Raw genomic sequence first — 54,250 nt, forward strand, 5'->3', positions numbered from 1 at the left:
GCAATGGCGCTCATCAAAACACCAAAACCAGCCGCGGCATGAGCCAGCCCATCCTTCTGCGCCTCCCGCCAAGACCTCCCGGCGGAAAAACAAATCCACAAAAACAAAACCCGCCGAAAATATCGACGGGTTTGTCAGCAGTCTGAGCCGGCGGAAACGCCGGCTTTTTTCGTTGCGGAGAATGACAGGAAGATCCGCCAGTTCCCGGCAGGCGGGCATTTCGGACGTCAATCGCGATAGCTCGGATCGATCCTGTCCAGCTTTCGCAGCATCGCCGGCCATTCCTTCAGCCCCGGCTTTGCCGGCGACATCTCGTACATGTGCGCTGTCAGTTCGGCGATCTTCTCTTCCGGGATCGAAAGGCCCTGCGGCTGGGCGGCCATGGCGGCGAGCTGGGCGCGGGCGGCCTTTTCCAGCCAAAAAGTCCAGACGAATGCCTCGCCGACACTTTCGCCCGAGGTCAACGTGCCGTGGTTCTTGAGGATCATGTTCTTGTGGACCCCAAGATCGTGGATGAGCCGCTCCTGCTCTTCCATGTTGAGGGCCAGGCCCTCGTAGCCGTGGTAGCCGATGCGGTTGTAGAAGAACATCGAATGCTGGGAGAGCGGCAGCAGGCCGCAATCGAGCATGGAAAGCGCCATGCCTGCCTCAGTATGCAGATGCATGACGCAGTTGAGCTCGTGGCGGGCCTTGTGCACGGCGTGGTGGATGACGAAACCGGCGCCGTTCACCGGATAGTCAGACTTGCCGATGATCTTCGCCTCGTGGTCGATCTTGACGAGGTTGCTCGCCTTGATCTCGTCGAAGGCCATCCCGAACGGATTGATCAGGAAGTGGTTTTCCGTGCCCGGCACACGGGCGGAGATATGCGTGTAGATGAGGTCGTCCCAGCCGTAGAGTGCCGCGAGACGATAGGCGGCGGCGAGATCGACGCGCACTGCCCATTCCTCGTCGGTGACCGAGGCCCGGTCGAATTCGGTGATGACCTCGCCGGATTGGTCCTGTCCTGCCAGCCCGATGACGTGACGTTGAAATGCCATGTGACGTCCTCCCCAGAGTTCAAAAGCTAGAGTTCAAAAGCCCAGATTGCGATCGGAACCACCGGCGTCGGCAACGGCGTTCCCTTGAAAAACGCTTGGACATTCTCGACCAGCAAAAGGGCCATGGCGAGGCGGGTTTCCGCGGTGGCGCTGCCCTGATGTGGCGTCATGATCACATTCGGCATCCACAGCAGCTTTTCCGAAACCCTCGGCTCGTTGGCGAACACGTCCAGCGCCGCAAAGCCGAGCTTGCCGGTTCTGAGCGCCTCCACCAGCGCCGCCTCGTCGACGATCGAACCGCGCGAGACGTTGACCAGCGTACCCTCGGGTCCGAGCGCCTCCAGCACTTCGCGGTTGACGATCTTCCTGGTGTCCTCGCCGCCGCGGCTGGCGACGACGAGAAAATCGCTCTCCTTCGCCATCGCCACGAGGTCCGGCATATAGGTATAGGGGACAGGTTTCTGCCGCGGACCATGATACGAAACCCGCATGCGGAAAGCGGCGGCCCGTTCTGCAATCGCCGCGCCGATATTGCCGAGCCCAACGATGCCGATCGCCTTGTTCTTGAGCGACCGGCCGAGCGGGACCTTTGCCGCGATCGTCGTCCATCGGCCGTCGCGAATATATTGGGTCTGGGGCACGATATCGCGGGCAGAAGCCAGCATCAGCGCCATCGCGAGATCGGCGACATCCTCCGTCAGCAACCCCGGCGTATTGGAAATACCGATGCCGCGCGACTTGATGGTCGGCATATGGATCGAGTCGATGCCGATACCGTAACAGGCGACCAGCTTCAGGTCGGGGAATTTTGCCAGTACTTCCGCATTGGCGCCAACGCCGGGATCGGTGACCAGCACCTGCACGCCCGGCATCTCATCCCCGGCTGCGACCTCCGCGAACGACATTTGCCGCCCGCCCATGCCTTCGAGCGTCGAGACCACCGAAGCCGGCAGGACCGCCGTCAGCACAACGATACGGATGGTTTTCTGGTCTGATGTCACGGAAACGATGCCCTCCCCGGATCGAAATCTTGGAACCGACTTTATACGGCTCCCTGCCATGACGATAGGTCTTTTCGTCCATGTCGAACGGAATTTGTCATCGACGGATTACCCGTGAATGAACTTCCAGGGACTTACCTCGCTTTCGAGCGACAGCGGCACTTCGATCAGCCACGGCCCGCCACGCGTGATCGCGGTCTCGATTGCGGTGCGGAGATCCTCCGGCGCACTCACGCGGACGAAATCCACATGGAAGGCGGCGGCGAGCTTGTCGAAATCCGGGTTTTTGAGCTCCGAGCCGATCAGCCGCCCGCCAAAAGCTTCGCTCTGGTCGCGCTTCACGTTGCCGAAGGCGGAATTGTTGAAAACGACGGTGATGACGTCGATGCCATATTGGGCGGCGGTCGCCAGCTCCTGGGCGGCGAACATGAAGCCGCCATCGCCCGCGATCGAGACGACCGGCACGTCCGGCCGGGCGACCTTGACGCCAAGTGCTGTCGGAAAGCCGAAGCCGAGTGTGCCCTGGAAGCCGGTCGAGATGAAGGTGCGTGGTTCGTAGACCGGATAGCAGTACCAGGAGGCGAAACCGGACTGGCAGACCTCTTCGACAAGGATGCCGTCATCCGGAAGGGCCGCGCGGATCGCCTGTAGATATCCGTAATGCGGCGAGATTTTCTGGATGGCCTGCGCCGTTTCCACGCGCGCCTTTCGGATCGCTTCCTGCCAGTCGTTGGAAGGCGTCCGCGGCTTGAGTTCGTCAAGCAGCGCTGTGAGGGAAGTCTTCGCCCTGCCAAGTACGCCGAGGGCCTCCGGTGTGCGGGTCAACTCCTCCGCGTCGATTTCCAGCCGCACCACCGGCACTTCGGCTCTCGGCTTCCAACGCCAGCTCGGCACCTCGAGCCGGGTGCCGATGCCGATGACGCAATCGACCACCGGCCACAGCTTTCGCGCCTCGGCGATGGTGAGGCCGAGTTCGTGGCGGTTGGAAACCACGCCGCGCCCGGAGCGAAAGCCGACCACCGGCGCATGCAGCATTTCCGCAAGCCGCAGCACTTCCTCACGGGCCTCGAATGCGCCGGGGCCAACGAAGATCATCGGCCGCTCCGCCCTGCCGATCACAGCCGCCGCCTCACCGATCGCCACGTCGGCTATCGGATCCGGATGGTTTTCGAGCGGCCAGGCGATCTCGAATTCGCCCTCCGCCACGAACTGTTCCCAGGGCATTTCGACCGTCGCCGGGCCCGGTTTCAGCGAGCGCATCTCGCGAAACGCATGGGCGATGGCGGCAGAAACATCCCCCGCCTTGTCGGCGCGTTCGGCGGACTTGGCGATGCCGGCGAGAACGGCGCGCTGGTCGCGCATCTCGTGCAGATGTCCGCGACCCTTGCCGAGAAACGCGGTCGGAACCTGCCCGGTCAGGCACAGAACCGGCTCGTTGCAGCCCCAGGCGGTCAGCAGCGCCGCACCAGTGTTGAGCACCCCCGGCCCCGGTACGACGGAATAGACGCCGGGATTGCCCGAGGCGCGTGCGTAACCGAAGGCCATGTAGGCGCAGGTCTGCTCGTGCCGCGGCGTGATCACCCGCATGCCGTCACGCTGAAAGGCGTCGAACAGGCCATAGAGCTGGGCGCCCGGTATGCCGAAGACGGTGTCCACATGGTGAGCGCGCAGCGATGCGACGATGGAATCGCCTCCGGTGATGGTCATGTGAGAGATTCCCTGTGAATGGATGTTTGGACCTTGTGGTGCGTGTGGCGCATGGAGCGGTTACGACGGTGCTTCTTGCCGATCTCCCCCCTTGAGGGGGAGATGCCCGGCAGGGCAGAGGGGGGTGCAGCGGCATACTCTTCGTAGTGAATTTGCGGCGCCACCCCCCTCTGTCACTTTCGTGACATCTCCCCCTCAAGGGGGGAGATCAGAGGGAACATGCCGCGCCGCTCAACATCACCGCAAGCGATCGCCCAATCTTCCCGTCCCTACAAACTCTTCCTTACCGTCGGGTCCAGGTTGAACAACTTCGCCGCATTCAGCCCCAGGATATTCCGTTTCGCCTGTTCGCTCAGGAACGGCAGGTCGTAGATCTCCTGCGGCAGGTCGAAATCGAAATGCGGCCAGTCGGATGCAAACAGGAGTTGGCTCTCGGCGTTGATCATCTCCAGCGTCAATTGCAGCGCCTTCATGTTCACCGTTTCCATCGGCTGGGTCGTGTACCAGCAGTTTTCACGCATGTATTCGCTCGGCAGCTTTTTCAGCTGCGGCGCCTCGGAAGGGCGCATCAGGTACTGGTCGTCGAGCCGCTGCATCAGGAAGGGGATCCAGGCGAGCCCGCTTTCCACCCAGATGCTTTTCAGCTTCGGGAAACGTTCCGGAATACCGTTCAAGATCCAGTTGGTCATGTGGACCATGTTGCACCAGACGAAGCTGAGCGCGTGCATGCCGAGGAAGCGGTTGATGGTCGCAAGCGACTGGTCCTGCCAGTGATAGGCGGCATGGAAGGCGATCGGCAGGTTGCGCTCCTCGAGCATCGCATAGATGCGCATGTAGTCGTTGTGGTGCACCGCCTTGTGGCGAACGGACGGAACGCAGAAGCCGATGACACCCGGCTGGCCGGAAAATTCCTCGATGGTGCGTTCCGCTTCCTTGGGCACGTTGAAGGGCAGGTAGGCGAGCGTCTTCAGCCGGTCGTCCTTGGAGAGCACCTTGTCGATCAGCCAGCGATTATAGGCGCGGCCGAGATAGACCTCCATTTCCGGTTGCGGATGCAGGCCGAGCGTCAGCATCGGCGTCGGGAACAGCACCATGTAATCGACGCCTAGCGCGCTCATCGCCCGGCGCGAGAGGGTAATGTCGCGATGAACCCCGTCATCGACCTTTTCGCGGATGCCCGCCTGGTGCGGAATGCGGCCGCCGACGTCCTGGTATTTGAGGCCCATGTCGCCGTTCAAGCCGTAGGAGGCGGTGCCCATCTTCTCGTCGTGGAAGAGCATAGCCTGATGGCGGATGACCGGGTCCTCGATATATTGCACCAGTTCATGCCAGGAGATCGTCTCGGTGTGGTGGGCATCCACATCACAGATCAGCCAGTCCTCGAAACCACGCTTCTTAGCGGCCCGGTTGGCATGCGCGAGGATGTCGCGCGTATCGGTGAAGACGTCGATCTGCTGCACCGGCAATTCGCGGGCGCGATCCTTGTTGGAAATATCCATGTTCGCTCTCCTCAGGCGAAAGAGTGGATTTATGCCTCAGAGTTCATCCGGCCGGCGCCGGTACCAGAGCGCCAGTTCCATCGGCCCGAGATGCAGGGCGCGCAGGATTTCGGAGACGGCTGACAGCGCTTCGGTGGCGGTCACCGTTTCGTCGCGGGAGCCGGTCAGCGGCCGAAAGGTGCGTTCCTCGCCGTCGCTCTTGGCGACGTAAAGCCGGATCGCCGCCGTCATCATCCGGGCCACCGCTTCGTCCGAGACGCGCGATGCTTCGCCGTTTTCCAGCAGTTCGGCCGTCGCCTTCTCGATCTCGGCGGTGGCGTCCTCGATCCAGCCATAGGGGTCGTTGCGTAATGTGGGTTCAGAGGACGACATAGACCTGCCCCTCCCGGATCGCCAGTTCGGCACGGTGCAGGCGGTACTTGGCCGGCCCGGCATTGCGGCCGGTTTCCAAGTTGAATTCCCAGCCGTGCCACGGACAGGCGACGTGCATGTTCTCTTCGTTGTATTGGAGCGTCCGCACCTCCTGCCTTTCATCGACGGGCTCGATGACTTGAGGATAGATGCGGCCTTGACAGATCGGCCCCTGCCGGTGCGGGCACATGTTGTGCCAGGCGTGCAGCGCGCCCTTCACCCGAAAAATGCCGATCTCCCGCTCCCCGCAGGCGACGACCTTGCGGCCGCCATCGGCGATCTCATCCTCCGAACAAACCAGATATTCCGCCAAGGTCTCCTCCTTATCCTTCGCGTGATTTCAATATTCTTGAAATCATTCAGTTATATTGTATAAAGATGAATGAGGACGTCAAGCGGAGAGGTCATGGACGCGTCGGTAAACCAGAAAGCGGCAGGCAAGGACCCGGAGATCAGGGGCGCCGGCATCCAGTCGCTTGAAAAGGGGCTGAAGGTGCTGACGGCGATCCAGCATGCCGGCCGTGCCATGCGGCTGAACGATATCGCGGCTGCTGCCGGCATGACGCCGAGCATGGCGCATGGTTATCTGGTCAGCCTGGTGCGCACCGGCTTCGTCGCGCAGGACCGGCTGTCCGGCCTTTATGATCTCGGCGATGCCGCACTGCAGCTCGGGCTTGCTTCGCTTTCCCGCACCGATTTCCTCAGCCTTGCGCGCGCGGCGATCTCGCAGCTTGCCGCCGAGCTCGGCGAGACGGTGACCCTGGCGGTGTGGAATGGCGATGCGCCTGTCGTGGTCGACAAGATCGAGGGCCGCTCCGACAGCGTCTACGAGATCAAGGTCGGATCGCTGGTCCGCCTGTGGCCGACGGCGACCGGCCGGGTCTTCATGGCCAACCTGCCGAATGCCGAATGGGAACATCACCTGCGCGCCATGATGCGCCAGGGCGGCGAAGCGGAGGGCTCGATCGCCCGTTTCATAACCGATCTCGCAACGGTGCGCAGCCAAGGGTATGCCGCGACGCTGCCGTCCACGGTTCCGGATTTTTCGGCGGTCGCCGCCCCCGTCTTCGATCACCGCTCGCATCTGAAAGCGGTTGTCACCGTGCTCGGTCGACAGGATGGCTTCGATATCGCGCCCTCCGCCCTGCCGCTGACCGCCACGTTGCGTGCCGCCAGATCCCTGTCGCTGCGGCTCGGCGCTTCAGTAAGTTGAGGGTTTTGTGCAACGCGACTTGTGCCGTTGCACTTTCTCCGCTACCCCGCTCATATAACCGTTTAAAGAAGGTCACCGCATCGTGATGGCTGAAGACGTCAGGCCCGAAGAAGCAAGCACCGGCGATTGGGTGATGCAGCAGCCCCGGGCGATCTACTTCCTGAACCAGGCAAATCATGCCGTGCGCAGCCGGCTGGAAGTGGCGCTGTCGGCGCTGCAGATGACCGGCATTCAATATACGGTGCTGAGCGTCATCGGCAGCCGCGAAGGGCTGTCCTCAGCCGAACTTTCGCGTCGCTTCTTCGTGACGCCGCAGACGATGAACGAGCTGATCGGCGGCCTGCAGCGCCGCAATCTCATCACCCGCAAGGAAGACCCGGCCAACCGTCGCATCCTGCGCATGAGCCTGACGACCGAGGGCAAGCGGATGATAAAGGCCTGCGACGCGGCAGCCGACGCCGTCGAGCGGGACGTCTTTTCCTTCCTGCCCCAGGAAAGCTACCAGCAGCTCCGCGAGCTTTGTCGGCTGGTCGCCCGCAATCTTCGCGAGCGCGACGACATCCCCAAGGGAGACTGACAAAATGCACGGCCGGCGATAGATTTTTCGCAGGCCGTGTCGAACGGGCTTATTCTCGAACGACATTGGTGTAGCAGGCCGATGACGGGCTGCGGCACACACGGAGAAAAGCCATGAAATACATGCTGATGATCTATCGCGACGAAGCATTGTTCGCTGCCGACGCCAAGAGCGGCGCCCATTCCGCCCCCTATATCGCTTATGCCGAAGCGCTGAAGAAATCCGGCGCGCTTGTCGGCGGCGACAGGCTGCAGGTTTCCGAGACCGCAAGCACGGTGCGGGTCACGGGCAACAAGACCGAGGTGCTGGATGGGCCCTATGCCGATACCAAGGAACAGCTGGGCGGCTTTTACATCATCGACGTGCCGGATCTCGACGCCGCGCTCGAATGGGCAGCGAAATGCCCGGGAGCGATCAACGGCGCGATCGAAGTGCGCCCGATGTGGGTGATGTGACGCCGATGGTCGGCGGCGGCGAGGTTTTGGACGAGGTTTCCGGCGAGGCCGAGCGCGTCGCCCGCCAGTCCTACGGCCGGCTCGTCGCCTTCCTTGCCGCCCGCACCCGCGATGTGGCGGGTGCGGAGGATGCGCTGTCGGAAGCCTTCGCTTCGGCGCTTTCCGATTGGCCTCATGCAGGCATTCCGAAAAATCCCGAGGCCTGGCTGCTGACGGTCGCCCGCCGAAGGCAGCTCGATGCGATGAGGCGCGGGGGCACGCGCGCCGCGGCCGCGGAGCATCTGAAACTGCTGTCCGACGAGCTTTCCGATCAGCAGCAGGCGGAAATCCCGGATGAGCGGCTGCGGCTGATGTTCGCCTGCGCCCATCCGGCGATCGACGCCCGGATGCGTGGGCCGCTGATCCTGCAGACCATTCTCGGCTTCGACGCGGCGACGATCGCCAGCACCTTCCTGGTCCCGCCGGCCACCATGGGGCAGCGGCTGGTCCGCGCCAAAACCAAGATCCGCGACGCCGGCATCGCCTTTCGCCTGCCCGAACGCGCCGACATGAGCGAACGGCTGGATGCGGTTTTGGAGGCGATCTATGCGGCCTTCACCGACGGCTGGATCGACCCGGCCGCCGCCCCGTCCCGTCGCCGCGGATTGGCGGAGGAGGCGATCTGGCTCGGTCGGCTGGTGGCCGTGATGCTGCCCGACGAGCCGGAAGCGCTCGGCCTGCTGGCACTGATGCTGCATCTTGAAGCCCGGCGCGGCGCGCGGCGGACCGAGGCCGGCGATTATGTAGCGCTCGCCGAACAGGACCCGACCGCCTGGGACAGGACGCTGATCGACGAGGCCGAAGACATCCTGCTCACCGCCAGTCACCGCGGAAGGATTGGCCGCTATCAATTGGAAGCCGCCGTGCAATCGGCCCATGCAATCCGCCGTTTCGGCCGTCAGCCCGATTGGGCGATCCTCGAAACGCTTTACGACCATCTGGGGGCGTTGACCGGCTCGCCGGTCGTTGCCGTCAACCGCGCCGTGGTGATCGCCAGCGGCCGGAGCGTGGAGGAAGGGCTCGCGGTGCTCGATGCGGTCAACGGCGACCAGCGCCTTGCCGACTACCAGCCCTATTGGGCCGCCCGCGCCGACCTGCTTTCCCGCTGCGGCCGAAGACAGGAAGCCGATGCCGCCTATGAGCGCGCCATCGGTCTCGAAACGGACCCGGCGATCCGCCGATTCCTGGCAGGTCGCCGTGTGGGACTCGCAGTTACGTCCTGAGCCGGAGCTGGAGAGGAACTTCGCCGCCTTGCCTTGAGATTAAAGTGCCCGACCGACCGCCCGGTCGTTTTCGAGGCGGGCGATGCAGCCGGCGAGCTTGGCCAGCAGAAGGTCGAAATCGATCGGCTTGGTCAGATAGTCCGCCGCCCCTGCCCGCAGTCCGGTCAAGACATTGTCCTTGTCGGTCAAGGCCGAAAGCAAGATGAAGGGGATGTTGAAAAGCTCGGCGTGGTTCATCTGGATTTCTGCCAGGAGCTGGTGACCGTCCATGACGGGCATCGAAATGTCGCAGATGACGATGTCCGGCCAATAGGACAGGATGGCCTCCAGCCCCTCCTGCCCATTGGCGGCCTCCAGAGTTGCAAACCCGGCGTCCGTCAGTTCTTCAACGATGAGCTGGCGGATATCCGCTTCGTCGTCGATGCATAGTACGGTAATCATCCTGCTCTTCCCTAAGCTGCACGTTTGATGAGATTTGCGAGCGGTCCCTTGTTCGGGAGCGCCACCGTGAATGTTGTTCCCCGGCCGAGCACGCTCTCGACCGAGATTGAACCGCCATGCAGGTCGACGATCTGCTTGACGAGGTTGAGTCCGATGCCGGTGCCGGCAATCCCGGTCGCGCTGCGGGCCCGGTAATAGGGCTGGAAAAGCTTCGGCAGATCCTCGGCATCCATGCCGATGCCGGCATCCTGGATCGACACATAGGACATGCCGTTCTTCGTCGAGGTGCGGATATGGATGTCCGGCGCCTGGGGGGCATATTTGACGGCATTCGAAAGCAGGTTGGTGAAGACCTGTTCGATCGTTGTGCGATCGGCAAGGATCGTCTGCGGCAGATGCGAGAGGTCCCGGTGAATCCTGTGGGATTTGCGAACGTCCATCTGTCGGGCGCAGCAGGATTCGATGATTTCCGCCAGCGAGAGGCGTTCCGGCTTCAGCGTCGTCTTGCCGGTTTCCAGCCGGCCCGCCGACAGGATGCTCTCCATCAGGTCCACCATGCGCAGCACGGCGGCGCGGATCTGGGCCGACTTCTCTTCCACATATTCCGGCTTCTGGGTTGTTTTCGTGCGCGACAGGCGCTGTGCTGCGGCATCGATGATGGCAAGCGGCGTTCGGAACTCATGAGAAGCCATGGTGACGAACTGACGCTGCAGGGCGTTCACATGCCGCTCCTGTGCCAGGAGCCTGTCCAGTTCCTGCCGCTGGTGCTCGATCTCCGTCGTCCGCAGCCTGACGCTCTCTTCGAGCTGGTCGCGATGGCGCATCAGTGCCAGACGGCTCTCGGACAGGTCGAGGGTTGTCTTGCGCAGCCCCCGGCCCAGAAAGATCACCACGCCCATGGCCACGACGATACAGGCAATGCCAACCGGAGCGATCTGCTCGATAAGCATCAGGCCCGGCCGGATGGGCTGCCAAGCCATATATCCCAGCATCGAGCCATCAGTGGCGATGACTGGAATGGCTGCAGTCGATTGGGCCGTGTCGGTGGTAAAATGCAGCGTCTCGATCCGGGCGTAACGGGCGATTTTCTCGACCGCGCTGGCATCCAGGAATCTGACGGCAACCGCGATGAATTCCTTGCCGGCATCCAGCGTCACCTCGTCGCTGCTCGGGACGATCGGTCTTGCGCTGACGACAGCCGGCCGGCCGGCGACCGAGAGGATCTTTTCCGCGAAAATTTCGGCAAGCACCGGGGGATTGGAATCGCCGGGTGCGGTCCGTTTGTGGAGCACCGCCCGGATGTCTTCCCGCAAGGCCGCCGCGGCCTTTTCATCGCCGAGAAAGGTCAGGGCCGCAATATCCTCGCCGTCCCGCATCGCAAAGACCAGCTCGTCCCGCTCGTTGAACACGTAAGTGCGGTCATGACTGAAATATTTGTGCATCCACATACCGATATTGTCGGCAATCCATGGGTGATCGTCCTTGGCGACAAGCAGGACCGCGTCGTTCCAGACGGTGACGCTTTCCAGTTCATGCTGTACGGCTTTTACCTGCTCGTCGAGGCCCTGTTCGACATAGCCCTTCTGCCGGGTCAAGGAGAAATCGTCCACCTTGACCGAGGCAAGCCACATGAACCCGGCGAGAAGCAGCGCTGTCAGTGCCGTCAGCAATGTCAGCACGATCGTGACGTGCGATGTGATACGGATGTTCTGCTGCATGGGCACCGCTTTCTCTCGGCCCATCATGCATCCAAAACATTACATTCCGCTAAATTTTAAATGCCAAGGTTGAACGGAGTATTTTCCATACAGCTGTGGGTGTGGCGTCAGGCGGCGATGGTCGTCCCGGTGGTCGAACCGACACTCCGGGAAAGAAACGACCTCCCTTTCCCCGACTATAACCAGGAAGCCGGGTTTTTCGGCAACCGCCCGTCGGGGTCGGTGACCGTGAGCTTCGGCTGGTCCTTGCCGTTCCAGCGCCAGAGGGCGACGCAGGTTCCGCCCGGCGACATGAATGACGGATAGATGACGCCGTCCCGGCCATCATCGAGCAACCTCTCTGCGAGGAGATGCGTTGCCGGTATCCGGCCGGCATCGAGATCGGCTCGCCATTCGCAGCGGTGGATGGTCTCGTCGACACCGAGACCGGACAGAACCTCGGGACTGGTCAGATCGGCGAGCCGCGCGCCGTCGAGCCGAAGCTGGGCGATCAGGGCCGGGTGCTGGACGAAACCCTGATTGTACTCCGCCCAGGCGGTAGAGAGCTCGCGCGCCGCATAGATGGTCGCTGCGCCAACCGGGTTCCAGCGTCCGCCGAAACGGGCAGCGCCGTCGCCGGAAAGCGGCGCATGCGCCCAGCGCGGCACATAGGCACGCCAGAGAACGCCTGATTCCGGGGCCAATTCAGGCATAGACGCCGGAGCGCACCGCCTCCAGATAGGCGAGCACCTTGTCGGCCTTGCCTTCGCCGACGAGGTCGTAAGCCGTCTTGCCGGCCCAACCCGGGATAGGCTGGTGCTTGAACCAGATCGCCGCGCGGTTCTCGTCGCCGGCCATCTCGCTCGCCATCGCCAGGATGCGCACGACCGGGGAGAGCGCCAGATCGACCTTGCGGGCGCCGCTTTTGGCCGTCAGCGTGTTGCGGGCGACACCGATCAGTTTCGCAAGCTCCGCCTGGGTCAGTCCGAGCAGATCGGACACCCGCCGCGCCGACAGAAGCGCGGATTGCTGTTCACGGAAAGCGGCGGCGCCGATTTCAAAAGCATGAGCCATGTGAATAGTCCTGATCCAATTTTGATCATCTATCGGTCAATATGAGCTCAATTTCCGCACATTTCAAGTGCTACCGCTAATCGTCGTCTTCTTCCAGTTCCGGCTCGACGAAATCGTCGACCGGCAGCTTGCGGGTCAGCAGCCCGGCATCCTCCAGCATTTCCGTATCCGGCAGGTCGCGGAGCGTGTCGAAACCGAAGGCGGTGAGGAAGGCCGGCGTGGTGATATAGGTATAAGGCGCACCGGGCGTCGGGCTGCGCGGGCCGGAGGCGAGGAAACCGAGCTGCCGGAGCGTCGCGATCGTATCACGGCTCACCTCGCGCCCGAAAATCTTCGAAATTTCGGCGCGTGTCACCGGCTGGAAATAACCGATCGTCATCAGCACCAACGCCTGGTGATCGGTCAGATCTGCGGGCGGTGCGTTGGCGGCACCGGAGGCATGGATGACATCCGCAAATTCCGGCCGCGTGCGATGCTGCCAGCCGCCGGCGACCGCGACGAGTTCATAAGGCCGGCCGCCGAGCGACTCGCGGATCTCCTCGATGATCGCTTCGATATCGCAGTCCTCTCCGACGATCCGCTCCAACGCTTTCCGGGTGACGGGCTCGGAAGAGGCAAAGATCACCGCCTCCACCCGCGCCGCCCATTGGCGATGCCGCTCCTCCTGCGTCAGGTGGAGAAGCTCCTTGTCGATGACGATTTGCCGCGCACGCTTCGCCATGCTCAGAGCCCATAGATGCGGAAGGTGGGGCGGCCAGAAAGCTCGCGCACCGCTTCCAGCTGCTGCAGCCGCTCAAACAGCCGGCGCGACGCGAAACGGGAAAGGTTCGGTGTCTGCAGGGAACCCGAGACGGCGTCATCGGATAGCAGCAGGCGCAACCCGTCCTCCGCCCCTTTCGCACGCAGCTTCGGCGTGACGAACGCAAGCCGCTCGGCGCGCCGGGCGATGTCTGCCGCCAGCCGGCCGGCTTCGGCCGCGGCATGCACCAGGGCAAGGCAGATCGCCCGATCGAACTCGTTTTCACCGGGCCGAATGCGGCCGCGCCCGCCTTCGGCGCGAAATACAGAAGAAAAGCGCTGGCTCATCAATAGCGGCACGGGCAGGGGCCAGCGCAGCTTCTGCGCCAGAAGGAGATCGGCCAGCCACCAGCCGAGCGCTTCAGCATCGGGGCGGATCGTGTGCGTTTCGCGGATGATCGCCGCAGCCGCGAACGGCGCGGCCGATCCGGCGAGGCCGAGGTCGTCAAACGTCTGCGTGAGCGTTGCCAGCGGCTCGTCCCATTTGATGCCGAGCATGCCGGCTACCGTCTGCAGCATGTCCGCATCGAGCGCGGACGAACGCGAGGCAAGCCGTTTCCACGCCGAAAGGATCTGCCCGGCCGGACCGGGATCGTCCCCCGGCCTGCGCAGCAGCCAGGCATCGCGCAGCCCGGCCTCGTCTTCCGAACGCCCCGCAAGCCGTACAGCCGCCGCCGCGCATTTCAGGGCCAGCCGCTGCCGCCAGGCGCCCGCCCAGTCCGGTTCGGCCCGAACGATCTGGTCGAGCGGATAAAGCGCGCCACCCGCCATGAATGCCGCACCCGCGGTGTCCGCGGCAAAAGTCTGGGGACCTGCCCAGCGAGCCGCCGGCACGGGCTGAAACGGCGTCTTCGGAGATACGGCCTTGGGAATCATGGGCGCGAGCGTAAATTTTATGTGCGCTTGTGGCCACCGATCGCGCAGCAATCCGCACCGTCGGCTGCGGATTTGCACCGTTATTTGCAGGACGCGCTGCAAAAACACTGAAAATCGACGAGCCGAGGCCCCTGTCCCGGTCGATCAATAGGAGTTGAATTTTGCGGATCGGCGCGCCGCCCTACATAGGGTGCGGCTGGCCAAGGAGGATTTCAGTTTGACGTTCCATCGGATGATTGCATCTCTCGCCGTAGTCCTTGCCCTTTCAGCGCCGGTGCTTTCGGGCCCGTCCTGGGCGCAGCAGCCGCGCGGCGGTGACGAGAACCGCGAGCGGGGGCGCCAGACGGAGCAGAGTGTCGGTGGTGGCATATTCAGCCTGATTCCGGCCGATTCCACCACCGAACATGTCTTCAAGGCGCCTTCCGGCGATCTCCCCTATACCGCGACGGCCGGCACGCTCGATCTCTTCGGCCAGGACGGCAACCGCTCGGCGAAAATCTTCTATACCGCCTATATCGCGAAGAACAGAACGTCGGGCCGACCGCTCACCTTCGCCTTCAACGGCGGTCCGGGCGCTGCCTCCGCCTATCTGCATCTCGGCCTGGTCGGTCCGAAAATCCTGGAATTCGGCGCAAGCGGCGACAACGGCACGACGCCCCGGCTGAAGGACAATCCCGAAAGCTGGCTAGCGTTCACCGATCTCGTGCTGATCGATCCGGTCGGTACCGGCTGGAGCCGCGCCGCCAGCAACGACGCGGCCGGCGGTTATTACGGCGTGCGGCAGGATGCCGACAGCCTCTCGAAGGCGATCACGCTCTACGTCCAGAAGAACAACCGGCTCGATGCGCCGAAATACCTGCTCGGCGAGAGTTATGGCGGTTTTCGCGCCGCCAAGGTCGCCGTGTCTCTGAAGAACAGTCAGGGGATGCTGGCTTCGGGCATCATCATGCTGTCGCCACTGGTGGAAGGCCGTTTCCTTGCCAATTCGGACGATCCCTTGAGTGCAGCGCTACAGCTTCCCTCGCTCGCCGCAGCCGAGATGGAGCGCCGCAACCAGTTCACGCCGGAAAAGCTTGCCGATGCCGAACGTTTCGCCATCGGTGACTATCTCGTCGGGCTTGCCGGCCCCTCCCCCACCGGCCAGGCGGCCGATACGCTCTATGGCCGGGTTTCCGAACTCACCGGCATTCCGAAGGACATCGTTGCCCGCACCCGCGGTTTCGTCGGCGATATCTATGCCAAGCAGATGGGCGGACCGGGAAAGATCGTCAGCCCTTATGACGCAGCCTACGCGGTGCCGGATGCCTATCCGGAAGATGCCGTCACCCGCAATGACGACCCGATCCTCGAAGGTTACACACGCGCCTATGGCGCCGCGTTTGCCGCCTATGCCCGCAACGAACTCGGTTTTGCGACCGAAATGACCTATTCGCTGCTGAACGAGGAAGTGAACCGGCGCTGGGAGTGGAACGGCAGCCGTGGCGGAGATTCGCGCTCGCTCGCCAGCGCCAGCACCGATATCCGCGACTTGCTTTCGGTCATCCCATCCTTCAAGCTGATGATCGCCCACGGCTACAGCGATGCCCTGACGCCTTACGGCGCCAGCCGCTACGTCATCGACCACCTGCCGCCTGAACTTGCTGCCGGCCGCGCCGAACTCAAGGTCTATCGCGGCGGGCACATGTTCTATACCAGGCCGGATTCGCGCAGGAGTTTTGCAGGGGACGTCAGGGCGTTTTACGAGGCCAAGGCGACGGATTGACGAGCGCTCGTTCCGTCATTTCAGCTTCACGATCATGGTGATCTGAGCCGTCACCATGATCTGCGCATTGTCGCGCTGAAGGCGCTGCGAATTGACGTTGTTGCTGAGATTGCTGATCTTACAGTCGCTGGCGATCGTCGCGACCACGAGTTCGCATTGTTTCGCGGCAAGGGTGTAGATCATCCGTTGCGCCGTTTCGATCTGGGGCTCCACCGGCGCTCCATCGTTATAAGGCAGACCAAGGCTGATATTCGATTGGAGGTTGATGTAACCTTCGGGCGACGGTTCCCGCCCGGGTCGCTGCGGAAGATTCGGGGGCATGTAAGTCGACTGAGACCAGGCTGGGAGCGCCGACACGAACAGCACGGCGGCGAGGGTGATCGGCTTGAACGATTTGCGCATGAATTAACCTCCGGTTGCAGCTTCTTGCCATGCAGGCGATGAAGGTGACGTTCCCGAAACAGCTCGAATTTTAGCTGAACCACGGGTTCTTGGCCGATGACGGAAAGGTCACCGTGATGTGAATGCGTCGTGCCTTGCCGCGCTTAGCCGGAAACCGCTACTAGCTCACGTAGGTTGATTTTCAGAAAGATTTTTCGGTCCATGACCAGCGAATACCAGATGTCGAGGCGCGCCTTTGTGATAGGCTCCGTCTCGATGACCGCGACGCTTGCCGGCTGCGCCACCACCGCTGAGCGAGCGCCAGTTCCGGAAATGGCCCGCCGCCCGATCGAGCCTCCGAGCGACGCTGAATTGCAGGCCCGATACGCCGCCCTCGAGGACGGCGGCCATCTCCTGCCGGCGATCCCCTACAAGCAGATCGACCCGAAATATTATCGCCAGCGCGTGGTCGATCCGACCGGCGAACTGCCGGGCACCGTGGTCGTCGATACGCCCGGCCGTTTTCTCTACGTGGTGGAGCCCGGCGGCACGGCGATGCGTTACGGCGTCGGCATCGGCAAGGACGGTTTTGCCTGGCAGGGCGAAGGCGTCATTCACTGGCGCCAGCCCTGGCCGCGCTGGAAACCGCCGAACGAGATGGTCGCGCGCCAGCCGAGCCTCAAGAAGTTCTCCATCGAGAACGGCGGCATGGATCCGGGCGTCAAGAACCCGCTCGGTGCGCGGGCGCTCTACATCTTCCAGAACGACCAGGATACGCTCTACCGCCTGCATGGCTCGCCGGAATGGGCTTCCATCGGCAAGGCCTCGTCGTCGGGCTGCGTGCGCCTGGTCAACCAGGACGTCATGGATCTCTATGCGCGCGTCCCCTACCACGCCCGGATCGTCGTGCATCAGGATGTGCTGAAAACGGTGCCCACGGTCTGAAACGGCCCTCCACCGGCCTCACCGGAATGTCCGGTGATGTTGTTTCGCCGGGCCTACCTGGTGTAAGCAGCCAAGCCGCACTACGCGAAGCGGTCAAAACAGTGCTGGAGGCCTGAACTGGATCTAGACGACGAGACGCAGCAATCCGATGCGCCGACGCCGCGCATGCTGTCATGGGCGCGCAATTCGACGATCTATCGCATAAACCGGCGCATGCACACGGAGAAGCAGCTTTTCGACGCCATAGCGCGCAAGGCACGTGAGAAATTCGAGGATATCGGCGAGGTCCAGGTCAGGGCGCTGGCCGAATTCGCGGTGAAATTCGCCTATGACAACAAGGCACTGGATGATGCCGCCTTTGCCGAGATGAGCACTCGCTCGGGCATGCGCGGCGGCAGGTCCAGACGGGCCATTGCCCAGAAACTGTCGCAGAAGGGCGTGGCGAGCAGCACGGTTATGGCCGCGATTGCCGAGGCGGATGATTTCCACGCGGCCCTCATCCTGGCCCGCAAACGCGCCTTCGGGCCGTTCCGCAGGGGCGAGCTCGACGAAAAACGCAAGGCGAAGGAGTTTTCTGCCTTCGCCCGGGCGGGTTTCAGCTTCGATATCGGCAAGAAAATCTTCGAGATGTCGCTCGACGAGGTCGAGGAGGCGCTGGATGCGGGCCGCGACCTCTAGGCGCCAGGGCGCCGCCGGCCGTCAGGCCTGCTTGAGCGCCGGGTCGTCCAGCGCCGGATTGTAGAAGAGCGACAGCGTCAGGCTTTTTGCGATGCGCTCGGCCGTTGCCATGAACCAGGCTTTCGCCTCGGGGCTCGGAGCCATGTCGTCCAGCGTCGCGGCAAACAGCTCCAGCCATTTCGGGAAAAGCTCCGCCGTCATGTTGGCGACGCCTGCATGCGCCTGGACCGGCTTTCCGCCATAGGCACCATTGCGAAAGGCGACGGAGGACCAGAAGCTCTTCATTTTCGCCATATGCTCCGGCCAGCGTCCGGAGAGCCGCGCGTCGAATACGGGTCCCAGTTCCGGATGCGCCAGTATGCGGCCATAAAAGGTGTCGACCAGCGTGTCGATGAAGGCATCATCGACGCCGATCGCCTTCATTTCCGCTTCTGCGCGGTCACGGATGGCCGCGATATGCGCTGCGCGCCCCTGCAATTCGTCACTCATCTCAAAACCTTGGGTTCCGCCGCATTTGCGGCCCGTCTTATATAGGCCCTGCGGATGCGGGACCCAAGGCCTGGCGTCCGGTTGCGACGATGTGTCAGATGAAAATGGGCGGCAATGTCAAACTTGCGTGAGCGGTGCCACTACGACCGTGCTGCGGTCGCGATTGTCTCGGCAAGCCATTCGTTGAGACTTTGATCGTTGGCGGTAGCGGCGATGACGGCCGCTTCATGAGTGCGCGGATCGAGCCGGACGTTGAATCGTCCCGAAAACGAGCGAAAAGGCTCAATCCCCTTTTCCTTGCAGATTTCAAGGAAGGTCTGGAGCGACTTTTGACCCTCCGCCATCAGGCCATCGAGACTGTCGGAGTAGAAGTCGGCGCCGCCATTCAGGCCGAGGAATTCCCCGCGAAACATGCCGATCTCCGGATCAAGTGAGACAACCGCTTTGTGGCCTTCGATTTCGATGACGTTCCTCATGGTTTCACTCCATGGCTTTCAAGCCATTTTCGAATGCTGGCGACCGCGCCCTTGTCCGTATCGGGCGATGGATGTGGGCGATGAAATACCCTGACCTCGCCGAACAGCACGACGCCAATGCGGGATCCCTCCCGCTCGGTCACGTCCGCACCAAGCGCTACGAACATGGCCTCGATATCCACCCATCGGATCGAACCGCTCGCGGGCCTTGCATAGATCAGCTCAAGCGTGACGCGATGGCGTTTCTTCATGCTGATTGGTACCACTATATAGTACCAAAATAAAGAGGCCAGCAACAACGCCAGTCTCGATCCATGACAGCGAATGGGAAACGGGTATCAGACGCGCTCCAGCGCCACCGCGATCCCCTGCCCGACGCCGATGCACATCGTCGCAAGCGCGTAACGGCCCTTGCGGAGCGACAGTTCGAGCGCTGCGGTGCCGGAGATGCGGGCGCCGGACATGCCGAGGGGGTGGCCAAGCGCGATCGCGCCGCCGTTCGGATTGATATATTCGGCGTCTTCCTGCAGGCCGAGTTCGCGCAGGACCGCGATGCCCTGGCTTGCGAAGGCTTCGTTGAGTTCGATCACGTCGAAATCCTTCGGCGAGATGCCGAGACGCGCGCAAAGCTTCTGGGTGGCTGGCGCCGGGCCGATGCCCATGATGCGCGGTGGAACGCCGGCGGTGGCGCCGCCCATGATGCGGGCGATCGGGGTCAAGCCGTATTTCTTCGCCGCCGCTTCCGAAGCGATGATCAGGGCCGCTGCGCCGTCGTTGACGCCCGACGCGTTGCCGGCGGTCACCGTCGCACCCTCGATCTTGTTCAATACCCGGAGCTTGGCGAGCGCTTCGATATTGGTCGCGCGAGGATGTTCGTCCTTCGCAACAACCACCGGATCGCCCTTCCGCTGCGGGATGGTCACCGAGGTGATTTCCTTGGCGAGGCGGCCGTTCTCCTGGGCTGCCGAGGCTTTCGCCTGGCTGCGGACCGCAAACGCATCCTGGTCCTCGCGGGAAACCTTGTAGTCGATCGCCACGTTGTCGCCGGTTTCCGGCATGGAATCGACGCCATACTGCTTTTTCATCAGCGGGTTGACGAAACGCCAGCCGATCGTGGTGTCGTAGATCTCGGCATTGCGCGAGAACGCGGTATCGGCCTTCGGCATCACGAAGGGCGCTCTGGACATGCTTTCGACGCCGCCGGCGATCATCAGTTCGGCCTCGCCCGCCTTGATGGCGCGGGCAGCGGTGATGACCGCATCCATGCCCGAACCGCACAGCCGGTTCATGGTCGTGCCGCCGAGCGAGACCGGCAGACCGGCAAGCAGCGCCGACATGCGCGCGACGTTGCGGTTGTCTTCGCCGGCCTGGTTGGCGCAGCCGTAGATGACATCGGCAACCGCTTCCCAATCGACGGACGCGTTACGTTCCATCAACGCTTTCAAGGGGATAGCGCCAAGGTCGTCGGCGCGGACGGCGGAGAGCGAGCCGCCGAAACGGCCGATCGGGGTGCGGATATAATCGCAGATATAGGCTTCGGTCATGATCTTCTCTCTCACAGTTTCGGCACGACGAGATCGGCGACGGGTCCATCGATATGGAGGCGCGCGCCGGTCATGGCCTGCAGTTCCTCGACTGTCATGCCGGCCAGCTTTTCGCGCAGGACGAAATGCTTTTCGACGATGTCGACGACGGCATGGCTCGTATAGACCCGAGTGATACAGGCAACGCCGGTCAGCGGAAAGGTACATGCTTCAACTAATTTCGGATCGCCGTTCTTGGTGACGTGTTCGGTGATGACGCAGACCTGCTTGGCGCCGTGCACGAGGTCCATGGCGCCGCCGACGGCCGGTACGCCCTTGGAGCCGACCCGCCAGTTGGCGAGGTCGCCGTTCTGGGCCACCTGCAGCGCGCCCAATATCGCAACGTCGAGATGGCCGCCGCGCACCATGGCAAAGCTGTCGGCATGGTGGAAGAAGGCGGCGCCCGGCTTCAGCGTCACGGCCTTCTTGCCGGCGTTGATCAGGTCCCAGTCCTCCTCGCCTTCGGCGGGCGCTTCGCCGAAGTTGAGGATGCCGTTTTCGGTGTGGAAGATCGCCTCGCGGCCCGGCGGCTGGTAGCGGGCGACCATTTCCGGAAAACCGATGCCGAGGTTCACATAGGCGCCATCCTTTATGTCCTGGGCGGCGCGCCAGGCGATCTGGGCGTTGGAAAGCTTGATGTCTTCGCGCGTATCGATGGTCATGCCTGGGCTCCTGGGGCGTAGGCCACTCCGGCTCGGATGAGCTCTTCTTCCTGCTGCGGGTTGGCGACCTCGACGACGCGGTCTATGAAGATGCCGGGCGTCACGACGTGCTCGGGATCGATGCCGCCTGGGGGCACGATCTTCGACACCTGCACGATCGTCTTGGCGGCGGCCATGCACATCAGCGGATTAAAGTTGCGGCCGGCCTTGTTGTAGGTGAGGTTGCCCAGTGGATCGCCGAGCTGCGCCTTGACGATGGCGAAATCCGCCTTCAGCCAGCGTTCCTGGACATAATGGCGGCCGTCGAACTCGGCGATCACCTTGCCGTTGGCAAGTTCGGTGCCGTAGGCGGTCGGCGTGTAGAAGGCCGGGATGCCGGCGCCGCCGGCGCGGATGCGCTCGGCAAGCGTGCCCTGGGGCACCAGTTCAAGCTCGATCTGGCCCGCGAGATAACGGTCGGTGAAGGCGCGCGGATCCGACGACTTCGGAAACGAGCAGATCATCTTTCTGACCATGCCCGCGTCGATCATCGCGGCAATGCCGATGCGGCCGTTGCCGGCATTGTTGTTGATGACGGTCACGTCCTTGATACCCTTGTCGATCAGGGCGTGGATCAGCTCGATCGGCGCCCCTGATCCGCCAAAACCGCCGATCATGATGGTCGCGCCATCACCGATCTCGGAGACGGCTTCCGCCGTGCTCCCGATTGTCTTGTCCATACGGGATATCTCCTTCGCTATACTCGGCGGAGGTGACCGCCGTGCTCGGGGGCAAGAGATAGATCAGCGCGGGATGGACAGCAAGGAATATGTGCGATAATTGATCTTTGTTCGTATATCGCACATACTGCGTGAACTGGTTATGCGGACGCAGTTGCTTTGCATTGCCTCGACAAGGTTCAGGGAGAAACCATGCAGGAAACGGATTTCGTCAGCGGATTCGCGCGAGGCCTGAAGGTCATTGAGGCTTTTGGCGAGACGACGCCGCGGCTGGCGATCGCCGATGTGGCGAAGGCGACCGGGCTCGACCGGGCGACGGCCCGCCGCTGCCTGCTCACCTTGGCCGAACTCGGTTATGCCGATTATGACGGAAAATTCTTCGTGCTGACGCCGAAGATTTTGCGGCTCGGCCATGCCTATCTCTCCGCCACCCCCCTGCCCCACATCGTCCAGCCTTTTCTCGACAAGCTTGCCGAGGAGGTCCATCAGAGCGCATCCGCAAGCGTGCTCGATGGCACCGAAGTCGTTTATATCGCCCGCGCCTCGCAGAAGCGGGTGATGTCGATCAACCTGATGCCCGGCAGCCGCCTTCCCGCCTATTGCGCCTCGATGGGCCGCGTCCTGCTGGCGGCCATGCCCGATAGCGAAAGCCTGGCGCTCCTGAAACAGAGCAACCTCAAATCCTTCACGCCCCGCACACTCACCGATCCTGTCCGGCTGATGGAGGAGCTTGCCCGCGTCCGCGAACAGGGTTTTGCCGTCATCGATCAGGAACTCGAACTCGGCCTCTGTTCGATTGCGGTACCGCTGGAAAACGACCGCGGCCGGGTGGTCGCCGCAATCAATATCGGTGCGCCGGCAGCAAGCGTCCCCGCCGCCGAAATGGCGGACCAGTATCTGGAGCCGCTGAAGGGCGTCGCAAGGCTTTTGAAATCGCTGCTGCGCTGAACCCATCAGCGCCGTGAATCGATGAGGCCGGATCGATTCAATCATGTCGTTGGACGGCAGAATCCGGACTTGCGATTCTGCTGGCATGACCAGCGAACCGCTTCTCCTCACCCGGCGCGACCCCGCCCGCAACATGGCCCGCTTCTACGTGCTTACGGTCGAACCCGATCTTTTCGAGGGGGCGGCGCTCACCCGCAACTGGGGCCGTATCGGTACCAAAGGCCGTTTCCGCATCGATCTGTTCGGCTCGCGGCAGGAGGCGGAACGCCGGCTGGTCGCGCTTGTCCGCAGCAAGGTGCGGCGCGGTTATCGGCAGCCGGCGGAGCCAGGTTGACAGCTGTCAACTCGAGTCCACCCTTTAGCGGGTAGCCTTGCGCCAGCCCGCAGACAGTGCCTCATCTTCGCTGCAGAACCATCGCTCTCCGTATTGCCTGCTAATAATAGTGGCGTTGTAATCCAGCTGTCCGGGAACATGAAAGATTCGTTCCCGGGAGTTGATGGAGACATTACCTTTGATGTTGCAGGCGGGGTCGTACCACTCGCGGGGCGCAATTGCGTAGCCGCCAGTCGTGGTGAAAGCGGCGAGTGAGGCGGCGACTACCAGAAGCGGAAATTTGCTCATGGCCGAATATAGCGGCCCGGTTCTTATATCCTCTTTCCCTGGTCGCTCGAGTTTTAGCAATTGAGGGCTGAGACGTGACGTTGCATCTCGACAGACGTCCTCGAGCAACGGGTTGACAGCTGTCAACTCGCCTCCGCATGATCCTTGGGGATGGCGGGTGAGCCTCTATGGCCGTTGCCGGCGATTGATGGTCTAACCGAAGCGTCAGGGGACGCCTGCCCTGGGGAGGGATCATGAAGCGCATAACCGGTAACCGTTTGAGGCTGTCGCTTTTGATCCTGTTCGGCTGGGCGCTGATCGGGTGGCTTGCAGGTGCGCTTCTGGCGCTTGTCGGTGAGCCTTCCTTCGATCTCGGCGGCATTTCCATTCCGAAGGCATTGCTCTACGCCGTCATTTTCCTGATCGGCATGTCGGCTCTGTTCGACAGCCGGGAAGTCGGCCTCACCGCGCCGATTTCCGGGCGTTCGCTGCTGCTGGCATGGCTGCCAGGTCTTTATGCCGTCTGCTTCCTGCTGCTGGCGGCCTGGTCCGGCCTTCCCTCGATCGCGCTGGCATCCTCGCTGCTTGTCTCGACGACGCTTGGAGCGGCCTCGCAGGAACTGATGTTCCGGGGCATCCTGTTTGCGGGATTGCGATCCCGCTATTCGGCCCTCAAGACGACGTGGATATCGAGCATTTTCGCCGGCATCGCCTGGTTCCCCGTCTGGATCTGGTACGGCGCCTGGGAACAAGGGGCTGCCGATACGATCCTCGGCTTCCTGCTGAGCATTCTGTTCTCGGCAATCCGCGTCAGAACCGGCTCGCTTTATCCCGGCATCCTGCTGCATGCGGTTTGGAGCTATTGCCTCACGCTGCTGAGGTTGAGCGGGGAGGGCGTGTTCTGGAGCCAACTGCTCTTCATCGCCCTCGTCATTCCCCTTCCGATCTATGGGCTGTTCCTGCTGCGGAAGAAGGCTCTTGCGGCCATGCCGGATGTCGCAGCTGGTTGACGAACGGCCGCAAGATATCCGAAGGCGATCGGCAGTTGACAGCTGTCAACTTGATGATGGGTTGAGAATAATCACTGATGTTATTGCCCTGAATTTGAGAGCACGAGCGATGAAATAGTTTCGTCCCCGCCCGTTTCCGGCAGGTTATGCTTGCACCCAGCAAATGCCGGGGAAAACGACGGATGACCACGCTTAATGTCTTGTTAACCAAAAAATCCTTGACGCGAATCGCCGTGTCGCCCACGTTGGTAACGGCAGGAGGCGAAGAATTTCCGTTTAAGCGTAACCGGGCGCTCAGCCTGTTAATTCGGTCGCCTACCGTAGAAATCGGCAAAAGAATCGATGCCCGGTCAACCCGGCTTCACATCGGAGGCCTATCCTGTCTCCGGTGGTCCAAAAAGGAGCAGGGCATGGTCGGCACGAATGAGGAAGAACCCATGGCGGTATCGGCGAAAAAATCGGGCGCTCTCAGCGCGGACGTCGCGGCCAAGCCGCGGATGCTCGCCGACGAGGCGATCGCCAGGGATGCGCGGGCGCTGTCCGAGCAGCTGAAGGCGATGCGCGAGCGGCTTTTCCCGCCGGCCTCGATGAAAACGCTGAGAGCCTTTTCTTCCGGCGAGGCCGCCAAGCTGATCGGCGTCTCCGACGGTTACCTGCGCCAGCTTTCTTTGGCAGGGGAGGGGCCCCAGCCGGAAACCGGTGCCGGCGGACGGCGCTTCTATTCGCTCGCCGACATCAATGCGCTCCGCCACTACCTCGCCGACCAGGCGCTCGCCAAAGGCAACCATGCCAAGGCGCGTTCCTACCTGCCGCATCGCGACGGCGCCCGCGGCGAACATCTGCAGGTCATCTCGGTCACCAATTTCAAGGGCGGTTCCGGCAAGACCACGTCCGCCGTGCATCTGGCGCAATATCTCGGCCTGACCGGCCACCGGGTGCTGGCGATCGATCTCGATCCGCAGGCTTCGCTCTCTGCACTGTTCGGTTATCAGCCGGAGCTGGATCTCACCGGCAACGACACGCTTTACGGCGCAATCCGCTACGATGCCGAGCAGCGTCCGCTTTCGGACATCATCCGCGGCACCTATTTCCCGGGCGTCGATATCATCCCCGGCAATATCGAACTGCAGGAATTCGAGCATGTGACGCCGCAGGCGCTGGCACGCCGGCAGGAAGGCCAGGACGCCGGGCCGCTGTTCTTCGCCCGCATCCAGGCGGCCATCCAGACGGTCGAGGCCGATTACGACGTGGTGGTGATCGACTGCCCGCCGCAGCTCGGTTACCTGACGCTGTCGGCGCTCTGCGCCTCCACCTCGGTCGTCGTCACCGTGCATCCGCAGATGCTCGACGTCGCGTCGATGAACCAGTTCCTGTTCATGACCTCCGACCTGCTGTCGGTGGTGCGCGAGGCGGGCGGCACCCTGAATTTCGATTTCCTGCGCTATCTCGTCACCCGGTTCGAGCCGAACGACGGGCCGCAGGCGCAGATCGTCGGTTTCATGCGTTCGCTGTTCGGCGAACGGGTGCTGACCGCGCCGATGCTGAAATCGACAGCGGTATCGGATGCCGGCCTCACCAAACAGACGCTCTACGAGGTCGGCCGCGAGAATTTCACCCGCACCACTTATGACCGGGCCGTCGAAGCAATGAATGCCGTCAACGGCGAGGTCGAGGCGCTGATCCACTCCGCCTGGGGATGGTGAGGCGCAAGCAGGACATCAAGAGAAGGCGATGACGATGGCTGGAAGCCGCAAGAACGAGTTGAGGGCGCTGTTTGCGGGAGGACTTGCACCGAGCGAGCCGGCCCGTGCGCCTGAAACCAAATCCATGCCCGAAGCCGAAACCGGCGCGGTTGCGGCGGGGGAGGGGGCGCCGCCGCCCCGCAGCGCATCCGGGGCCGTCAAGGCGATGGGCCTGTCGCTTGGCACCATGACCCGCGATGCGGATGAGGCGCGGGCGCTGCGCCAGGCGCTCAGTGACGGCGAACGCGTCGTCAATGTCCATCCGGACAAGATCGATTCCTCCTTCATCGAGGATCGGCTGCGGCTCGACGATCGCGATGACGAGGATTTCGCAGCGCTGATCGACAGCATCCGCGAAAGCGGTCAGCAGGTGCCGGTGCTTCTGCGCCCGCATCCGGACAAGAACGGCCGTTACCAGACCGCCTACGGCCACCGCCGCGTGCGCGCCGCCGCTCGCCTGGGGATCGAGGTCAAGGCGATCATCCGGCCGCTGTCCGACGACGAGCTGGTGCTGGCGCAGGGCAAGGAAAATGCCGAACGCCGCAACCTCACCTTCATCGAGCGCGGATTGTTTGCCAAAAACCTCGCAAGCCGGGGTTTCGACCGCAAGGTGATCGGCGATGCGCTCGCGGTGCAGAAGAGCGAATTGTCGCGCCTGATGCAGGTGGTGGACGGCATTCCGGAAAACTTCATCCGCATCATCGGCCCGGCACCGAAGGCCGGCCGTGACCGGTGGATGAAGCTCGGCGAAATGCTGCAATCGGGCGCTGCCCAGAACGCCGCCCATGACGAGATCCATTTCCAGCGGTTCCAGGCGGCCGGCAGCGATCAGCGCTTCCAGTTCCTCTTCGACCGGCTGTTGCGCCGGATCAAGCCGGAGACGCCGAAGCCGAAAGAGCTTAAGGACGGGAGCGGCAAGGTTTTCGCGCGCATCCGGCGCGACGGCAAGGTTCGGCGCATCGAGTTTTCGCCGGATGTCGACGCCGCGTTCATCGACGAGGCGGCGGCATTGCTGGCTGAACGTTACGAGCAGTTTGTCGCGGATCGTTCAGCCGACAAGGCCTGATGTCTCGTCACGCTAAAGGCTAATATTGACAGGCAATGTATACAGACCTATTGCTAGTATAAGGGTATGGAGGAAATAGGGCTGGCCGGCGACTTTCCTGGCCGAGTGGGGAATTCCGTTTTTCATGCGGGTTTTCTTCAGGCGCGCAAATTTTGATCGGCGCCGATCGATTTGAGGAGCCGTTTTCCGCGAGAAACGCTGTTAAAGGCGAAATTGTATACATGAATCCGTAAAGTAGCCCTGGAATGCGGCTGGAATGTCTGGCCGGGTTGTCCGGTTAACGAAAACGGAAGCGAGTGGGATTTGAGGCTATCGTCACCCGTTGACTGTTGGTTCCAATGTCCCCGATATATCCCACAGGCTGTGATGGGCTGGGGGCCGCAAGGAGGACGCGGCCTGTCACGAGGAGCTTTGAGAACAGGTCGTCTAGAGGAGGAAAGAGAATGATTACCAGAAGAACATTGATGGCTGCGGCAGGTCTCGCCATGGGCGGTCTCGTTGCCATTCCGGCATCCGCGCAGGAAACGGTCAAGATCGGCCTCATCCTGCCGATGACCGGCCCGTTCGCATCCACCGGCCGCCAGGTCGAAGCGGGCGTCAAGGCCTATATGGCGCTGAATGGCGATACGGTCGCCGGCAAGAAGATCGAGGTCGTGCTGCGCGACGACGGCGGTGTTGCCGACCAGACCCGCCGCATCGCCCAGGAACTCGTCGTCAATGACGGCGCCAAGATGCTGATGGGCTTTGGCCTGACGCCGCTTGCCATGTCGGTTGCGCCGGTTCTCAACCAGGCGAAGATCCCGGCGATCATCACCTCGGCAACGACCTCGGCGATCATGCCGCAGTCGCAATATTACGTCCGCACCTCGATGGGCGGCCCGCAGTCCGCCGTTCCGGTCGCCACCTGGGCGGTGCAGAACAACCTGAAGAAGGTCGTGACGCTGGTCTCCGATTACGGTCCGGGGATCGATATCGAGCAGGGCTTCACCAACCAGTTCAAGAAGGAAGGCGGCACGATCGTCGAGGCGATCCGCGTTCCGCTGGCGAACCCGGATTTCGCCCCCTTCCTGCAGCGCGTCCGTGACGCCAAGCCCGACGCGGTGTTTGCCTTCGTGCCGGCCGRCATCGGTGCGCAGTTCATGAAGCAGTATGTCGACCGCGGTCTGGCCGATGCCGGCATCAAGCTGATCGCCACCGGCGACGTCACCGACGACGACCTGCTGAACGGCATGGGTCCGGCCGCCAAGGGCGTGATCACCGGCCATTTCTACTCGACCCTGCACGACAGCCCGGAAAACAAGGCTTTCGTCGCCCAGGTGAAGAAGGCCAGCAACAACATGCGCCCGAACTTCATGGGCGTCGGCGGGTATGACGCCATGACGCTCGCCTATATGGCGCTGAAGAAGACCAATGGCGATACCGACGGCACCAAGCTGATCGAAGCCATGAAGGGTGCCACCTGGGTAAGCCCGCGCGGCCCGATCACCATCGATCCGGCCACCCGCGACATCGTCCAGGACATCTACATGCGCGAAGTCAAGGAAGTGAACGGCGAACTCTACAACGTCGAGTTCGCGACCTTCCCGAAGATCAAGGACCCGAACGCCAAGTAAGGCGGATTGATCTCACTCAGACAGGAATGGCGGGCTTCGGCCCGCCATTTTCGTTTGGAATAGGGGATGCGTTTACGGTTTCGTAGTCACGCGCCGACCGTGAGCACGATCTTACCCTGGATATGCCCCCTGGCGGCTCGTTCATGGGCCTTGCGGGTGTCGGCGAGCGGATAGGTGCTATCGAGGACGACGCGGATCGTCCCGTCATCGAGCAAGCGCGCGATTTCTGTCAGTTGGGCTCCGCTCGAACGGACCTGGGTGGCCGAGACCATGACGCCGAGCTTTTCGGCCTCCTCGGCATCGGAAAAGCCTAATGGGTAGACCGGGAACAACGCACCGCCGCGCTTCAGCGTGCGCAGGAAACGGCCGGTGGTCGGCCCGCCGAGGGCGTCGACGACAAGATCGATGTCATGCGCAACCTCCTCGGGCGGCATTTTTGTGTAATCGATGAATTCATCGGCACCGAGTTCCCGTAACAGCGCCTCATGCTTGCCCGATGCCACGGCGATGACATGCGCACCTTTCAGTTTCGCCACCTGCACCGCGAAGTGCCCGACGCCGCCTGCCGCGCCGTTGACGAGGACGGTCTTGCCCTCGAGCGGCACCGGCTGATGTCTATGCGGCTGAAGCGGGTTCGGTTCATCGTGCCCCAGCGAGATCATGAACTGCCACGCTGTCAGCAGCGACATCGGCGCTCCGGCGGCATGCGCATGATCGATGCCGGCGGGCTTGAGCGCAAGTTCCGACGCCGGCACGCTGACATATTCGGCATAGGCCCGGCTTTCCCCGACGCTGAAAAAGCGGACCATGGAGTAGACGTCGTCTCCGACGGAAAAACCCCTGACGTCATCAGCCACCGCCTCGACAACGCCGGACACATCCGTGCCGAGGATGATCGGGAAAGGCACCTGCGGCCGCCATTCGGGAGGAAGCGCCTTGTAGCCATCGCGCAGATACCAGTCGGGCGGGTTGATCCCAATGGCATGGACGCGAACGAGGACTTCCCCCGGCTTCAATTCCGGCTTCGGCGCATCCTCATAGCGCAGCACTTCAGGGCCGCCGTATTCGTGAATCCGGATGGCTTTCATTGTTTTGGTCGACATCGCTTTCTCCGTCGCGGCAGGTGTGCTAACTAATGCGGAGCACTGTTCCGCTTTATATCCGGAGCACTGTTCCGATTGTCAAGGGGTACGATGCGAGCCGACGCCAAAAAGAACTACGACCAGCTACTCGCCGTCGCTCGTCGCGTTGTCACCGAACAGGGCGCCGACGCGTCGTTGCGCGACGTTGCTCGCAAGGCGGGCGTAGGGCTTGGCACGCTTTATCGCCACTTCCCGACCCGGGAAGCGCTGCTCGACGCCTTGCTTCGCACGAAGTTCGACGAGTCGGCACAAAGGGCGAGGGAACTCGAAAAGTGGGAAGACGCCGGAAACGCCCTCGTGACATGGCTGCGAGAGGCCATCGCGATGACCCACACCTATAGCGGCGCCATTGCGCCGATGGTTGCGGCAATCGCTGATGAAGGCTCCGCGCTCCATGCCTCATGCGTCAGCTTGCGCGCCGCCGGCACGCGGCTTCTTGCCCGTGCCCAGGCGGAAGGCGTGGCGAGAGGCGACATGGATGGCAATGACCTGTTCGCGCTGATCAGCGCCCTGGCGTGGCTCGCCGACCAGCCTCCGCTTGTGCCGCGCGCGGATCATCTTTTCGACGTTATATCGAGCGCGATCCTGACGGATCGACAAAAGCCCGCTGTTTCTTGAGAGTGAATACGCCAATGGCACGCATGAGTGTCACGATGTGCGTCGGTGGGGATCGCAGTTGCACGCGGGTGCCGGTCCCCCACGCAGCCCATTTGTCAGACGGCCGATGCTGCTTTGAACACCGCAAGCTGAGCGTCGAAAGCACGCCTGTAGGCGGGCCGTGCTTCGGCGCGGGCGGTATAGGCGGAGAGGTTTGGGTAGTCGTCCAGCATATCCGACGATGCTTTCAACCTGAGCAGCACGGTCACCATCAGCAGGTCGCCGGCGCTGAAAGCACCATCGAGCCAGTCGGCGTCGCCAAGGTGGCGGGAAAGGTCGGCCAGCCGGTTGCGGATGGTGCCGTCGAGGGCGCGCAAACGCTGCTCGTACCAGGGCTCGTCGCGCTCGAGGATCCGGACGAGACTGCGGTCGAAGATCGGCGGCTCCACCGTGTTGAGCGCGGCAAACATCCATGCGATCGCCCGCGCCCGGGCATTCGCATCGTCCGGCAGCAGGCCCCCATGGCGCTCGGCGATGTGGAACACGATCGCCCCGGATTCGAACAGGACGAGATCGCCGTCTTCATAGGTCGGAATCTGTCCGAAAGGCTGAAGCGCCAGATGCGCGGGTTCCTTCATCGCCTTGAACGACAGAAGACGAACGTCATAAGGCTGGCCCGCTTCTTCGAGCGCCCAGCGAATGCGCATGTCGCGCGCCAGCCCTCTGCCGCGATCGGGCGACTGTTCAAAGGCGGTAATGGTAATGGTCATTGGTGCTCTCCGCAGCTTGTTTGTCTTGAAGACGGTCGGCTAAACGGGATTCCGACACCCTTTGCCCAAGATAGTCCTCGCAGTCGGTCCAAATACAGATCCGCAGAACATGGATCGAGTTTGGCGGTTCGTCCATTGTCGTCGTATGCATGGTTCTGACAAAGAGGCGGGTGACCGCTCGTCGATCGCGAGAGGCCCTGCAAAAAGACGGAGTTTTAAGATTGAGCGTTGCCTTCACCAAGGAAGAGAGTTCCGAAACCGCTTCGGAAACCCTCCTGCCGGATCGTCCGATTTCGCCGCATCCGAACCTTGTGACGGAAGCGGGGCTGAAGGCGCTGGAACTGCAGCTCGCGCAGGCGCGCGAAGCCTATGGCGCGGCGAGCGCGATCGAGGACATCAATGAACGGCGGCGCCAGCAGGCAAATCCGTTGCGCGACGCGCGCTATTTTGCAGCGAGAGTTCACACGGCCCAGCTCGTCCCGGACCCGACCTCATCCGACAATGTCGCCTTTGGCAGCACCGTGACCTTCAGCCGCGACGATGGGCGCGTCCAGACCTACCGGATCGTCGGAGAGGATGAAGCGGACCCCAAGGCCGGATCGATTTCCTTCGTTTCGCCGGTCGCAAGGCTGCTGATGGGCAAGGCTGTCGGAGATGTCGTCGAGGCCGGCGGTCAGGAGCTGGAGATCCTTGCAATCTCCTGAAACGCCCATATGGCCGCTGTATACGTGTTCAAAGGGGCGAATGACGGGTTGAGCAGGCGTTCGGCAATGGCTATCAGGTGCTGACCGCAAACGAACCTTCCGCGAACCACGAGGCGCATCCCGGCATGATCCCAGCTTTTCTCGTCACCCATTCGGGTGGCTTCCATGCCGACGAACTGCTGTCGAGCGTCGTCCTGAGCCGGCTTTTCCCAAAGGCTCGGATCGTTCGCAGCCGGGCGCCGGAATGGATCACGCCTGGTGCCGACCGCATCATCTACGACGTCGGCGGCGCCTATGACGCTGCGGCCCAGATTTTCGATCACCACCAGCGCGGTGCGCCGTTGCGCGGGGACGGCCAGCCCTACAGCTCGTTCGGACTGGTCTGGGAACATTACGGCCGCGATTATCTCGCCGCCCTCGGCCTTCCGCAGGCGCATATCGAGGCCTTGCACGCTTCTTTCGATGCGAGCTTCGTGCTGCCAATCGATCTGATGGACAATGGCGCGCTCAGCCCCTCGATTGCGGGACCACTGGCCGGGCTCACTCTGCCATCCCTCCTGGAAACCCTGAAACCCGTGTTCGACGAAAAAGACCCGGAAGCAGAAAACCGCGCCTTTCACGCGGCACTTGCGATCGCCGGCAGTTTCGTCGAGGCACGGATTGCCCAAAGCGCTGCCAAATTGCGGGCCGAGGCGCTCGTGCACCAGGCAATCGTGGATGCGGGCGAGGGGCGCATTCTGGAATTGCCGACGGGAATGCCGTTCCGCCCGGCGATCATCAAGGCGGGCGCCGATCACCTGTTGTTCGTCGTTCACCCGCGCGACAAGGATTGGTGCCTCACGACCATCCGCCGTGCGGATGAAGGTTTCGAGGTGCGCGCCGATCTGCCGGCGGCCTGGGCAGGCCTGACCGATCGGGATCTCGAGGCAGTCTGCGGCGTCGAAGGCGCCAGCTTCTGTCATAATGGCCGGTTCGTCGCCGCCGCCAGGACCCGCGAGGCCGCTTTCGCCATGGCGGAGCTCGCGGTAAGGGAAGCTGTCGCCAACGGGACCAGGTAAAAGCGTCAAGGAACGGCGGCAGCTGAGGAGGCTCCGTTGGGGCCGGGCTTCCGCTTCCGACCTCTGCCAGATGTGCTAGAACAGCCCATCATGAGTTCCTCGCGGCCCGCGTCGTCATCCACGATCCTGCATCACAGCCTCAGGCATCTGAGGGCGTTCCTCGCGGTCGTCGATACCGGCTCGGTGACGAAGGCGGCGGAGCTCTGCTTCGTCTCCCAGCCGGCGGTCACCCAGGCGCTATCGAAGATCGAAAAAACCGCCGGCCTGCCGCTGTTTTCCCGCACGCCGCAGCGGATCTTTGCCAACGGCGCCGGTGAAATCCTGGCGCTGCGCATCAAGCGCGCCTTCGCATACCTCGATCCCGCCCTGTCGGAACTGTCGCCGAGACTGCGGGTAACGGCGACCACCGCGCAGCTGAAATCGCTGATCGCGGTCCGCGAAACAGAGAACTTTACGCTCGCGGCCGCCCGCCTGGGCCTCAGCCAGCCGGCGGTCTATCGCGCCGTCGGCCAGCTCGAAGAGGAGGCGGCGCGTCCGCTGTTCGAACGGACGTCCTACGGCATCGTCGCGACGCGCCCGGCCCATGCGCTTGCCCAGGCGGCAAGGCTTGCCTTCATCGAGCTCGAACAGGCGGATGCGGATCTTGCGGAACTGACGGCGGCCGAGATCGGCCAGATCGTCATCGGCGCCACGCCGCTTGCCAAATCCTATGTGCTGCCGAAGGCGATCGCCGGTTTCCGCAAGATCCGCCCGAACCTGCCGATCCAGATCCAGGAGGGTCCTTACCCGGACCTGCTGGGCGCTCTTCGCCGCGGCGAGGTGGATTTCATGCTCGGCGCGCTTCGGATGCCGGCGCCGATCGGCGATGTGGAGCAGAAGGTGCTGTTTCACGACACGGTGGTCATGGTTTCGGGGCAGGCGCATCCGCTGGCCGGCCGTGAGGAACTGACCGTCGAGGAGCTTGCGGCCTTCCCCTGGGTCGTCAACCAGAGCGGCACGCCGATGCGTCGGTATTTCGACAGCGTCTTTACCGGTTCGCCAAGCGGGCCGCCGAAGAGCATCGTCGAAACCGGCTCACTGATCCTGATGCGCGAGCTCCTGGATTCCAGCGACCATCTCGGCTGCACCTCCCGCCTTCAGGCGGAAGCGGAGATCGCCCGCGGGCTGATGCGGGCGCTGCCCTTCGATCTCAGCCACACGTCGCGGCCGATCGGGGTGACGACGAGAAGGGACTGGCTGCCGACGGCGGCACAGCAGGCGTTTCTGGACCTTCTGCCGACCTGGTCCGAGCGCCCGGCCGATCGATCGCTATAACCAGAACTTATAAGTCCGGCAGATGAACTGATTAAGCCTGAAGACGCAGGCCGGCTAATGTGCAAATGCGCCAGACAGGTGGAGAGATTGGCGTTTGGGGCGAGCACCGCGGTGTTCCGCCCTCTGGAGGTTAACAAAAAGTTGAAAATGGCGGGGCGCCAAGGCACCCGGGCCCGTTGACTGACATATCGACCGTCTACGATATAGGCTACCAGTTATGACAGGGCCCGAGCTCAAAGCCCGGATGCTGTCCGGCAAGGCGTCTATAAGAAAATATCGCGCTCTGAGGAGGAGGGAAACATGCTCAATAGAAGAACGCTCATCGCAGCGGCAGGCGTGGCGCTCAGTTGCCTGGCTGCCATTCCGGCGGCCGCCCAGGAAACCATCAAGATTGGCCTCATCCTGCCGATGACCGGTCCGTTCGCATCGACCGGCCGCCAGGTTTCGGCCGGCGCCAAGACCTTCATGGCGATGAAGGGCGACACCGTCGCCGGCAAGAAGATCGAGCTCGTCATCCGCGACGACGCCGGCACGGCCGACCAGACCCGCCGCATCGCCCAGGAACTGGTCGTCAACGACGGTGCCAAGGTTCTGGCCGGCTTCGGCCTGACGCCGCTTGCCATGGCGGTTGCCCCCGTCGCGACCCAGGCGAAAGTCCCGTCGGTGGTCATGGCTGCCGGCACGGCTTCGATCACCAAGGCGTCGGAATACATCACCCGCACCTCCGGCACCCTGCCGCAATATTCGCTGCCGGTCGGCACCTGGGCTGCCGAAAACAAGATCAAGAAGGTGGTGACGCTCGTTTCCGACTACGGTCCGGGCATCGATGCCGAGAAGTGGTTCACCAAGGAATTCAAGGCCAAGGGCGGCGAGATCGTCGAGGCCGTGCGCGTGCCGCTCGCCAACCCCGATTTCGCGCCCTTCCTGCAGCGCGTCCGAGACGCCAAGCCCGATGCGGTCTTCGTGTTCCTGCCGTCGGGTGCCGGTTCGCTGTTCATGAAGCAGTTCGCAGACCGCGGCCTTGCCGATGCCGGCATCAAGCTGATTGCGACAGGCGACGTCACCGACGATGATATCCTCAACTCGATGGGCAAGCCGGCAATCGGCACCATCACAGGTCATTTTTATGCCACCGCCCATGACAGCCCCGAAAACAAGGCCTATGTCGCCGCCTTCAAGAAGGCCAATGCCGACATGCGCCCGAACTTCATGTCGGTCGGCGGTTTCGACGGCATGGCGCTGATCTACGCTGCGCTCGAAAAGACTAAGGGCGACGTCACCGGCCCGGCCTTCATGGCAGCTGTCAAGGGCCTCTCCTGGACGAGCCCGCGTGGTCCCGTCTCGATCGATCCGGAAACCCGCGACATCATTCAGAACATCTACATCCGCGAGGTCAAGGACGTGAACGGCGAGCTGCAGAACGTCGAGTTCCAGACGTTCAAGGATCTCAAGGATCCGGAAAAGGCCGACGCCAAGTAAGGCGCTTTGCAAACGGACGGCGGTAGACAGCTTCCGCCGCTTCCGGTGCAAAAAATATCCTGGCATCCTTGTGCTTGACCGTAGTCTCCCGAGTGGGAATGTTAGGATCTGTTGATCGGTAAACGGGCGCGCGGCCGCGGGTGGAAAAAAACGCCGGCGGTCGCTCTCAAAGAAGAGCCAAATGCTTACAATCCTGTTCGACGGCATCGCTTATGGGATGCTGCTTTTCATTCTGGCCTGCGGGCTGACGGTGACGCTCGGTCTGATGAACTTCATCAACCTGGCGCATGGCGCCTTTGCCATGGCTGGCGGCTACGTGACCGTGGTGATGATGAACCGCTACGGCATCTCCTTCTACTGGTGCCTGCCGGCGGCTTTCATCGTTTCGGCGCTGATCGGCCTCGTGCTGGAACGGACGCTCTACCAGTGGCTCTACCAGGCAAGCCATCTGGACCAGGTTCTGTTCTCGATCGGCATCGTGTTCATGGCGATCGCCGCGACCGACTATTTTATGGGTGGCCAGCAGCAGCTGATCAACCTGCCGCCGGAACTCTCCGGCCGCATGGATGTGTTCGGCGTCGGCGTCGGTCGTTACCGGCTCTTCACCATCGTCGTCTGCGCCGCGCTTGCGCTGGCGCTGCAACTGATCCTCTCGAAGACCCGCTTCGGCAGCCGGCTGCGCGCAGCCGTCGACGACCGGCGCGTCGCCATGGGCCTCGGCATCAACGTGCCGCTCGTCTTCGCGCTCACCTTCGCCTTCGGTTCGGGCCTTGCCGGCCTCGGCGGGGCGATGGGCGCTGAAATCCTCGGGCTCGATCCGAACTTCCCGCTGAAATTCATGATCTACTTCCTCATCGTCGTCTCCGTCGGCGGCACGTCCACTGTCTCCGGCCCATTCCTCGCCGCTCTGCTGCTCGGCATTGCCGACGTGGCCGGCAAATATTACGTGCCGGCGATCGGTCCCTTCGTCATCTACGGACTGATGATCGTCATGCTGATCGTGCGGCCGAACGGCCTGTTCTCAAGGGGCGGCCGATGAGCGTTCTTCCTCAGGAAACCACCGTGTCCGCAAATTCCTCCACCGCTGCAGCCGAGACCCGTGCTGCCAAGCTGATGAAGCGACGGAGCCGCATCCGCTTCTACGAGATCATCGTCTGGATCGCCGCGATCGCCGCTTATTTCCTGCTGCCGTCGAAGATGCTGATCCTCACCGAGATCGCCATCCTCGCGTTGTTTGCCGTATCGCTCGACCTGGTGCTCGGTTTCGCCGGCATCGTCTCGCTCGGCCACACCGCCTTCTTCGGCCTCGGCGCCTATGTGGCGGGCCTGATGGCGCAGCACTATTTCGCCGAACCGGTGACCGGATTGATCGTCGCGGGCGTTGCCTCCGGCGTGCTCGGCCTGCTCACCAGCTTCCTCATCCTGCGCGGCTCCGACCTTACCCGCCTGATGACCACGCTCGGCATCGGCCTGATGATGGCGGAAGTCGCCAACCAGATGGCCTGGCTGACCGGCGGCGCCGATGGCCTCAGCGGTTTTTCGCCCGGGCCGATCCTCGGCATGTTCGAGTTCGACCTGTTCGGCAAGGTCGGTTATCTCTATTGCGTCGGCGTGCTCTTCATCGGCACGATGATCATGCGGCGCATTGCCTTTTCACCTTTCGGCCTGTCGCTGAAGGCGATCAAGGGCAATTCGATGCGCTCCGCCATGGTCGCCGTGCCGGCGCGCAAGCGCATCGTCACCGCCTATACGGTCGCGGCCGTGTTTGCCGGCATGGCGGGGGCACTGCTCACCCAGACGACCGCCTTCGTCTCGCCCGACGTGCTCGCCTTCCATCGCTCGGCCGACGTCCTGCTGGTGCTCGTCATCGGCGGTACCGGCTATCTCTATGGCGGCATCTTCGGGGCGATCCTGTTCACGCTGGTCAAGGACTGGCTGTCGGTGATCACCCCGCAATACTGGATGTTCTATATCGGCATGCTGCTCGTCATCCTGGTGCTGGTCGGCCGTGACCGGCTGTCGCGCTGGGTCGAATACCTGCCCGAGCGCCTCTCGAAGAAGGAGGACCGCTGATGAGCGAGATCGTTCTCGAAACCAGGCATCTGGTGCGCCGCTTCGGTGCCTTCCTTGCCACCAATGACGTCAGCCTGAAGGTGGAGCGCGGCGCCCGCCACGCGCTGATCGGCCCGAACGGCGCCGGCAAGACGACGCTGATCAACCTCCTGACCGGCGTGCTGCCGCCTTCGGAAGGCCAGGTTTTCCTCGAAGGCGAGGACATCACCTCAATGGCCTCGTTCCGACGGGTCAAGCGCGGGCTCACCCGCACCTTCCAGATCAACCAGCTGTTCAACGAGTTCACCCCGCTCGAAACCGTGGCGCTGGCGATCGCCGAGCGCGAAGGCGTCGGCCACAATCTGTGGCGGTCGATCGCTGGTTACGGCAAGGTGGTGGACGAGGCGGCAGGCCTGCTGGCCCGTTTCGGCCTGGCCTCCGTCATGGGTGAGCGCACCGTGATCCTGCCCTATGGCAAGCAACGCCTGCTCGAGATCGCGCTCGCCTTCGCCTCCAAACCACGCGTTCTGTTGCTCGACGAACCGGCGGCCGGCGTGCCCGAAGACGAACGTCACGAAGTGCTGCAGATCGTCTCCGACCTTCCGGCCGACGTCACCGTGCTGCTGATCGAGCACGACATGGATCTGGTCTTCTCGTTCGCCAACCGGATTTCGGTTCTGGTGGCGGGCGCCGTCTTCGTCGAGGGAACGGTTGCGGAAATCTCCACCGATCCGCGCGTCAAGGCCGTCTATCTCGGAGAAAATGCATGAGCGCCCCGGTTCTGGTCACCGAAAAGCTGGTCGCGGGTTATGGCGAGGCGAGCGTGCTTGCGGGTATCAGCCTGACGATCCGCGAGGGTCGCACGCTGGCGCTGCTCGGCCGCAACGGCACGGGCAAAACCACCTTCGTCAATACGCTCGCCGGCGTCACCACCCATCATTCGGGCTCGATCCACCTGATGGGGCGCGACGTCACCAAACTGCGCGCCGACCGCCGTGCCGCGGCGGGCATCGGCTGGGTGCCGCAGGAGCGCAACATCTTCAAGTCGCTGACCGTCGAGGAAAACATGACGGCGATCGCGCGCCCCGGCGTCTGGACGCTGGAACGGGTCTATTCGATGTTCCCGCGCCTGAAAGAGCGCCGCAAGAACCTCGGCAACCAGCTCTCCGGCGGTGAACAGCAGATGCTAGCGGTCGGGCGGGCGTTGATGGTCAATCCGAAGCTCTTGCTTCTCGATGAGCCGACGGAGGGTCTTGCACCGATCATCGTCGACGAGTTGCTCGCGGCGATCCAGCGGATCACGCAAGGCGAGGGCATGTCGGCTATCATCATCGAGCAGAAGGCCCGCAAGGTGCTGCCGCTCTCCGACGACGCCGTCATCCTCGATCGCGGCGCGATCGTCTATCAGGGGACCAGCGCCGATCTGCTCGCCAACGAAGAGATTCTCGGCCGGCATCTGACCGTGGAAAAGGGTGTCCGGCACTAGTTCGGAAAAGCGCAGGCGTCTTTTTACTGCCGACGCGCTGTGCGGTTATGCCGCTTGAGGGTTCTCAAACTGCACGCTACGCCCGCGCTACATTCCGTGGCCGCCTAGTGCGCCGTTCCGTCGACGATCACGTGGTCGTGGTCCATCGAGCATTTTTCGATGCGGGCATGGACCTTGTAGACGTTGCGCAGCATGTCCACGGTGACCACCTCGCGCGGGTAGCCGCAGGCGCGCATGCGGCCGTTGGCGATCACCAGAACCTTGTCGGCAAAGCGCAGCGCCTGGTTGAGGTCGTGGATGGCGATCATCACGATCATGCCCTTCGAGCGCGCCCGGCGCTGCATGAAATCGAGCACTTCGACCTGCCGGTGAAGATCGAGCGCGCTGGTCGGCTCGTCCATCAGCATGATTTCCGGTTCGCGAACCAGCGCCTGGGCGATCGACACCAGCTGGCGCTGGCCGCCGGAGAGCGCACCAAGATCCCGAAACGCGATGGCGGTGATGTTGAGCGCCCTCATGATTTCGTCGATGAACGAGAGGTCGCTGTCGCTGACGCTCCAGGACTGGCCCTGCTTACGGGCAAGAAGAATGGATTCGTAGACCGTCAGCACCGCATTGGCCGAGGTGTCCTGCGGCATGTAGGTGATGGCGTTCTTCGTCCTCGCGCCATCGATGACGATATTGCCGGGCCCCTTCAGGAGGCCCGTGATGCGCTTGAACAGCGTCGACTTGCCGGCGGCGTTGGGGCCGATGACGGCGATCAACTCGCCGGCCTTCATGACCGGCGTCGTCACGTCTTCCACGAACAGCTTGCGGCCGTGATAGGCGCCGACCGATTGCAGTTGCATCGCTACCATGACCGGCTCCGATTCGAGAGGATGAGCGAGAAGAAGAATGGAACGCCGACCAGCGCCGTGATGATGCCGATCGGAAAAACGACGCCCGGAATGATCGACTTCGAGACGATCGAGGTGAGCGACAGCAAAAGCGCTCCCGACAGGATCGAGCCCGGCAGGAAAAAGCGCTGGTCTTCGCCGAGGATCATACGGGCAATATGCGGGCCGACCAGGCCGACGAAACCGATCGTGCCGACGAAGCTGACCGGCACGGCGGCAAGCAGCGAGATGATCAGCATGGTTTCGAGCCGGATGCGCCGGACGTTGACGCCGAAGCTCGCCGCCTTGTCCTCGCCGAGCCGGATCGCGGTCAGCGCCCATGCGTGGCGGGCAAACAGCGGCAGCGCGATCAAGAGGACGGCAAGGGTGATGCCGATTTTCGGCCAGGTCGCCTTGGTAAGGCTGCCCATGGTCCAGAAGACCACGGCCGACAGCGCCTGCTCGGAGGCCAGATATTGCAGGAAGGCGAGCAGCGCGTTGAAGGTGAAGACCAGCGCGATGCCGAGCAGCACGACCGTCTGCACCGAGACGCCGCGCATCTGCGAGATGAAATGGATGAACAGCGTGGCGATCAGCGCCATGACGAAGGCATTGGCCGGCACGAGCAGGGTGGCGGCAACCGGCAGGATGGAGACGCTGGTGACGATCGCCAGCGCGGCGCCGAAGCTGGCGGCGGCCGAGATGCCGAGCGTGAACGGGCTGGCGAGCGGATTGGCAAGAATGGTCTGCATCTGGGCACCGGCAACCGACAGCGCGGCGCCGACGACGATCGCCATGACTGCAACCGGCATGCGGATATCCCAGACCACGGCGCGGATCTGGGCCGAGACGGAGGAGGGGTCGATCAGCGCAGCGCCGACTTCGCCGAGGCTGTAGCGGGCCGGCCCCCAGGCGAGATCGACGGCGAACGACAGACAAAGGGCGGCTGTCATGGCAGCGAGGATCACAAGCTTGCGGCGGGCAAGGGCGCGATAGCGCTCCCGCCCGGCTTCAGCTTCGATCGGCAATGCGGCGATCTCGGCCATATCGGGTTACTTCGCCGCCCTGGCGTCGATCCAATAGCCCGGCTGATACGGAACCGGCAGGAATTTCTCGTGGAATTCCTTGAAGGTCGCATCCGGGTCGAGATCGGCGAACAGCTCCGGGTGGAACCATTTTGCCATCCGCTGTACGGCCACGAACTGATATGGGCTGGTGTAGAACTGATGCCAGATGGCGTGGACATTGCCGCCTGCGGCAGCCTTGGAGCCGGTGAAGGCCGCATTCTGCATCAGGGCGTCCAGCGCCTTGCGGCTGCCGTCGAATGCGGGAGCCGCGTTCGGGCCGACATTCACAAAATCCTTGGCGTCTTTGGTCTGGCTCCAGTTCGAGCCGGTGACGACGACGACATCCGGATTGGAAGCGACGACCTGTTCGGCATTGATCGAGCCGGTATAGCCCGGAAGGAAATCCGAACCGAGGTTATGGCCGCCGGCCCAATCCACCATCAAGCCGAAATTGTCGGGGCCGAAGGTGCCGCAGCACTCGACCAGGCCGCCCGCCCGATACATGAACACATTCGGCTTCTTCGGGTTGGCGGCCTTCAGCTTATCGGTCACGCGGGCCATCTGCTGCTTCCAATAGGCGGCGACGGCTGCGGCGCGATCCTCGTGGCCGAAGATCTGGCCGAGAACCTTGAGGCTCGGTTCGGTATTGTCGAGGATGTGTTCTCGGAAGTCGATATAGACGATCTTCACGCCGATCTTGTTCAGCATCTCCTCGAGCTTCACCTCGTCCGCGGCCTTCTTGTTGCCGATCGGCAGCAGCATGACGTCCGGGTTCAGCTTGACGACGGTCTCGGTCTGCAGCGTGCCGTCGGTCAGGTTGCCGAGGAACGGCAGTTCCTTGCCCTTCGGGAATTTCGCGAGATAGGTGTCGTAGCCATCCTTGTCGGTGGTCAGCAGGTCGTTGCGCCAGCCGACGATCCTGGCGAAGGGATCTTCCTTTTCGATCGGGGCGACCGAATAGAGCATCCGGCCTTCGCCGAGAATAACGCGCTCGACCGGCTTGTCGAACTTCACCTCACGGCCGGCGACGTCCTTGACGGTGAACGACTGCGCCAGCACGGAAAACGGCAAAAGGCTCGCAAGCACAACCGTTGATGTTGCAAGCATTTTCGCGAAATTCATCTGGAAACTCCCCCGATGTCTGATAATGTCCGCATGCATATGAAATATGACTTTTGGAATCAAGTTCTATGTTTTAGAGCTCTTCCAAAGTAGTCTGACTATCGGGGCGCCTATAATGAATTCAATGAACTCCAACTATTCCATCCGAGATGAAATCCGCGACTTCTGGTCTGAGAGGGCGTCGACGTTCGACGAGAGTGTCGGCCACGAAATCTTCTCTGAGGAAGAACGCAAGGGCTGGCAGCGGCTGATCCGCAAGCATCTGGGCGATGGCACCGGCCGCGCCGCTCTGGATCTTGCCTGCGGCACCGCCGTCATCTCGCATCTGATGAACGACGTCGGTTTCAAGGTCACCGGGCTTGACTGGTCGGATGCGATGCTAGGCCAGGCGCGCGCCAAGGCGAAGAAACGCGGTGCCGATATCCGTTTCGTGTCCGGCGACGCGGAAAATACGATGGAGCCGAAGAACAGCTACGATGTCATCACCAATCGGCATCTGGTCTGGACGCTGGTCGATCCGCCGGCCGCTTTCGCGGAATGGTTCTCCGTTCTGAAGCCGGGCGGCAAAGTGCTGATCCTCGACGGCAACATGGGCAAGGAGACCTGGGTCAAGGGCTTGCAGAAATTCTGGTCCAGGGTGACCGGCAAGCCGGCCGCAAGCCACATGACGCCAGCCATGGCGGCGCGTCACCAGAACATCCGCTCGCGCGTCTATTTCTCGGACGCCATGCCGGCCGAAGCGGTGGTCGACCTTTTGACCAAGGCCGGTTTCGTCAACATCGTGGTCGACCGCAAGCTGTCCGACATCCATTGGGCCCAGGCCCGCAAGATGCCGTTCCTGCGCGGCCTGGAGCGCATGATGCAGGAACGCTTCGCCATCTGCGCGATGAAGCCGGAATAAGCTGCCGATCGAAGGTGGCCCGTGGCGGCCACCTTCGATCCACCGCAAATATGCACAGTATTTATGGCCGCCTGACATGATTGTGACCGGGCTGTGACCGTAGGCATTAACCTTTGACCGCTTTCCCCGAAACCCGGGGGAAGCGCAAAGTCACGCCGATCACGATCCGGCCTCATCCGGGCTTCGTGCGTGTCTCGTTTCGGGACGTGCGCCCGATGCAATTAACCTTGTGATAACCGATCGATTTTTGAATGGGCTATCTTCTGCGCGCGGCCATCGCCGCCGCGGCTCCCTCGCCATTTCCGACCATGGAGACAAGATTGTCCATCAAGCTTTTTGCCCTTTCCGCGCTCGCTCTTTCCGCAATTGCAGCACCCGTCCTTGCCCAGCCCACCCCGAGCATGGTGAAAAAATTCGACGCCTGGGGCCTCTATTCCTACAAGGGCGACGGCGGCACGACCTGCTACGTGCTGACCACGCCGACGCAGATGCAGCCCGCCGATGTCGATCATGGCGACAACTTTTTCCTCGTCGCGCCAAAGCCCTCCGGATCCGGCTTCTATCCGCAGGCGATCATGGGTTACGACCTCAAGGGCGGATCGCAGATGACGGTCACCGTAGACGGCCGGACCTTCGCCCTGGAGCCGAAAGGCAATTCCGGCTGGACGAAGCAGGAGAGCGCCGATGCCGCTCTTGTCGCGGCGATGAAATCGGGAAGCAGCATGACGCTCGAAGCGGTCTCCCAGCGCGGCACGCAGACCAGCTACACGTTCTCGCTTTCCGGCGTAAGCGCGGCATTGACTCAGGCGGGGCACTGCGGCTGACAGGGTTTCGCTCGCGTTGTCATGGCGGACGTGCTATCTGTCATGACAACGATTGGAGCGACTGCCATGAACCTGCAGATACGGGATCCCCGCGCCCGAGAGCTCGCGGAGCGGCTTGCCAAAAAACGTAATGTTAGCATGACCGAGGCGGTCATCGAGGCGCTTGAGGAGAAGCTTTCAAAAGAGGAGCAGGCGGAAACGCCGCTTCAGGAACGCGTGATGAAAATCGTCGATCGCCTTCATGCCATCAAGGGCGGAGAGGGGCGGGACATGACCAAGGAAGAAATCGACGAGATGTGGGGTCACTAGTGTTCGTCGATACTTCCGTCATCGTCGCGATCTTTTCCAAGGAGGAGGATGCGCCACAGTGGATAAGCAAGATCGAAGCGGCGGAGAACCTCTGCACCAGTGCTTTGGTCGTGCTCGAGGCTGCCATGAGGCTGTCGACGAAGCTCGATGAGGATCCCCTCGTCATTGAGCAGGGTCTATCTGATTTCTTCAAAGAGGCGAAAATAAAGATCGTCCCTATCGAGGAAGCCGATGGCGAGCTGGCGATCCGGGCATTCCGGGATTACGGCAAGGGCAGGGGACACCCAGCCCAGCTTAATCTGGCCGACTGTCTCTCTTATGCCTGCGCTAAAAACCGCGGCCTGTCGCTGCTCTACAAGGGCGCCGATTTCGCACGCACGGACCTGGCCTGAAGCCTTCGGACTGTGTCGAAAATAGCCGCCTGCGCCCATGGCTTTTTCGTGGCAATGCCCTAGTTGACGATTGTCAAAAAGGCTGTCCCAGGTGATCGTTGTCATGTAAGACGGCAGCACAGCGCCTATCGCCGCCGAAAGCCCGATGATGAATCATTCGACTGCCGAGACAGCCTTTCTTTCCCACAGCGGCGAAATGGCCCGTCTTATTGCGGCTTTCAATTGGGCAGCCACTTCGCTCGGGCCGATCGCCACCTGGCCGCAGAGCCTCAAGACAACGATTTCCCTCATGCTTCGTTCGCCGGTCCCGATCGTCACGTTGTGGAACGAGGACGGCGTGATGATCTATAACGACGCCTATTCCGATTTTGCCGGAAGGCGCCATCCCGGCATCCTCGGATGCAAGGTGCGCGAGGGCTGGCCTGAAGTTGCGGACTTCAACGACAACGTCATGAAGGTCTGTTTCGCCGGCGGCACACTTGCCTATTCCGACCAGGAAATGGTCCTCGACCGCTCCGGCACGCCGGCCTCCGCCTTCATGAACCTCTATTATTCTCCGGTCTATGACGAGGCCGGCAAGCCTTTCGGCGTGGTGGCGATCGTCGTCGAGAATACGGCCAAGGTGCGCGCCGAGCGGCGGCTTCAGGGGGAGGGCGAGCGTCTGAGGCTGATGTTCGATCAGGCTCCGGGCTTCATGGCCATGGTGACCGGGCCGGACCATGTTTTCGAAATGGCGAACGGCGCCTATATGCGCCTCGTCGGCGGTCGGGACCTGCTTGGGCGCCCCATCCGCGAAGCCCTGCCGGAGGTGGCAGAACAGGGTTTTTCCGACCTGCTCGATGAGGTCCGCAGAAGCGGCCGTCCCCATCTCGGCCAGGGTGTGAGCGTGAGGCTGGCGCGCCGGCCCGGCCTGCCGCCGGAAGAGCGTTTCGTGGATTTCGTCTATCAGCCGATCGTCGACGATGCCGGCCAGGCGACCGGGATCTTCATCCAGGGCAGCGACGTCACCGATCAGAAGAAGGCGGAGATCGCGCTTCTCAAGGAAACCCGGCATCTCGAGGTGCTGAACCGGCTCGGTGCAGAACTTTCCGCCGAACTCGACCTCGAAAAGGTCGTGCAGATGACCACCGACGCCGGCGTCGAACTGACTGGCGCACAGTTCGGAGCCTTCTTCTACAACGTCGTCAACGACCGCGGCGAAAGCTATATGCTCTATGCGCTGTCCGGCGTTCCCCGGTCGGCATTCGAGAATTTTCCGATGCCGCGCAACACGGCCGTTTTCGCGCCGACATTCAGCGGCGAGGGCGTCATCCGCTCCGACGATATCATGGCGGATCCGCGCTACGGCCGGAACGATCCGTATTTCGGCATGCCAAAGGACCATCTGCCGGTGCGCAGCTATCTGACGGTTCCGGTGATCTCGCGCTCCGGCGAGGTGATCGGCGGTCTGTTCTTCGGACATGCCGAACCGGCTCAGTTCCGCGAGGAGCATGAGCGGCTGGTGGTGGGGGCTGCCGGCCAGGTGGCGATCGCCATCGACAATGCGCGGCTCTTCCGCGCCGCGGAACGCGACCTCGCCGAACGCCAGCGCGCCGAGGAGGCGCTGCAGGTGCTGAATGCCGGCCTCGAACAGAAGATCGCCTCCGAAATCTCCGAGCGTATGAAGATGGAAGAAGCGCTGCGCCAGAGCCAGAAGATGGAAGCGCTCGGCCAGTTGACAGGCGGTGTCGCGCACGATTTCAACAACCTGCTGCAGGTGATCTCCGGCAATCTTCAGCTTCTCGCCAAGGACGTCGCCGGCAACCAGCGGGCTGGCCGCCGGGTGGAAAATGCGCTTGCCGGCGTGCAGCGTGGTTCCAAGCTCGCCAGCCAGCTGCTCGCCTTCGGCCGCCGCCAGCCGCTGGAACCGAAGGTGGTCAATATCGGCCGGTTCCTGACCGGCATGGAAGAACTGCTGCGTCGCACGCTCGGGGAGGATATCGAGGTCGAGACGATCCGATCCGGCGGTCTCTGGAACGTTCTGGTCGACCCGACCCAGATCGAGAATGCGCTCCTCAACCTTGCGATCAATGCACGCGACGCGATGGAAGACGGTGGCAAGCTGACGATCGAGGCGGGCAACGCCTTCCTCGATGACAATTACGTGCGCCAGCATGCGGACGTGCCGGCCGGCCAATACGTGATGTTGGCGGTGACCGACACGGGCACCGGCATGACGCCGGAGGTGATGGAACAGGTGTTCGAGCCGTTCTTCTCGACCAAGCCCGTCGGCAAGGGCACCGGGCTTGGCCTTTCCATGGTCTACGGTTTCGTCAAGCAGTCCGGCGGGCACGTCAAGATCTACAGCGAAGTCGGCCAGGGCACGACCGTCAAGATCTACTTCCCGCGCATCCAGCGCAGCGAGGATCTGGTGACCGACGCCGATTTCGGCCCGGTGACCGGCGGCACGGAAACCATTCTGGTGGCGGAGGACGACGAGCAGGTGCGCGCCACCGTCATCGAACTGCTCGGCGATCTCGGTTATGCAGTGCTGAAGGCGAAGGACGCGGCGGGTGCGCTGAGTATCATCGAAAGCGGCGTGCCGGTCGATCTTCTGTTCACCGACGTGGTGATGCCGGGGCCGCTGAAGAGCACCGAGCTTGCCAGGCACGCCCGCGAGCGGATGCCGGATATCGCCGTGCTGTTCACCTCGGGTTATACGGAAAACTCGATCGTGCATGGCGGCCGGCTCGATTCCGGCGTCGAGCTGCTGTCGAAACCCTATACCCGCGAAGCCTTGGCGCGGAAGATACGCCATGTGCTGAACGGCCAGCAGCATCGCAACCGGGTGAGGGCGTCGTTCGCGGCCAAGCCCGCCGCCCTGGTGATCGGGCAGCGACCGGTCATGCCGCGTTATTCCGTGCTGCTGGTCGAGGACGATTTCCTGATCCGCATGAGCACCGCCGATCTTCTGACCGAACTGGGCCACGAGGTTTCCGAGGCCTCGACGGCGGAGGAGGCGATCATCATGATAGAGGAGCGTAGCTTCGACGTGGTGGTCACCGATCTCGGCCTGCCGGGTCTCTCCGGCGGCGAGTTCGCGCAGCAGGCGCGCAAGTTATCTCCCGATGTCGGCATCGTGTTCGCGACCGGCAACGACCGCATTCCCGCCGAGGCGGAAGTAGAAGGAGCAGTGCTTCTGAAGAAGCCCTATGGCAGCCAGGAAATCGCAATCGCCTTCGAGAAGATCACCGCCCAGAAGGGCTGAAGGCCGGCAGCCGGCGCCAGTTGTGTCGAGCAATGTTTCCCTTGATCAGGTAAGGAATTTTCCTTACGATAGACCGAAAGGAGATTGTCATGACCAATGTGTTCAAAGAAGTCAGCACGATCACCGCCAAGGGCCAGACGACGGTTCCCAAATCAGTCCGGCAGGCGCTCGGTCTGGATTACGGAGACCGGATCGCCTTCTATGTCGACGATGAACGCGGCGTTTCGGTGCTACGGGAGGCAGCAGATGCACCTGATCCCGTGATCGATAGCTTTCTTACGTTCCTCGCCAAAGACATGGAGGCCCGGCCGGAGGCGCTTTCGACGCTGCCGCCGGCTTTGGTTGATCGCATGACTGCCCTGACCAACGGCATCAAGGTGGACCTCGATGCGCCGATCGACGGCGAAGTCGATCTCTAGCCTATGCTGGTCGTCGACGGCTGGACCATCCTGGCGCATCCGCTCTTCCTCGATCAGCTGGAAAAGCTGACGCTCGCCGTCGAGCGCTCAAGGGACAAGGATCCCGAACACTATCAGGCTACCGCCAATGCCAAGCTGCTCGCCGCCTTGTCGGAACTGGTTTTCAAGACCATTCCGGCCGATCCAACACAAGCGATCTATCGCCAGGGCGGTACTCTCGGCGAAGGCCGGAAACACTGGTTTCGGGCAAAATTCGGGGGCCAGCGTTTCCGTCTGTTCTTCCGCTACAGCAGCGAAGCGAGGATCATCATCTTCGCCTGGGTGAATGACGAAAACACGCAGCGCACCTATGGCGCAAAGACCGATGCCTATGCGGTGTTCCGGAAAATGCTGTCCGGGGGCAACCCGCCCGACGATTGGGCCGCTCTGCTGAAGGCGGCCTCTGCAGAGGATGCGAAGGCGCGTCTCACCGCGGCGGAGAAGACTGCCGAATAACCCGCCGTCTCACCACCACGCGTAAAAATGCGACACTGGTCCGTGGCCGGTGCCGACGGTGAGGGTGTCGGCGGCGGCAATCGCGCCGGCGAGATAGGTCTTGGCGATCGCGACCGCTTCAGCCGGCAAGGCACCCTTGGCGAGTTCGGCGGCGATTGCGCTCGACAGCGTGCAGCCAGTGCCGTGGGTGTTGCTGGTCGCGGTGCGTCTGCCCTCGAACCAGTGGATGCCGGTTACGTCCGCCAGCACATCCGGGCTGTCTTCGCTCTCCAGATGACCGCCCTTCACCAGGACTGCCTTAGGCCCGATCTTCAGCAGTTGCTCGGCCTGGGCTGCCATCCCTTCGCGGGTCGTGGCGACCGTCTCGCCGAGCAGCGCTGCGGCTTCGGGGAGGTTGGGGGTGACGACGGTGGCGAGCGGCATCAGCTTGTAGGTGACGGCATCCACCGCATCGAGCGCCAGCAGCGGCGAACCGCCCTTGGCGATCATCACCGGATCGAGCACGATCGGCACGGTATCGCGATAGGGGCGCAGCACGTCGGCAACCGCCTCGGCGATCTCGGCATTGGCGATCATGCCGATCTTCACCGCATCGACGCGCACGTCGAGAAAGATGGTGCGGATCTGGTTTGCGACGAAGGCGGCGGGCACCGCATGCACGCCGGTGACCCCTTGGGTATTCTGGGCGGTCAGCGCGGTCAGCGCCGCCATGCCATAGGTGCCGCGGGCCGCAAAGGTTTTCAGATCCGCCTGGATGCCGGCGCCGCCGGAAGGGTCCGAACCGGCGATCGACAGGACGTTTTTGATGCTCATGCGCGTGCCCTTTCGATTTCCGCGGCAATTCGGCGGGCGGCGGCTTCCGGATCGGGCTGGCCGCAGATGGCGGACACGACCGCGAGGCCCTTTGCGCCGGCGGCGAGTGCCGGGCCGGCATGTTCCGCCTTGACGCCGCCAATCGCGACTGCCGGAACCGGCGCCATGGCGACGATGCGTGCAAGCCCGTCGAAACCGATCGGCTGCTTGTGGTCGGGTTTGGTGCCGGTCGCAAAGACGGGACCGATACCGACATAATCGACGATGGACGGATCCACCCGACGCGCCAGGTCCTCGGTCTCCACCGAGAGGCCGAGGATCATGCCATGGCCGGCGCGCCGGCGCGCCATCGCCGCCACCATATCGCTCTGGCCGACATGCAGGCCTTCCGCGCCGATCGCGATTGCTGCCTCCACGTCGTCGTTGATGATCAGGGGCACGCCGGTTCCGGAAAGTACCGCCTTCAGCGCCCGGCCGGTTTCGATCATTTTTGCCGTATCCGCCTGCTTGTCGCGCAGCTGGACCATGGTGACGCCGCCGGCGACGGCCAGCCTTGTCGTCTCGATCATGCCGATCTCGCGGCAGAGATCGGGATCGAGGACGAGGTAGACGGAAAGGTCGAAGGTTTTGGTCATGCTGCGACGACCCTTGCCTGGGCATCGAGCGTCTCTCCGGTCAGCGCCGCGAGACGGTCGAGGAAGATCGGCGAGAAGAAGCCGGGACCCGAGGCGGTGAAGGCCGCTTCCTCGCCCGCGACCGCGAACATCGCAAGCGCGGCGACCGTCGCCTCGAAGGGATCGTCCGTGGCGGCGGCAAAGGCGCCGACCAGGCAGGTCAGCGAGCAGCCGAGCGCGGTCACCCGCGGCATCAGGGCCGAACCGCCGAAGATGCGCACCGAACGCCGGCCGTCGGTGACGAAATCCACCTCGCCGGTGACGGCCACCACGCAGGCCTTCTGCCGGGCGATGGTGATTGCCGAGTCTTCCGCCGCCGGGACGCTGTCGCCGCTGTCGACGCCATGGCCGCTCGACTGGCTGCCGGCCAGCGCGATGATTTCCGAGGCGTTGCCGCGGATGATCGTGGGCCGCAGCTCCATCAGCTCGGCGAGTGCGGCGCGGCGATAGGCGGTGGCGTAATGGGCGACGGGATCGAGCACCCAAGGCTTGCCAGCTTCGGTGGCGGAGGCGGCCGCTGCCTTCATGCCGGCCAGGAAATCCGGCGACAGGGTGCCGATATTGACCGTCAGGGCCGCAGCGATGCGGGCGAATTCGCCGGCTTCTTCCTTGGTGTGCACCATGGCGGGCGAGGCGCCGGCCGCCAGCATCACGTTGGCGGCGATATTCATCGCCACGAAATTGGTGATGTTCTGGACGAGCGGGTTTTTGGCACGCATCGCGGTCAGCAACTGGCCGGGGGTGTCTGCAAGGGTCCCAAGGGGTATTATCGTCTGCATATCTGCCTCGTTCGGCGGGGCAGGCGTGGGGCGCAGTGTCAACGCCCTGACGACTCCCTCCGCCAGCATGATCTGGTTCAGGTTCTAAGGGTGCTTCTCAGCCCGGCTTTGCCGGACGCCCCTGTCTTCACCATGGCTTACAGCAAAGATAATGCGCTTCGCCAGTGATTTTTTCTGATTTTGGGCCTTGCAGCTCTAGTCGCTAGAGGTTGTAGAGACGGGGCTCGATCCAATGGGAAAGACACGATGAACGCGACGACACAGGCACGATACAAGGTTGGGGGCATGGATTGCGCCAGCTGCGCGACGAAGATCGACACCGCGGTGCGCCGCATGCCGGGCGTCGAGGACGTGTCCGTTTCGGTGGCTTCAGGCACGATGACTGTGAAGCATGACGGGACCGGCGATCTGGGTGCGATCGAGAAGAAGGTCGTAGGGCTTGGGTATTCGCTCAGGGCGCTGGGTCAGAGGGCCGGTGAGGATGCGCGGCGGCGCGGTGTCGAGGGGTTACCCCCCTCTGCCTTGCCGGGCATCTCCCCCTCAAGGGGGGAGATCGGCAAGACGCACGACCACCATCATCATCATGACCATGACGGCGGGCACGATCATTCCCATCACGACCACGGCACAACAGAAATCGAAGGCCTGCACGGCCACGATCACGGGCCGATGGACGGGCCGTGGTGGAAATCGCCCAAAGGCCGCCTGACCATCCTGGTCGGCATTGCGTTAGCGACGGCTTACGGGATCGGCCATCTGGTGCCGGCCTATGACACAATCATCTTCACCGCAGCGATGCTGATCGGCCTCGTGCCGATTGCCCGGCGCGCCATCATGGCAGCACTCGCCGGCACGCCGTTTTCGATCGAGATGCTGATGACGATTGCCGCCGTCGGCGCTGTTGTCATCAATGCGTCGGAAGAGGCCGCCGCCGTGGTCTTCCTTTTCCTGATCGGCGAATTGCTGGAAGGGGTCGCGGCCGGCAAGGCGCGCCAAAGCATCCAGAGCCTGACGGCGCTGGTGCCGAAAAACGCGCTGCTCGAAGAAAACGGCCAGACCCGCGAAGTGCCGGCGGAGAGCCTTGCCGTCGGTGCGACCATCCTCGTGCGCCCTGGCGACCGTATTTCGGCGGACGGCGTCATCATCGCGGGCGAAAGCGCGATCGACGAAGCGCCGGTGACGGGCGAAAGCACGCCGGTCTCCAAGGGCATCGACGACACGGTTTTTGCCGGCACGATCAACGGCGTTGCCGCCTTGCGGGTTCGCGTGACGGCCGCCGCCGAGGACAATACGATTGCCCGCGTGGTGCGGCTGGTCGAGGAGGCGCAGGAGAGCAAGGCCCCGACCGAGCGCTTCATCGACCGTTTCTCGCGGTATTACACGCCGGGCGTCGTCGCAGTGGCGGCGCTGGTTGCTATCCTGCCACCGCTTGTCGGCGGTGCGTCCTGGAGCGAGTGGGTCTACAAGGGCCTGGCGATCCTGCTGATCGGCTGCCCCTGTGCGCTGGTCATTTCGACGCCTGCCGCAATCGCCGCATCGCTGTCCTCAGGTGCCCGCCGCGGCCTGCTGATGAAGGGTGGCGCGGTGCTGGAAACGCTCGGCAAGATCACCGCCGTCGCGCTCGACAAGACCGGCACGTTGACGGCCGGCAGGCCCCAGGTGACCGATGTCATCGCCTTCGGCCGCAATGCGGAAGACGTGCTGCGCTTTGCCGCCGCGCTCGAAACCGGCTCCAGCCATCCGCTCGCCGCCGCGATCCTTGCCAAGGCTGCCGATGACGAGGTCGAGATCCCGGCTGCGACGGATGCCAGGGCGCTCGGCGGCAAGGGTGTCACGGCGACGGTCGAAGGTGAGGAAGTTTTCCTCGGCTCACCCAAGGCCGCCGCCGAGCTTGTGTCGCTGCCGATGGCGCATTCGAGGCGGATCACGTGCCTCAATGACGAGGGCAAGACCGTCTCGGTGCTGATCGTCGGCGGGGTCCTTGCCGGTGCCGTCGCCATGCGCGACGAACCGCGTCCCGACGCCAGGGCCGGCCTGAAGGCGCTGACCGATGCCGGCATCAGGACCGTGATGCTGACCGGCGACAATGCTCGCACCGCGACCGCGATCGGCAAGGATCTCGGCATCGAGGTACGTGCCGAGCTGATGCCGGAAGACAAGAGCCGCATCGTCGGTGAGCTGAAAAGCGAGGGTTACGTGGTCGGCAAGGTCGGCGACGGTATCAACGACGCCCCGGCACTCGCAGCCGCCGATGTCGGCATCGCGATGGGCGGAGGCACCGACGTGGCGCTCGAAACTGCCGATGCCGCAGCGCTGCACGGCCGGGTCGGCGACATCGCCGCGATGATCGCGCTGTCGAAGCGGACGATGCGCAACATCTACCAGAACATCTCGATCGCGCTCGGCCTGAAGGCGGCCTTCCTGGTCACGACCATCCTGGGGATCACTGGACTGTGGCCGGCGATCCTTGCGGACACCGGGGCGACGGTGCTGGTGACGATCAATGCGCTGCGGCTGCTGCGGGTGAGGAACTAGGCACAGCCCGCGGGAGATTGCGCAAGACACTGTCGTGTTGCAAGATAGGGCAGCGTAAAGGGATAGGCTGACATGCGCACCAACAGATCCATCGCCCTGACACTCGGTAAACAGCAGCAAGTTCTCGATGCCATGGTGGAATCGGGGGACTATGACTCCGCCAGCGAGGCGGTGCGCGCTGCTCTGCGCGCACTCGAGCGGGAAAGGGAAACCCTGGACGAAATCATGCGCCTGAAGGTTCAGGAAGCCATGGACGATCTGCGCCCCAGTATTCCGGCCGCCAAAGTATTCGCGGAACTTCGCGAATTCCATGCCAGCCAGGCGAAAGCCGACAAGCGTGGATCATAATGTCGAGTTTCGACCGGCAGCCGTCACTGACCTCCGGCGGATCTACCTGAGAATTGCCCAAGAGGCAGGGTATGAGCGCGCTGGAAACTATATCGATCGAATTGAAGCGGCCAGCATGAGCC

Annotated in this window: 59 protein-coding genes and 1 riboswitch; of the genes, 31 read left to right on the top strand and 28 right to left on the bottom strand. The window is 62.9% G+C overall.

Features of this window, described 5'->3' with window-relative positions:
- Positions 1-227 precede the first annotated feature (227 nt).
- From AC1DLT_RS22020 to AC1DLT_RS22045, 6 genes are all read right to left on the bottom strand, one after another.
- Positions 228-1,040, bottom strand: coding sequence for a class II aldolase/adducin family protein (locus AC1DLT_RS22020; protein ID WP_477481673.1), 813 nt, complete (start codon positions 1,038-1,040; stop codon positions 228-230).
- A 26-nt stretch (positions 1,041-1,066) separates the two neighbouring features.
- On the bottom strand, positions 1,067-2,041 hold the full coding sequence (locus tag AC1DLT_RS22025) for a 2-hydroxyacid dehydrogenase (RefSeq protein WP_477488174.1): 975 nt from the start codon (positions 2,039-2,041) through the stop codon (positions 1,067-1,069).
- A 108-nt stretch (positions 2,042-2,149) separates the two neighbouring features.
- Complete coding sequence (locus AC1DLT_RS22030; RefSeq protein ID WP_477488175.1) at positions 2,150-3,748, bottom strand: thiamine pyrophosphate-dependent enzyme; 1,599 nt, start codon at positions 3,746-3,748, stop codon at positions 2,150-2,152.
- Positions 3,749-4,017: 269 nt separating this feature from the next.
- A complete protein-coding gene (locus tag AC1DLT_RS22035) occupies positions 4,018-5,247 on the bottom strand; it encodes an amidohydrolase family protein (RefSeq protein ID WP_477488176.1) in 1,230 nt (409 codons plus the stop codon).
- A 36-nt stretch (positions 5,248-5,283) separates the two neighbouring features.
- The gene (locus AC1DLT_RS22040; RefSeq protein WP_477488177.1) at positions 5,284-5,619 is read right to left on the bottom strand and encodes a hypothetical protein; all 336 of its coding nucleotides are present in this window, start codon (positions 5,617-5,619) and stop codon (positions 5,284-5,286) included.
- Positions 5,606-5,971: a Rieske (2Fe-2S) protein gene (locus AC1DLT_RS22045; protein ID WP_046668926.1), complete on the bottom strand. Its 366-nt coding sequence runs from the start codon at positions 5,969-5,971 to the stop codon at positions 5,606-5,608. The genes AC1DLT_RS22040 and AC1DLT_RS22045 overlap by 14 nt, the downstream gene beginning before the upstream one ends.
- A gap of 93 nt (positions 5,972-6,064) precedes the next feature.
- Between AC1DLT_RS22045 and AC1DLT_RS22050 the strand changes: the two genes are divergently transcribed.
- From AC1DLT_RS22050 to AC1DLT_RS22065, 4 genes are all read left to right on the top strand, one after another.
- Positions 6,065-6,871: an IclR family transcriptional regulator gene (locus AC1DLT_RS22050; RefSeq protein ID WP_477488178.1), complete on the top strand. Its 807-nt coding sequence runs from the start codon at positions 6,065-6,067 to the stop codon at positions 6,869-6,871.
- Between the two features lie 85 nt (positions 6,872-6,956).
- Positions 6,957-7,448, top strand: coding sequence for a MarR family winged helix-turn-helix transcriptional regulator (locus tag AC1DLT_RS22055; protein ID WP_247038306.1), 492 nt, complete (start codon positions 6,957-6,959; stop codon positions 7,446-7,448).
- A 113-nt stretch (positions 7,449-7,561) separates the two neighbouring features.
- Positions 7,562-7,903 (top strand): YciI family protein, encoded by a 342-nt coding sequence (locus AC1DLT_RS22060; RefSeq protein WP_040123956.1) that lies wholly within the window; start codon positions 7,562-7,564, stop codon positions 7,901-7,903.
- A 5-nt stretch (positions 7,904-7,908) separates the two neighbouring features.
- Positions 7,909-9,165 (top strand): RNA polymerase sigma factor, encoded by a 1,257-nt coding sequence (locus AC1DLT_RS22065; protein ID WP_477488280.1) that lies wholly within the window; start codon positions 7,909-7,911, stop codon positions 9,163-9,165.
- Between the two features lie 39 nt (positions 9,166-9,204).
- Here the strand turns inward: AC1DLT_RS22065 and AC1DLT_RS22070 are convergent, their stop codons facing one another.
- The 6 genes from AC1DLT_RS22070 to AC1DLT_RS22095 form a co-directional block, all read right to left on the bottom strand.
- Positions 9,205-9,606, bottom strand: a complete 402-nt coding sequence (locus AC1DLT_RS22070) for a response regulator (RefSeq protein ID WP_040123958.1) — start codon at positions 9,604-9,606, stop codon at positions 9,205-9,207.
- Positions 9,607-9,617: 11 nt separating this feature from the next.
- A complete protein-coding gene (locus tag AC1DLT_RS22075; RefSeq protein WP_477488179.1) occupies positions 9,618-11,324 on the bottom strand; it encodes a sensor histidine kinase in 1,707 nt (568 codons plus the stop codon).
- A gap of 176 nt (positions 11,325-11,500) precedes the next feature.
- Entirely contained in the window at positions 11,501-12,016 is a 516-nt protein-coding gene (locus AC1DLT_RS22080) for an RES family NAD+ phosphorylase (RefSeq protein ID WP_477488180.1), read from the bottom strand.
- A complete protein-coding gene (locus AC1DLT_RS22085; protein WP_040123962.1) occupies positions 12,009-12,377 on the bottom strand; it encodes an antitoxin Xre/MbcA/ParS toxin-binding domain-containing protein in 369 nt (122 codons plus the stop codon). The genes AC1DLT_RS22080 and AC1DLT_RS22085 overlap by 8 nt, the downstream gene beginning before the upstream one ends.
- A gap of 76 nt (positions 12,378-12,453) precedes the next feature.
- Positions 12,454-13,098 carry an SMC-Scp complex subunit ScpB gene (gene scpB / locus AC1DLT_RS22090; protein ID WP_477488181.1) on the bottom strand — a complete coding sequence of 215 codons (645 nt, stop codon included), beginning with the start codon at positions 13,096-13,098 and terminating at the stop codon, positions 12,454-12,456.
- A gap of 2 nt (positions 13,099-13,100) precedes the next feature.
- Positions 13,101-14,051 carry a DUF1403 family protein gene (locus AC1DLT_RS22095; protein WP_477488182.1) on the bottom strand — a complete coding sequence of 317 codons (951 nt, stop codon included), beginning with the start codon at positions 14,049-14,051 and terminating at the stop codon, positions 13,101-13,103.
- A 232-nt stretch (positions 14,052-14,283) separates the two neighbouring features.
- Here AC1DLT_RS22095 and AC1DLT_RS22100 point away from each other — a divergent pair, with 232 nt between their 5' ends.
- A complete protein-coding gene (locus AC1DLT_RS22100; RefSeq protein WP_477488281.1) occupies positions 14,284-15,813 on the top strand; it encodes a S10 family peptidase in 1,530 nt (509 codons plus the stop codon).
- 15 nt (positions 15,814-15,828) lie between these two features.
- On the opposite strand, the gene AC1DLT_RS22105 is transcribed toward AC1DLT_RS22100, so the two are convergent.
- Positions 15,829-16,215 (bottom strand): hypothetical protein, encoded by a 387-nt coding sequence (locus tag AC1DLT_RS22105; protein WP_477488183.1) that lies wholly within the window; start codon positions 16,213-16,215, stop codon positions 15,829-15,831.
- A 201-nt stretch (positions 16,216-16,416) separates the two neighbouring features.
- Between AC1DLT_RS22105 and AC1DLT_RS22110 the strand changes: the two genes are divergently transcribed.
- Both AC1DLT_RS22110 and recX read left to right on the top strand, forming a co-directional pair.
- The gene (locus tag AC1DLT_RS22110; protein WP_477488184.1) at positions 16,417-17,139 is read left to right on the top strand and encodes a L,D-transpeptidase; all 723 of its coding nucleotides are present in this window, start codon (positions 16,417-16,419) and stop codon (positions 17,137-17,139) included.
- Positions 17,140-17,256: 117 nt separating this feature from the next.
- Positions 17,257-17,817, top strand: coding sequence for a recombination regulator RecX (gene recX, locus AC1DLT_RS22115; protein ID WP_477488282.1), 561 nt, complete (start codon positions 17,257-17,259; stop codon positions 17,815-17,817).
- Positions 17,818-17,838: 21 nt separating this feature from the next.
- On the opposite strand, the gene AC1DLT_RS22120 is transcribed toward recX, so the two are convergent.
- The 6 genes from AC1DLT_RS22120 to AC1DLT_RS22145 form a co-directional block, all read right to left on the bottom strand.
- On the bottom strand, positions 17,839-18,306 hold the full coding sequence (locus AC1DLT_RS22120; RefSeq protein WP_477488185.1) for a group III truncated hemoglobin: 468 nt from the start codon (positions 18,304-18,306) through the stop codon (positions 17,839-17,841).
- A 140-nt stretch (positions 18,307-18,446) separates the two neighbouring features.
- On the bottom strand, positions 18,447-18,782 hold the full coding sequence (locus AC1DLT_RS22125; RefSeq protein WP_247138315.1) for a type II toxin-antitoxin system HicB family antitoxin: 336 nt from the start codon (positions 18,780-18,782) through the stop codon (positions 18,447-18,449).
- Positions 18,779-19,033 carry a type II toxin-antitoxin system HicA family toxin gene (locus AC1DLT_RS22130; protein WP_247138314.1) on the bottom strand — a complete coding sequence of 85 codons (255 nt, stop codon included), beginning with the start codon at positions 19,031-19,033 and terminating at the stop codon, positions 18,779-18,781. The genes AC1DLT_RS22125 and AC1DLT_RS22130 overlap by 4 nt, the downstream gene beginning before the upstream one ends.
- Before the next feature lie 87 nt (positions 19,034-19,120).
- Positions 19,121-20,326: a 3-oxoadipyl-CoA thiolase gene (gene pcaF / locus AC1DLT_RS22135; RefSeq protein WP_247138313.1), complete on the bottom strand. Its 1,206-nt coding sequence runs from the start codon at positions 20,324-20,326 to the stop codon at positions 19,121-19,123.
- 11 nt (positions 20,327-20,337) lie between these two features.
- Positions 20,338-21,027 (bottom strand): CoA transferase subunit B, encoded by a 690-nt coding sequence (locus AC1DLT_RS22140; RefSeq protein WP_247138312.1) that lies wholly within the window; start codon positions 21,025-21,027, stop codon positions 20,338-20,340.
- Positions 21,024-21,746, bottom strand: a complete 723-nt coding sequence (locus AC1DLT_RS22145) for a 3-oxoacid CoA-transferase subunit A (protein ID WP_247138311.1) — start codon at positions 21,744-21,746, stop codon at positions 21,024-21,026. Before AC1DLT_RS22145 ends, AC1DLT_RS22140 begins: the two co-directional genes overlap by 4 nt.
- A gap of 192 nt (positions 21,747-21,938) precedes the next feature.
- Between AC1DLT_RS22145 and AC1DLT_RS22150 the strand changes: the two genes are divergently transcribed.
- The gene (locus tag AC1DLT_RS22150; RefSeq protein WP_247138310.1) at positions 21,939-22,694 is read left to right on the top strand and encodes an IclR family transcriptional regulator; all 756 of its coding nucleotides are present in this window, start codon (positions 21,939-21,941) and stop codon (positions 22,692-22,694) included.
- A gap of 85 nt (positions 22,695-22,779) precedes the next feature.
- The gene (locus AC1DLT_RS22155; protein WP_247138309.1) at positions 22,780-23,028 is read left to right on the top strand and encodes a WGR domain-containing protein; all 249 of its coding nucleotides are present in this window, start codon (positions 22,780-22,782) and stop codon (positions 23,026-23,028) included.
- A gap of 24 nt (positions 23,029-23,052) precedes the next feature.
- Here the strand turns inward: AC1DLT_RS22155 and AC1DLT_RS22160 are convergent, their stop codons facing one another.
- Positions 23,053-23,316, bottom strand: coding sequence for a sunset domain-containing protein (locus tag AC1DLT_RS22160; protein ID WP_247138320.1), 264 nt, complete (start codon positions 23,314-23,316; stop codon positions 23,053-23,055).
- A gap of 233 nt (positions 23,317-23,549) precedes the next feature.
- On the opposite strand from AC1DLT_RS22160, the gene AC1DLT_RS22165 reads away from it, so the two are divergent.
- From AC1DLT_RS22165 to AC1DLT_RS22180, 4 genes are all read left to right on the top strand, one after another.
- Entirely contained in the window at positions 23,550-24,305 is a 756-nt protein-coding gene (locus AC1DLT_RS22165; RefSeq protein ID WP_477488186.1) for a lysostaphin resistance A-like protein, read from the top strand.
- 437 nt (positions 24,306-24,742) lie between these two features.
- Positions 24,743-26,008 (top strand): plasmid partitioning protein RepA, encoded by a 1,266-nt coding sequence (gene repA, locus AC1DLT_RS22170; RefSeq protein ID WP_408962417.1) that lies wholly within the window; start codon positions 24,743-24,745, stop codon positions 26,006-26,008.
- Between the two features lie 34 nt (positions 26,009-26,042).
- Positions 26,043-27,113: a plasmid partitioning protein RepB gene (repB, locus tag AC1DLT_RS22175; RefSeq protein ID WP_477488283.1), complete on the top strand. Its 1,071-nt coding sequence runs from the start codon at positions 26,043-26,045 to the stop codon at positions 27,111-27,113.
- A 443-nt stretch (positions 27,114-27,556) separates the two neighbouring features.
- Positions 27,557-28,726, top strand: coding sequence for an ABC transporter substrate-binding protein (locus tag AC1DLT_RS22180; RefSeq protein ID WP_477488187.1), 1,170 nt, complete (start codon positions 27,557-27,559; stop codon positions 28,724-28,726).
- An 86-nt stretch (positions 28,727-28,812) separates the two neighbouring features.
- On the opposite strand, the gene AC1DLT_RS22185 is transcribed toward AC1DLT_RS22180, so the two are convergent.
- Entirely contained in the window at positions 28,813-29,829 is a 1,017-nt protein-coding gene (locus AC1DLT_RS22185) for an NADP-dependent oxidoreductase (RefSeq protein WP_477488188.1), read from the bottom strand.
- A gap of 90 nt (positions 29,830-29,919) precedes the next feature.
- Between AC1DLT_RS22185 and AC1DLT_RS22190 the strand changes: the two genes are divergently transcribed.
- Complete coding sequence (locus tag AC1DLT_RS22190; protein WP_477488189.1) at positions 29,920-30,486, top strand: TetR/AcrR family transcriptional regulator; 567 nt, start codon at positions 29,920-29,922, stop codon at positions 30,484-30,486.
- Positions 30,487-30,581: 95 nt separating this feature from the next.
- Here the strand turns inward: AC1DLT_RS22190 and AC1DLT_RS22195 are convergent, their stop codons facing one another.
- Positions 30,582-31,235 (bottom strand): glutathione S-transferase family protein, encoded by a 654-nt coding sequence (locus AC1DLT_RS22195; protein ID WP_477488190.1) that lies wholly within the window; start codon positions 31,233-31,235, stop codon positions 30,582-30,584.
- A 221-nt stretch (positions 31,236-31,456) separates the two neighbouring features.
- On the opposite strand from AC1DLT_RS22195, the gene greA reads away from it, so the two are divergent.
- The 8 genes from greA to AC1DLT_RS22235 all read left to right on the top strand — a co-directional run bounded on the left by greA (position 31,457) and on the right by AC1DLT_RS22235 (position 39,328).
- Positions 31,457-31,939: a transcription elongation factor GreA gene (gene greA, locus AC1DLT_RS22200; protein WP_477488191.1), complete on the top strand. Its 483-nt coding sequence runs from the start codon at positions 31,457-31,459 to the stop codon at positions 31,937-31,939.
- A gap of 125 nt (positions 31,940-32,064) precedes the next feature.
- Positions 32,065-32,997: an MYG1 family protein gene (locus AC1DLT_RS22205; RefSeq protein ID WP_477488192.1), complete on the top strand. Its 933-nt coding sequence runs from the start codon at positions 32,065-32,067 to the stop codon at positions 32,995-32,997.
- Positions 32,998-33,087: 90 nt separating this feature from the next.
- Positions 33,088-34,311, top strand: a complete 1,224-nt coding sequence (locus tag AC1DLT_RS22210; RefSeq protein WP_477488193.1) for a LysR family transcriptional regulator — start codon at positions 33,088-33,090, stop codon at positions 34,309-34,311.
- 300 nt (positions 34,312-34,611) lie between these two features.
- A complete protein-coding gene (locus AC1DLT_RS22215; RefSeq protein ID WP_477488194.1) occupies positions 34,612-35,790 on the top strand; it encodes an ABC transporter substrate-binding protein in 1,179 nt (392 codons plus the stop codon).
- A gap of 181 nt (positions 35,791-35,971) precedes the next feature.
- The gene (locus AC1DLT_RS22220) at positions 35,972-36,829 is read left to right on the top strand and encodes a branched-chain amino acid ABC transporter permease (protein ID WP_477488195.1); all 858 of its coding nucleotides are present in this window, start codon (positions 35,972-35,974) and stop codon (positions 36,827-36,829) included.
- Positions 36,826-37,863 carry a branched-chain amino acid ABC transporter permease gene (locus AC1DLT_RS22225; protein WP_040124002.1) on the top strand — a complete coding sequence of 346 codons (1,038 nt, stop codon included), beginning with the start codon at positions 36,826-36,828 and terminating at the stop codon, positions 37,861-37,863. Before AC1DLT_RS22220 ends, AC1DLT_RS22225 begins: the two co-directional genes overlap by 4 nt.
- A complete protein-coding gene (locus AC1DLT_RS22230) occupies positions 37,863-38,612 on the top strand; it encodes an ABC transporter ATP-binding protein (RefSeq protein WP_477488196.1) in 750 nt (249 codons plus the stop codon). Before AC1DLT_RS22225 ends, AC1DLT_RS22230 begins: the two co-directional genes overlap by 1 nt.
- The gene (locus tag AC1DLT_RS22235; RefSeq protein WP_247137553.1) at positions 38,609-39,328 is read left to right on the top strand and encodes an ABC transporter ATP-binding protein; all 720 of its coding nucleotides are present in this window, start codon (positions 38,609-38,611) and stop codon (positions 39,326-39,328) included. The genes AC1DLT_RS22230 and AC1DLT_RS22235 overlap by 4 nt, the downstream gene beginning before the upstream one ends.
- A gap of 104 nt (positions 39,329-39,432) precedes the next feature.
- Here AC1DLT_RS22235 and AC1DLT_RS22240 read toward each other — a convergent pair whose 3' ends face one another.
- From AC1DLT_RS22240 to AC1DLT_RS22250, 3 genes are read right to left on the bottom strand one after another with little or no spacing between them, the layout of a single operon-like run.
- Positions 39,433-40,185, bottom strand: coding sequence for an ABC transporter ATP-binding protein (locus AC1DLT_RS22240; RefSeq protein WP_477488197.1), 753 nt, complete (start codon positions 40,183-40,185; stop codon positions 39,433-39,435).
- Positions 40,179-41,249: a FecCD family ABC transporter permease gene (locus tag AC1DLT_RS22245; RefSeq protein ID WP_477488198.1), complete on the bottom strand. Its 1,071-nt coding sequence runs from the start codon at positions 41,247-41,249 to the stop codon at positions 40,179-40,181. The genes AC1DLT_RS22240 and AC1DLT_RS22245 overlap by 7 nt, the downstream gene beginning before the upstream one ends.
- 6 nt (positions 41,250-41,255) lie before the next feature.
- Positions 41,256-42,392 carry an ABC transporter substrate-binding protein gene (locus AC1DLT_RS22250; protein WP_477488199.1) on the bottom strand — a complete coding sequence of 379 codons (1,137 nt, stop codon included), beginning with the start codon at positions 42,390-42,392 and terminating at the stop codon, positions 41,256-41,258.
- Positions 42,393-42,507: 115 nt separating this feature from the next.
- Here AC1DLT_RS22250 and AC1DLT_RS22255 point away from each other — a divergent pair, with 115 nt between their 5' ends.
- The 7 genes from AC1DLT_RS22255 to AC1DLT_RS22285 all read left to right on the top strand — a co-directional run bounded on the left by AC1DLT_RS22255 (position 42,508) and on the right by AC1DLT_RS22285 (position 48,979).
- Positions 42,508-43,293, top strand: coding sequence for a class I SAM-dependent methyltransferase (locus tag AC1DLT_RS22255; RefSeq protein WP_477488200.1), 786 nt, complete (start codon positions 42,508-42,510; stop codon positions 43,291-43,293).
- Between the two features lie 308 nt (positions 43,294-43,601).
- On the top strand, positions 43,602-44,117 hold the full coding sequence (locus AC1DLT_RS22260) for an invasion associated locus B family protein (protein ID WP_477488284.1): 516 nt from the start codon (positions 43,602-43,604) through the stop codon (positions 44,115-44,117).
- 21 nt (positions 44,118-44,138) lie between these two features.
- Positions 44,139-44,426, top strand: coding sequence for a type II toxin-antitoxin system VapB family antitoxin (locus AC1DLT_RS22265; RefSeq protein ID WP_477488201.1), 288 nt, complete (start codon positions 44,139-44,141; stop codon positions 44,424-44,426).
- Entirely contained in the window at positions 44,426-44,818 is a 393-nt protein-coding gene (locus tag AC1DLT_RS22270) for a type II toxin-antitoxin system VapC family toxin (protein ID WP_477488202.1), read from the top strand. The genes AC1DLT_RS22265 and AC1DLT_RS22270 overlap by 1 nt, the downstream gene beginning before the upstream one ends.
- 670 nt (positions 44,819-45,488) lie before the next feature.
- Positions 45,489-48,065, top strand: coding sequence for a response regulator (locus AC1DLT_RS22275; protein WP_477488285.1), 2,577 nt, complete (start codon positions 45,489-45,491; stop codon positions 48,063-48,065).
- 89 nt (positions 48,066-48,154) lie between these two features.
- Positions 48,155-48,484, top strand: coding sequence for a type II toxin-antitoxin system PrlF family antitoxin (locus AC1DLT_RS22280; RefSeq protein ID WP_040124013.1), 330 nt, complete (start codon positions 48,155-48,157; stop codon positions 48,482-48,484).
- 3 nt (positions 48,485-48,487) lie between these two features.
- Positions 48,488-48,979, top strand: coding sequence for a type II toxin-antitoxin system YhaV family toxin (locus AC1DLT_RS22285; protein WP_477488203.1), 492 nt, complete (start codon positions 48,488-48,490; stop codon positions 48,977-48,979).
- Positions 48,980-48,988: 9 nt separating this feature from the next.
- On the opposite strand, the gene thiD is transcribed toward AC1DLT_RS22285, so the two are convergent.
- Genes thiD through thiM form a run of 3 tightly spaced genes read right to left on the bottom strand, consistent with a single transcriptional unit; the run spans position 48,989 to position 51,245 of the window.
- A complete protein-coding gene (gene thiD, locus AC1DLT_RS22290) occupies positions 48,989-49,792 on the bottom strand; it encodes a bifunctional hydroxymethylpyrimidine kinase/phosphomethylpyrimidine kinase (RefSeq protein ID WP_477488204.1) in 804 nt (267 codons plus the stop codon).
- Positions 49,789-50,427 (bottom strand): thiamine phosphate synthase, encoded by a 639-nt coding sequence (gene thiE / locus AC1DLT_RS22295; RefSeq protein ID WP_477481709.1) that lies wholly within the window; start codon positions 50,425-50,427, stop codon positions 49,789-49,791. The genes thiD and thiE overlap by 4 nt, the downstream gene beginning before the upstream one ends.
- Complete coding sequence (gene thiM / locus AC1DLT_RS22300) at positions 50,424-51,245, bottom strand: hydroxyethylthiazole kinase (protein WP_477481710.1); 822 nt, start codon at positions 51,243-51,245, stop codon at positions 50,424-50,426. The genes thiE and thiM overlap by 4 nt, the downstream gene beginning before the upstream one ends.
- A 37-nt stretch (positions 51,246-51,282) precedes the next feature.
- Positions 51,283-51,378, bottom strand: a riboswitch (TPP riboswitch).
- 113 nt (positions 51,379-51,491) lie between these two features.
- Here thiM and AC1DLT_RS22305 point away from each other — a divergent pair.
- Together AC1DLT_RS22305 and AC1DLT_RS22310 are read left to right on the top strand one after the other, a co-directional pair.
- Positions 51,492-53,780 (top strand): heavy metal translocating P-type ATPase, encoded by a 2,289-nt coding sequence (locus AC1DLT_RS22305; RefSeq protein WP_477488205.1) that lies wholly within the window; start codon positions 51,492-51,494, stop codon positions 53,778-53,780.
- 72 nt (positions 53,781-53,852) lie between these two features.
- Positions 53,853-54,128, top strand: a complete 276-nt coding sequence (locus tag AC1DLT_RS22310) for a ribbon-helix-helix domain-containing protein (protein ID WP_477481712.1) — start codon at positions 53,853-53,855, stop codon at positions 54,126-54,128.
- Positions 54,129-54,250 lie beyond the last annotated feature (122 nt).

This window comes from Neorhizobium sp. 05N33 (genome assembly GCF_056397445.1).

Bases quoted from the DNA above. Each gene is read 5' to 3' on its own strand.
- AC1DLT_RS22020 (WP_477481673.1), bottom strand. From the start codon at position 1,040: ATGGCATTTCAACGTCACGTCATCGGGCTGGCAGGACAGGACCAATCC.
- AC1DLT_RS22030 (WP_477488175.1), bottom strand. From the start codon at position 3,748: ATGACCATCACCGGAGGCGATTCCATCGTCGCATCGCTGCGCGCTCAC.
- AC1DLT_RS22035 (WP_477488176.1), bottom strand. From the start codon at position 5,247: ATGGATATTTCCAACAAGGATCGCGCCCGCGAATTGCCGGTGCAGCAG.
- AC1DLT_RS22040 (WP_477488177.1), bottom strand. From the start codon at position 5,619: ATGTCGTCCTCTGAACCCACATTACGCAACGACCCCTATGGCTGGATC.
- AC1DLT_RS22050 (WP_477488178.1), top strand. From the start codon at position 6,065: ATGGACGCGTCGGTAAACCAGAAAGCGGCAGGCAAGGACCCGGAGATC.
- AC1DLT_RS22055 (WP_247038306.1), top strand. From the start codon at position 6,957: ATGGCTGAAGACGTCAGGCCCGAAGAAGCAAGCACCGGCGATTGGGTG.
- AC1DLT_RS22060 (WP_040123956.1), top strand. From the start codon at position 7,562: ATGAAATACATGCTGATGATCTATCGCGACGAAGCATTGTTCGCTGCC.
- AC1DLT_RS22065 (WP_477488280.1), top strand. From the start codon at position 7,909: ATGGTCGGCGGCGGCGAGGTTTTGGACGAGGTTTCCGGCGAGGCCGAG.
- AC1DLT_RS22070 (WP_040123958.1), bottom strand. From the start codon at position 9,606: ATGATTACCGTACTATGCATCGACGACGAAGCGGATATCCGCCAGCTC.
- AC1DLT_RS22075 (WP_477488179.1), bottom strand. From the start codon at position 11,324: ATGCAGCAGAACATCCGTATCACATCGCACGTCACGATCGTGCTGACA.
- AC1DLT_RS22080 (WP_477488180.1), bottom strand. From the start codon at position 12,016: ATGCCTGAATTGGCCCCGGAATCAGGCGTTCTCTGGCGTGCCTATGTG.
- AC1DLT_RS22085 (WP_040123962.1), bottom strand. From the start codon at position 12,377: ATGGCTCATGCTTTTGAAATCGGCGCCGCCGCTTTCCGTGAACAGCAA.
- scpB (WP_477488181.1), bottom strand. From the start codon at position 13,098: ATGGCGAAGCGTGCGCGGCAAATCGTCATCGACAAGGAGCTTCTCCAC.
- AC1DLT_RS22095 (WP_477488182.1), bottom strand. From the start codon at position 14,051: ATGATTCCCAAGGCCGTATCTCCGAAGACGCCGTTTCAGCCCGTGCCG.
- AC1DLT_RS22100 (WP_477488281.1), top strand. From the start codon at position 14,284: ATGATTGCATCTCTCGCCGTAGTCCTTGCCCTTTCAGCGCCGGTGCTT.
- AC1DLT_RS22105 (WP_477488183.1), bottom strand. From the start codon at position 16,215: ATGCGCAAATCGTTCAAGCCGATCACCCTCGCCGCCGTGCTGTTCGTG.
- AC1DLT_RS22110 (WP_477488184.1), top strand. From the start codon at position 16,417: ATGACCAGCGAATACCAGATGTCGAGGCGCGCCTTTGTGATAGGCTCC.
- AC1DLT_RS22120 (WP_477488185.1), bottom strand. From the start codon at position 18,306: ATGAGTGACGAATTGCAGGGGCGCGCAGCGCATATCGCGGCCATCCGT.
- AC1DLT_RS22125 (WP_247138315.1), bottom strand. From the start codon at position 18,782: ATGAGGAACGTCATCGAAATCGAAGGCCACAAAGCGGTTGTCTCACTT.
- AC1DLT_RS22130 (WP_247138314.1), bottom strand. From the start codon at position 19,033: ATGAAGAAACGCCATCGCGTCACGCTTGAGCTGATCTATGCAAGGCCC.
- pcaF (WP_247138313.1), bottom strand. From the start codon at position 20,326: ATGACCGAAGCCTATATCTGCGATTATATCCGCACCCCGATCGGCCGT.
- AC1DLT_RS22140 (WP_247138312.1), bottom strand. From the start codon at position 21,027: ATGACCATCGATACGCGCGAAGACATCAAGCTTTCCAACGCCCAGATC.
- AC1DLT_RS22145 (WP_247138311.1), bottom strand. From the start codon at position 21,746: ATGGACAAGACAATCGGGAGCACGGCGGAAGCCGTCTCCGAGATCGGT.
- AC1DLT_RS22150 (WP_247138310.1), top strand. From the start codon at position 21,939: ATGCAGGAAACGGATTTCGTCAGCGGATTCGCGCGAGGCCTGAAGGTC.
- AC1DLT_RS22155 (WP_247138309.1), top strand. From the start codon at position 22,780: ATGACCAGCGAACCGCTTCTCCTCACCCGGCGCGACCCCGCCCGCAAC.
- AC1DLT_RS22160 (WP_247138320.1), bottom strand. From the start codon at position 23,316: ATGAGCAAATTTCCGCTTCTGGTAGTCGCCGCCTCACTCGCCGCTTTC.
- AC1DLT_RS22165 (WP_477488186.1), top strand. From the start codon at position 23,550: ATGAAGCGCATAACCGGTAACCGTTTGAGGCTGTCGCTTTTGATCCTG.
- repA (WP_408962417.1), top strand. From the start codon at position 24,743: ATGGCGGTATCGGCGAAAAAATCGGGCGCTCTCAGCGCGGACGTCGCG.
- repB (WP_477488283.1), top strand. From the start codon at position 26,043: ATGGCTGGAAGCCGCAAGAACGAGTTGAGGGCGCTGTTTGCGGGAGGA.
- AC1DLT_RS22185 (WP_477488188.1), bottom strand. From the start codon at position 29,829: ATGTCGACCAAAACAATGAAAGCCATCCGGATTCACGAATACGGCGGC.
- AC1DLT_RS22190 (WP_477488189.1), top strand. From the start codon at position 29,920: ATGCGAGCCGACGCCAAAAAGAACTACGACCAGCTACTCGCCGTCGCT.
- AC1DLT_RS22195 (WP_477488190.1), bottom strand. From the start codon at position 31,235: ATGACCATTACCATTACCGCCTTTGAACAGTCGCCCGATCGCGGCAGA.
- AC1DLT_RS22205 (WP_477488192.1), top strand. From the start codon at position 32,065: ATGATCCCAGCTTTTCTCGTCACCCATTCGGGTGGCTTCCATGCCGAC.
- AC1DLT_RS22210 (WP_477488193.1), top strand. From the start codon at position 33,088: ATGAGTTCCTCGCGGCCCGCGTCGTCATCCACGATCCTGCATCACAGC.
- AC1DLT_RS22215 (WP_477488194.1), top strand. From the start codon at position 34,612: ATGCTCAATAGAAGAACGCTCATCGCAGCGGCAGGCGTGGCGCTCAGT.
- AC1DLT_RS22220 (WP_477488195.1), top strand. From the start codon at position 35,972: ATGCTTACAATCCTGTTCGACGGCATCGCTTATGGGATGCTGCTTTTC.
- AC1DLT_RS22225 (WP_040124002.1), top strand. From the start codon at position 36,826: ATGAGCGTTCTTCCTCAGGAAACCACCGTGTCCGCAAATTCCTCCACC.
- AC1DLT_RS22230 (WP_477488196.1), top strand. From the start codon at position 37,863: ATGAGCGAGATCGTTCTCGAAACCAGGCATCTGGTGCGCCGCTTCGGT.
- AC1DLT_RS22235 (WP_247137553.1), top strand. From the start codon at position 38,609: ATGAGCGCCCCGGTTCTGGTCACCGAAAAGCTGGTCGCGGGTTATGGC.
- AC1DLT_RS22240 (WP_477488197.1), bottom strand. From the start codon at position 40,185: ATGGTAGCGATGCAACTGCAATCGGTCGGCGCCTATCACGGCCGCAAG.
- AC1DLT_RS22245 (WP_477488198.1), bottom strand. From the start codon at position 41,249: ATGGCCGAGATCGCCGCATTGCCGATCGAAGCTGAAGCCGGGCGGGAG.
- AC1DLT_RS22250 (WP_477488199.1), bottom strand. From the start codon at position 42,392: ATGAATTTCGCGAAAATGCTTGCAACATCAACGGTTGTGCTTGCGAGC.
- AC1DLT_RS22255 (WP_477488200.1), top strand. From the start codon at position 42,508: ATGAATTCAATGAACTCCAACTATTCCATCCGAGATGAAATCCGCGAC.
- AC1DLT_RS22260 (WP_477488284.1), top strand. From the start codon at position 43,602: ATGGAGACAAGATTGTCCATCAAGCTTTTTGCCCTTTCCGCGCTCGCT.
- AC1DLT_RS22265 (WP_477488201.1), top strand. From the start codon at position 44,139: ATGGCGGACGTGCTATCTGTCATGACAACGATTGGAGCGACTGCCATG.
- AC1DLT_RS22275 (WP_477488285.1), top strand. From the start codon at position 45,489: ATGTTCGATCAGGCTCCGGGCTTCATGGCCATGGTGACCGGGCCGGAC.
- AC1DLT_RS22280 (WP_040124013.1), top strand. From the start codon at position 48,155: ATGACCAATGTGTTCAAAGAAGTCAGCACGATCACCGCCAAGGGCCAG.
- AC1DLT_RS22285 (WP_477488203.1), top strand. From the start codon at position 48,488: ATGCTGGTCGTCGACGGCTGGACCATCCTGGCGCATCCGCTCTTCCTC.
- thiD (WP_477488204.1), bottom strand. From the start codon at position 49,792: ATGAGCATCAAAAACGTCCTGTCGATCGCCGGTTCGGACCCTTCCGGC.
- thiE (WP_477481709.1), bottom strand. From the start codon at position 50,427: ATGACCAAAACCTTCGACCTTTCCGTCTACCTCGTCCTCGATCCCGAT.
- thiM (WP_477481710.1), bottom strand. From the start codon at position 51,245: ATGCAGACGATAATACCCCTTGGGACCCTTGCAGACACCCCCGGCCAG.
- AC1DLT_RS22305 (WP_477488205.1), top strand. From the start codon at position 51,492: ATGAACGCGACGACACAGGCACGATACAAGGTTGGGGGCATGGATTGC.
- AC1DLT_RS22310 (WP_477481712.1), top strand. From the start codon at position 53,853: ATGCGCACCAACAGATCCATCGCCCTGACACTCGGTAAACAGCAGCAA.